This window comes from Sporosarcina thermotolerans (genome assembly GCF_042658975.1).
In the GTDB taxonomy this organism is placed as follows: Bacteria; Bacillota; Bacilli; order Bacillales_A; family Planococcaceae; genus Sporosarcina; species Sporosarcina thermotolerans.
This window is the reverse complement of sequence record NZ_JBHSRM010000018.1, coordinates 1-57,671: the sequence shown is the minus strand read 5'-3', so window position 1 is coordinate 57,671 and position 57,671 is coordinate 1. Positions and strand designations below refer to the sequence as shown.

The window sequence follows — 57,671 nt, the reverse complement described above, 5'->3', positions numbered from 1 at the left end:
ACTTCTGCCGAATTTCATTAACGGGTTTGGGGCAAAATCCGTTGAAAATGTTGGAAAGGCCCAGGCGATATCTTTCTTTGATCTGGAAATGACTCCAGTGATGGGGGTTATGTCAGCGTTGTTGTTAGCATTCGTATTTGGAATAGGAATGGCCTCCATCAACAGCAAATCGATGCTCTCATTCTTTGAAGAACTCCATGTATTAATTGAAAAAGTAATTTCGTTCGTCATCATTCCATTATTGCCGTTTCACATTTTCGGTATATTCCTCAATATGACATACAGTGGAGAAGTTGCGAAGGTTCTTTCCGTATTCTCAGTTGTTTTCATCATGATCATCGCCTTGCATTTGCTTATGTTGACTATTCAATATACAGTGGCGGGTTCTCTTACAAAGAAAAATCCTTTCATGCTGATGAAAACAATGGCACCAGCCTATATGACGGCCATCGGAACGCAATCTTCTGCAGCTACGATTCCGGTCACATTAAGACAGGCGAAAAAGACAGGAGCGTCTGAACGCGTTACTGATTTCACGGTTCCACTATTTGCAACTATACATCTTTCTGGGAGTACGATCACACTAGTCTCATGTTCCATCGGTGTTATGCTCATGAATGGCATGGATATCAGCTTGTCCAGCTATTTCCCGTTCATCCTTATGCTTGGAGTCACGATGATTGCAGCACCAGGAGTTCCAGGGGGTGCCGTCATGGCCGCGGTCGGACTTCTTAGCACAATGCTTGGATTTGACGAGTCAATGGTAGCTTTAATGATTGCTTTGTATATGGCGCAAGATAGTTTCGGAACGGCTACAAACGTCACAGGTGACGGGGCATTGGCAATGATTGTAGACCGATTCACGCCAAAAACGGAAAAATGATAAATGAAATGCCGTCACCTTATGTGGCGGCATTTTCAATTAAGAGTGCGTATTTGATTCTCAATGAATTGGATATAATTGAAAATAGAAGATTCATTTTCTATTCAATAAGAACAGTAGGTAATAGGTTGAACCCCTATATAAATGATAATCGTTCTTAATTATTTGCAAGGTTGCCCTGAATGAGCTAAAATTAGAATGATACTAATTAGAGAATGGAAAAAACCGTTCATCTTTATCATATTGGAGGTATTGGAATGGCAACTTTGGAAATCAAAGACCTTCACGTAGAAATTGAAGGTAAGGAAATATTGAAAGGCGTCAATTTAACTATTAATACAGGTGAAATTCACGCGATTATGGGTCCTAACGGAACAGGTAAATCAACTCTCGCATCCGCAATCATGGGTCACCCTAAATACGAAGTCACTTCTGGATCTGTTACGCTTGACGGCGAAGATGTTCTTGAAATGGAAGTTGATGAGCGTGCGAAGGCAGGCCTTTTCCTTGCGATGCAATACCCAAGTGAAATCACAGGTGTAACAAACGCTGACTTCATGCGTTCAGCAGTCAATGCTCGACGTGAAGAGGGCGACGAAATCTCATTAATGAAATTCATCCGTGAATTGGACAACAAAATGGAAGTCCTTGAAATGGATCAAGATATGGCAACACGTTATTTGAACGAAGGGTTCTCAGGCGGAGAGAAGAAGCGTAATGAAATCCTTCAACTGATGATGTTGAAACCAAAATTTGCAGTACTTGATGAAATCGACTCCGGTCTTGATATCGATGCATTGAAAGTTGTTTCAAAGGGAATCAATGAAATGCGCGGTGAAGGCTTCGGTTGCCTAATCATCACTCACTACCAACGTCTTCTAAACTACATCACACCGGACTTTGTACATGTAATGATGCAAGGTAAAGTTGTTAAATCAGGCGGAGCTGAGCTTGCTAAACAACTTGAAGAGAGCGGTTATGACTGGATTAAAGAAGAACTTGGAATCGAAGACGAAACAGTTGGACAAGAAGCTTAAGAAAGGGGACGATTCAAAATGACGGTTGAAACAAAAATGGCATTGACCGAACAGGACGTCCGCTCTTTCTCCGCAAACATGAATGAAGCCGATTGGATGGCAGAATTCCGCACGAATGCGTTAGCGAAAGTGGAACAGCTTCCTATGCCAAAACCAGATAAAACAAAGATCGACAAATGGAATTTCATTGAGTTCCCTGTACATGCAGTGGAAAGTTCAACTTTCTCTTCATTATCGGAACTGCCGGATGAAGCGAAAGAACTTGTCGGTGATGACCAAAAGAACATTTATGTTCAACATAATAATACACCGGCATTCATTTCACTTTCAGATGAATTGAAAGCAAAAGGTGTTGTATTAACAGATATTTTCACGGCTACTCGCGACCACGCTGACCTATTGAAGAAATACTACATGTCGGACGGCGTTAAGGTTGATGAACATAGACTTACTGCACTACACGCAGCATTGATGAACGGCGGTGTATTCGTCTACGTTCCGAAAAATGTAGTTGTAGAAGAACCCCTACAAGTTCTATTCTTGCATGACGATGCACAAGCATCACTTTTCAACCACGTTATCATCGTTGCAGATGCTAACAGCTCTGTTACATACGTGGAAAACTACCTGTCTACTGTTGACGAAGCTGTTGGACAAGCAAACATCATCGCTGAAGTATTTACGGAGGACAATGCGAAAGTCATCTATGGTGCTGTGGACGTTCTTGCTAAAGGGGTTACGACTTACGTAAACCGCCGAGGCATCACTGGGCCGAACAGCCGCATTGAATGGGCATTGGGCTTGATGAATGACAGTGATACAATTTCAGAAAACATCACTCATCTTGTCGGAAACGGTTCTTCAAGCGACTTGAAAACAGTTGTTGTAGGCCGAGGCAACCAGAAACAGAACTTCACATCTGAAATCGTCCACTGGGGACTTGATACAGATGGATTCATTCTAAAGCATGGCGTCATGAAAGAAGCAGCTTCTTCAATTTTCAATGGTATCGGCAGAATTGCTAAAGGCGCTACAAGATCGAACGCCGTTCAAGAATCTCGTATCTTGATGCTTAGTGAAAAAGCTCGCGGAGACGCGAACCCAATCCTCTTGATCGACGAGGATGATGTTACAGCAGGACACGCGGCATCAGTTGGCCGTGTAGATCCTCTTCAATTGTTCTACCTGATGAGCCGAGGAATTTCACAACAAGAAGCTGAACGCCTCGTCATCCATGGTTTCCTTGCACCAGTAGTAAGCAAATTGCCAATCGAAGGTGTTAAGAAGCAATTGACGGAGGTAATTGAAAGGAAAGTGCGCTAATGCTCAGCAAAGACATCCGCAAACATTTCCCGATACTTGACCAGGAAATCAACGGGCACCCGCTCGTTTATTTAGATAGTGCTGCGACTTCTCAGAAGCCGCAGCAAGTCATTGATGCTCTCAATGACTATTACAAATGGGATAACGCTAACGTCCATCGCGGTGTTCATACATTAGGCAACCGAGCGACAGATCATTATGAAGGGGCTCGTGAAAAGGTCCGTAAATTCATCAATGCGAAATCGACGCAGGAAATCATTTTCATGCGAGGCACAACAACTGCCCTCAATATGGTTGCCCAAAGCTATGGACGCGCGAATGTTGGCGAAGGTGACGAAATCGTCATCACACATATGGAACACCATTCCAATATCATCCCGTGGCAGCAATTGGCAAAGGAAAAAGGCGCAGTTTTGAAATATGTCGATCTTGAAGAGGACGGCACTATTTCACTTGATAAAGTGCGTGAAGCAGTCACTGATCGCACGAAAATCGTCTCAATCATGTACGTATCCAATGTGCTTGGCACAATGAATCCGATTAAGGAAATTACGGAGATTGCTCATGCGCATGGTGCAGTCATGGTTGTCGATGGTGCGCAAGCTGCACCTCATTTGAAGCTTGACGTTCAAGAATTGAATTGTGACTTCCTCGCTTTTTCCGGCCATAAAATGTGTGGGCCAACTGGAATCGGTGTCCTATATGGTAAAAAAGAGTTGTTGAATAAAATGGAGCCTGTTGAATTCGGTGGAGAAATGATCGACTTCGTAGGCCTTTACGAATCTACGTGGAAAGAACTTCCGTGGAAATTCGAAGGAGGCACTCCGATTATAGCTGGTGCTATTGGTCTCGGAGCCGCCATCGACTTTTTAGAAGAGATCGGCTTGGATCAGATTGAACGGCATGAACACGAACTTGCAGCAATTGCAATGGAAAAAATGTCGGCAATCGAAGGACTAACAATATATGGTCCTAAAGATCCCGGAGCACGTGCAGGAATCGTTACATTCAATCTTGGCAATGTCCATCCTCATGATGTGGCTACGGTTCTTGATATGAATGGAATTGCAGTTCGCGCCGGACATCATTGCGCACAGCCTTTGATGAAACGACTTGAATGTTCTGCAACGGCCCGAGCAAGCTTCTATGTTTATAACACAGAAGAAGACGTAGACCGTCTCGTAGAAGGACTCCGCATTGCAAAGGAGTATTTTGAGTAATGTCAACTAATAAATTAGATCAGCTATACCGCTCAGTCATCATGGATCATTACAAGAATCCACGGAACAAAGGTGTACTGGAAGAAAACAATGTCACAATCGACATGAATAACCCGACGTGCGGGGATGTCATCCATTTGACACTAAAAGTGGAGGATGGCATTGTACGCGATGCGAAGTTTGAAGGGGAAGGATGTTCTATTTCGATGGCATCCGCTTCGATGATGACGCAGATCGTCAAGAACAAAGACCTGGACACGGCGAAAAAGTATGCACAACTGTTTTCAAATATGATGCTCGGGAAAGAAATCGATGATTCGATGGATCTTGGCGATATCGAGGCACTTTCTGGTGTCGCTAAATTCCCTGCACGCATCAAATGTGCAACGCTCGCATGGAAGGCAATGGAAAAAGGGGTCACGGAAGAATCCGAACAATGATTCTGAAATCGATTGTCGGTTAATGCAAAGCGATTTGGCCGGGTAAGACAAATGTAAGAACGGAGGAATAATGATGGCTAAAAAAATGCCTGAAATTGGTGATTACAAATATGGTTTCCATGATAAGGACGTATCTGTTTTCCGTTCGGAACGTGGTTTGACACGTGAAATTGTTGAAGAAATCTCGAACATGAAAGAAGAGCCTCAATGGATGTTGGACTACCGTCTAAAATCCCTTGAAATCTTCTACAGCAAACCGATGCCTCAATGGGGCGGAGATTTAGGTTCATTGAACTTCGATGAGATCACATATTACGTAAAACCTTCCGAAGCGACAGAGCGTTCGTGGGATGAAGTGCCTGAAGAAATCAAGCGCACTTTTGACAAATTGGGTATTCCTGAAGCTGAGCAAAAATATCTCGCTGGTGTTTCTGCACAGTACGAATCCGAAGTTGTTTACCACAACATGAAAGAAGAACTCACAGACATGGGAATCGTCTTTAAAGATACAGACTCAGCATTACGTGAAAACGAGGAGCTGTTCAAAAAGTATTGGGGAACTGTCATTCCGAATACAGACAATAAGTTTGCTGCGTTGAACTCTGCAGTTTGGTCTGGAGGTTCATTCATCTATGTACCACCTGGCGTCAAATTGGACACACCGCTTCAAGCTTACTTCCGTATCAACTCGGAAAACATGGGTCAATTCGAACGTACGCTAATCGTTGTTGACGAAGGCGCAAGCGTTCACTATGTTGAGGGATGTACAGCACCAGTTTACACGACGAACTCCCTTCATAGTGCAGTCGTTGAAATCATCATCAAAAAAGATGCTTACTGCCGTTACACTACGATTCAAAACTGGGCAAACAACGTCTATAACCTTGTTACGAAACGTGCGGTTTGTGAAGCGAATGCTACAATGGAATGGATTGACGGTAACATCGGTTCGAAATTGACGATGAAATATCCGGCTTGTATCCTTAAAGGCGAAGGCGCACGTGGAATGACATTGTCCATCGCGCTTGCTGGTAAAGGACAACATCAGGACGCTGGTGCGAAAATGATGCACTTGGCACCGAATACTTCATCAACAATTGTTTCGAAGTCAATCTCTCAACATGGTGGTAAAGTAACATACCGTGGTATCGTTCACTTCGGCCGCCGCGCAGATGGTGCACGTGCAAACATCGAGTGTGACACGCTGATCATGGATAAATTGTCGACATCTGACACAATCCCATACAACGAAATCCTGAATGATAACATTTCACTCGAGCACGAAGCGAAAGTTTCGAAAGTATCGGAAGAGCAGCTCTTCTACTTGATGAGCCGTGGAATTCCTGAGCTTGAAGCTACTGAAATGATCGTCATGGGCTTCATCGAGCCATTCACAAAAGAATTGCCAATGGAATACGCAGTAGAGATGAACCGCCTTATCAAGTTCGAAATGGAAGGTTCTATCGGATAATAAAGAAACAATCAAACCGCCTCATTGCAGGCGGTTTTTTTATTTACATACTGTTAAAATTTCATAATAGCTTCCATAAAATAGACTACTTTCCTAAAATCATATTCTTTGTATTGTTATAGATTAATTGATATAATTATCTTGAATTAAAGATATTTTAATTCGGTTCTTCAATTTCTATTTTAGAAACATCGCAGTAGATTTTTCACCAAAAAATAGGAGGTATGAAGTATGAAAGCAGCAGTATGGTATGGCGAGAAAGATATCCGTGTGGAAGAACGTGAACTGAAACCCTTGCAAGACAATGAGGTGACAGTGCGCGTAGCATGGGCAGGTATTTGTGGTTCAGATTTACATGAATATCAAGAGGGCCCGGTGTTTATTCCGGTTAATGAACCTCATCAATTAACAGGACAACAAGCACCCCTCACAATGGGGCATGAATTTGCTGGTGTTGTCGAAAAGGTAGGGAAAGACGTAACTTCGGTCAAAGTAGGAGATCGTGTTGCTGTAAACCCAATGTACACATTTGGTAATAAACATGAAGATGTGGATGCATATGATGGCTTCCAATTTATCGGTTTAGGGTCAGACGGTGGTTTTGCTACATATGTAAACGCAGGTGAAAGCTTTATTTATAAATTGCCAGAAGGAATGACGTTGCAAGATGGTGCATTAGTTGAACCTACGGCAGTAGCTGTACAAGCAGTTAAAGAAGGTAATATGCAATTCGGGGATACAGTAGCAGTATTTGGTGCTGGCCCGATTGGATTGTTGACAATTATTGCGGCTAAAGCAGCGGGTGCAAGTAAGATCTTCGCATTCGATCTATCTGAAGACCGCTTGCAAAAAGCTAAAGAACTTGGCGCAACACATGTTTTCAATTCAGGACAAGTTGATCCTGTACAAGCTATTAAAGACGTTGTACCTGATGGCGTGGATGTGTCCTTCGAAGTTGCCGGTGTTGCACCGACATTCAAACAAGCAATCGACGCAACACGTGCTCGCGGTACAATGGTGATCGTATCGATCTTTGCTCGTCCGATTGAATGGAATCCAATGCAGTTGACGAACACGGGTGTTAAAGTGACATCAACCATTGCTTATACGCCAACTACATTTCAACAAACAGTTGACTTAATCGGTACAGGGCAGTTGAATCCACATGGCGTTATCACTTCTGAAATTGAGTTGGAAGATATCGTTGATAAAGGCTTCGAAGCTCTGACGAATGATAAAACGCAAGCAAAGATTTTAGTGAAATTAAGCGGAGAAATGTAATACTCTCCATTATGAGGCAGCCAACTTTGGCTGCCTTTTTGTTTGATCAAAGTAGTATGTCCCGCGCCCAAGAAAGCATGCCCCGCGCCCAAGAACTCGTGCCCCGCGCCTAAGAAAGCATGGCCCGCGCCCAAGAACTCGTGCCCCGCGCCCAAGAAAGCATGCCCCGCGCCTAAGAAAGCATGGCCCGCGCCCAAGAACTCGTGCCCCGCGCCCAAGAAAGCATGCCCCGCGCCCAAGAAGGCGTGCCCCGCGCTCAAGTAAACCCCCCACACGCTCAAAGCATTCCCCCTCTACAAAACCATGATGCAAAATGGCAGATTCGCGCCTAAGACATATGATATGATGAAAATATTCATCTGCGAAAGGAAAAGAGGGATTATATGATACAAGTCGGTTTAACAGGATGGGGCGACCATCCGGACGTTTACTCGCCGACCTCCAAGAAAAGTGAAAAACTGATTGATTATAGCTCCCATTTTCCAATCGTTGAGTTAGACGCATCTTTTTACGCCATTCAACCCGAGCGTAATATCCGTAAATGGATTGATGAAACTCCCGATGACTTTCAATTCATCGTAAAAGCGTATCAAGGGATGACGGGGCATCAACGGGGAAGACTGCCATACGCCAATCCTGAAGAAATGTTCAAGCAGTTCAAGCTTTCCATCAATCCGATGAGGGCTTCTAAAAAGCTTGCTATGATTCTCGTACAATTTCCACCTTGGTTTGATTGCATAAGAGAAAATGTAAACCAAATCAGATACATTCGAACCCAATTGGAAGGGTACGACGTGGCAATCGAGTTCCGCCATCAATCATGGTACGTGCCATCCATGCAGGAAAAGACGCTTGACTTTCTTAAAGAGCTTAATTTCATTCATTCCGTTTGTGATGAGCCGCAATCAGGAATTGGCAGTATTCCTCTTGTTGCAGAAACAACTCGCAACGATAAAGTGCTTATCCGCCTGCATGGAAGAAATGTAAATGGCTGGCGCAACACGACAGGAGATAATGAGGCTTGGCGCAAAGTCCGGTATCTCTATAATTATTCAGATAGTGAATTGGATGAAATCCGTCAGGCAGTCAATAAATTAAAGAATGAAGCGAAGAATGTATTTGTCGTCTTCAATAATAATTCTGGTGGCCATGCAGCTGAGAACGCCAAACGTTTTCAAAAAATGATGGGCATTGATTTCCAAGCACTTACACCTAAGCAGCTTGACTTTTTTGAGGAGGAATAAGTATGGCGTATGTATTGTTGGCTATTATTGGTGCGATATCGGGCATAATGGGTTCGATTGTCGGGCTTGGGGGCGGTACGATTCTCGTTCCGTTGACATTATTAGTTGGTATTAACCTTGGTTGGATTCCAGGCATCACTCCGCAAAGCGTAGTCGGGATCTCGGTTATTATGATGATATTCAACGGCCTTTCTTCAACCCTTTCGCATATGAAAGGGAAGACGGTCGACTTCCGGACGGGATGGATCTTTTTCGCTGGTTCTATACCAGGTTTAATAATCGGGGCGTTTGTGAATAAAGGAATTAATTTGCAATCATTTAATCTATACTTCGGCATTTTGCTTATAGTCCTTTCCATCCTGTTGCTATCCCGTAAATATTTGAAACCGATCAAATGGTTTGTAGAACACGGCAAACCGATTACGTTTATCGATAAGAATGGAGATTCTCATGTGTATGGGTATCCAATCTGGTTTGCCCTAATCCTAACATTTATCATCGGTTTCGCTTCTGGCCTATTCGGCATTGGTGGAGGAACGATGATTGTACCTGCACTGATTCTATTGTTTTTATTCCCGCCACATGTTGCAGTGGGGACGTCAATGTTCATCGTATTCCTATCAGCGATCGCGAACTCCGCCACCCATATTTCCTTAGGGCATGTCCCTTGGCTCTATGCTCTTCCGGTCATACCGGGCGCTTATATCGGCGGAATGATTGGAACGAAGTTAAATAAGAAGATGAATTCAGATACATTAGTTCTCGTTTTAAGGATCATGCTATTGTTATTCGGAATAAGATCGATTATTGAAGGAATTTGGGGATAAACAATGCAAAACTCTTTGGAGACAATTCATATTTATCATACGAATGATGTCCACAGCCATTTCGATAGTTGGCCTCAAATTAGTAGATTTCTCCGGTCTGCGAGGGAAAAGCATGAAGCGGAGAATGAAGCTTATTATCTATTTGATATTGGTGACCATGTTGACCGTTCCCATCCTTTCACGGAAGGAACGATTGGCAAAGGGAATATTGCTTTATTGAACCATGCGGGATACGATGCAGTGACAATTGGTAACAATGAAGGGATTACGATGTCAAAAAAGGCATTAACCAATCTTTATGAAGGCGCGGATTTTGACGTAATCCTATGCAATTTGAAGGAAACGGATGGTTCGACTCCAAAATGGTTGGAGCCTTATCATATTTATGAAACTGAAAAAGGTATCCGAATTGGAGTTATAGGTGCTACAGCGATGTATTCGGAATTCTATCGGCGCCTTGGCTGGCAGATTGATGAGCCCAGACAATCAGTTCGGAAGATTGTACATCAAATCCAAGATGAAACGGATGTCATCATCTGCTTATCCCATTTAGGGGTATATGAGGATAGATTGTTAGCTGAAGAGTGCGAACAAATTGATATCATATTAGGGGCGCACACCCATCATTTATTTATGGAAGGCGAGCTTGTGAATGAAACGCTACTCGCGGCAACTGGAAAATTTGCGGAATATGTAGGCCATATTACAATATCCTTGGACGAATCTAAATGCGTCATTGGAAAAAAGGCAGAAGTCATTCATGTCAATAAGATGGAGCGACGACAAGAGGATATAAAAGACGTCAATGCGTTGATCAATGCTGGAAACGAGGCGATGGAGGAAAAGGTGTTTTACAATGCCGAACCTCTAAAACAGCAGTTACTCAAAGCAAGCTCCCTTTCATCATTTTTTGGCAGAGCAATGATTGAATATACGGATGCGGATTGCGCCATGTTCAATGCGGGTATTTTTTTAAGTAGCCTTGAAAAGGGATGGGTGACGAAGCGCAAGTTGCATTCAATGCTACCCCATCCGATCAATCCGTGTGTAATCACACTTGACGGAAGTGAAGTACTTGAGATTTACAACCTTGCCCAAAACGCAGATTGGCCAAAGATGGAAATTAAGGGCCTTGGTTTCCGAGGTACTCTTATGGGGAAGATGATTTTTGAAAGATTATACAAAAACAACGAAGGTGAACTCTTTGCTGGCAATAGGCAAGTAGTCTCCGGCGAAACATACAAGCTTGCAACCCTTGATATGTTCACGTTTGGTTTCTTCTTTCCGTCATTGCAACAAGCAGAAAAGGAATATTATATGCCAGAGTTGATCCGAGATCTTGTAAGCTGGTATGGAAAGCAGAAAGCGTCAGATAAATTGAGCATGACGGACCATCAAAATGAATCTTAGTCAAGCATGAACGGCCCCTAAACTGCATAATATCATGTAGGAGGGGTCGTTTTGAGATTTTATGGGCAAGCGCCTCACAAATACTATAGGAGAAATCGTCACCGAACTCCACAACATCGTGGTGGTCCACGGCGGAAACGCAGATGGTTTCCGATTATTTTGCCGGCAATTGTACTCACTATCGTCCTCTTTGTTTACTACGTCAATTCAAAGCTCACTCCGATTTATACTTTATATGCGGAAACTCAAACTGAAAGAATAGCTGCACATGTCATAACACAGGCTATCAAATCACGTTCAACAGTTATCTATGATACGAATGAAATCATACAAAATGTTCCAACTGAATCTTCTGGAATGGTGACGAATACATTGAATACCGAAATCATCAGAAGAACAATGGCCGAAATACAAGGGTTAATCGAGTCCCATTTAGAAATGGCGGAAAACGGAAATTTGGAAATGCTGCCACTCAGTGAAGATATCGAATACGACCCCGATAAGATGGAGAAAGATGGTGGAGTAGTATTCTTTGTTCCGTTAGGTCAGGCATTGGATATGCCAATGCTTGGAAACTTCGGACCAAAAATTCCGATCAAGTTTCATGTCATTGGAGAGGTTCAGACAGATGTAGAGACATTAGTTACAGAATTTGGCATTAATAACGCAATCGTCGAAGTGAATGTATTAGTAACGGTAAATGTCCAAATCATAGTCCCATTGGCTACTCAAAGAACTGTAGTGCAGCAAAGGATTCCAGTGGCAATCGGATTGCTTCAAAGTCCTATCCCGCAAATCTATAACGGTGGAAGCGGAAATCCCCCACAAATAGAGATTCCTTTCCCAGGTAAGGGAGGAGGCCAATAAAAAGTCCTTGAAAAGATCTCGTCAAGCTGTTAAGCTTGTAAAACAAGAGGAACACCGATTGGGTAGAGGCTGCAAGACTTATTAGTAACGGACGTTAGATTGGCATCAATGACCGCCCGTGAAAGGAAGTTTTGCCGAAGTAGAAACTGGATTGCCGATCCACTTCTGCTGGGGTCATTTCGAATAGGAATGGCACTGTCATGCGAAATTGCATGATGAGCTACAGATCGTACGTTAGATAAAACATCTTAGATTATCTTTCAAACGAATCGTAGAATAAGCCGGCGCCTTTCACACTTTCAAAGTGTATATAGGCTGTCGGTTTTTTTTACTTTAGCTCGGGGCGCTAACTACAAAAGTCATAAATTGGTTATGCTATACGGCATAGAGCGCCGTTAAACAGTTTCACCATAGACTTACGTGTGCGCCCTTCGCTTTTGCTCGTTACCTTGTTCTTCAATTCAAAAAAATTGGAGGAAGTTAGTATGATAGGCACTTGGGTTTCAATTTTACCGCCACTCGTGGCAATTATTATGGTATTGGTTACAAAAAGGGTTCTTATATCACTTGGGTCGGGAATTTTGACGGCAGCATTATTAGTAGCAAGTTTTACACCGATTGAGACGTTAAAAAATCTTTGGACAGCCATGATTGTTTCATTTTGGGCAGATGGTGAATTGAATACCTATAATATTTATATAATGGTATTCATTCTGCTACTTGGGATCATTACAGCACTTGTCAGTTTGTCTGGAGGAAGCAGGGCGTTCGCTGAATGGGCAACACGCCGCATTAAAACGCGACGAGGCGCAAAGCTTCTGACAGTGTTCTTAGGTATACTAATTTTTGTCGATGATTATTTTAATGCATTGGCTGTTGGCCAAATTGCACGTCCAATCACGGACCAGCATCGCATTTCACGAGCGAAGTTAGCATACTTCATCGATTCAACATCCGCTCCAATTTGCGTGATATCACCTATTTCAAGTTGGGGAGCATTCCTGATTGGCCAACTCGCTTTAATTTTTAGTACGACTGCGGCAGTTAGCTATTCGCCTTTATCTGCATTTTTAATGATGGCACCGATGAATTTCTATGTAGTTGCAACATTGGCCATGGTATTTTTCTTCGCTTGGTCGAACATTGATTTCTTTGAGATGAAAAAGCATGAAACGATTGCACAGGAATCAGGTCAATTATTTGATCCGAAAAAAGAGATTCCAGGTCAGTTGAAAGAGGATTTCCCGGTTCACTCATACGGAAGTGTTGTGGATTTGATTGCTCCAATTATTACACTTGTTGTCGTGACTTTAGGCATGATGATTTGGACTGGCTTCCGTATTGGCGGTTCCATGAGCGTTTGGACGATTTTCGAAAATACAGATGTTCCGTTGTCATTAATGACAGGCGGTATTACCGCATCTGTTTTAGCAGCAATTCTTTATTTGTCCCAAATGGGGAAAAATGAGACGGCTTCTTATGGATTGCTTGGCAAGGCATTTGTCAGCGGTATGAAAGCGATGATGCCAGCCATTCTCATTTTAATATTTGCTTGGGCATTAACTCATTTGATTGGAATTCTCGAAACAGGACTCTTTTTATCAAATGCCGTTGAACAGTCGAATGTACCAGTACATTTTCTACCAGTAATTATGTTTGTTTTAGCAGGTTTAATGGCTTTTTCGACAGGAACATCATGGGGCTCATTCGGTATCCTTTTACCGATTGCAGGAACGATTATGATCAATGCCGAGCCTGAGTTACTTCTTCCTGCATTGTCGGCTGTCCTTGCGGGTTCTGTATTCGGCGATCATTGTTCACCGATTTCAGATACGACAATTTTATCATCGACCGGAGCGGGTTCAAATCATATAGATCATGTTTCCACTCAGCTTCCATATGCACTGATTGCTGCAGGGATTTCTATAATCGGTTATTTCATCCTTGGACTTACAGGATCGGTTTGGATCGGATTAGGTACTGTTATTATCGTAACAGCCGCGTTATTCATTTTTTGGGCATCAAAACGTGGTAAATCAGACGTGAACATGACTTCTTTAACAAAGTAAAAAACAGGTGAAGGATTTTTTCCTTCACCTGTTTTTTTTGTATTCTCCAAACAAGTATAAAGCGAGTTTAACAAACATAATTTATATTACTGATTATTATAACTATTAGGATATCGCTCTAGTTCTGAGCGGTTATACTGATTTATAAGATTATAATAGTCTGAAAGTGGTAAAGATTCATAGAATACATGTGAAGGGGGATTTGTTATGGGACAGCGTTCGCAGTGGGGTACAAGGGCCGGGTTCGTGATGGCTGCGGTTGGTTCGGCTGTTGGTTTGGGAAACATCTGGCGTTTTCCTTATGTTGCGTATGAAAACGGTGGCGGGGCATTTTTCATTCCGTATTTATTTGCACTTTTAACTGCCGGTATCCCGATCTTAATCTTGGAATTCACGATAGGTCACAAGTATCGTGGTTCGGCACCTCTATCATTTTTCCGGATGAAAGGAAAAGGTGCTGAATGGTTGGGCTGGTGGGGGATTTTCGTATCATTCGTAATTTCTACGTACTATGCAGTTATCATCGCTTGGGCCGTCAAGTACACGGTTTACTCCTTCAATTTGGCGTGGGGTGATGATACAGGAGGATTCCTGTTTGGAACAGTATTGAATTTAGCCGATAATCCAGGAGATGTCGGTGGGCTCGTCCCAGGTGTACTCATTCCGTTAGTCCTTGTTTGGGCGATTGCGTTTATCATTCTTTTAGCAGGGGTAAAACGAGGAATTGAATTGGCGAATAGAATTTTCATCCCTTTGCTTGTCATTGTATTCCTGCTTGTTGTTATACGTGCTGTAACACTTGAAGGTGCGGCGCTTGGGTTGGATGCCTTCTTTAAACCGGATTTAAGCAAGTTGGCGGATTCCACGGTCTGGGTAGCAGCATATGGGCATATTTTCTTCAGTCTATCGATCGCGTTTGCTATTATGATCACGTATTCGAGCTATCTACCAAAAAAATCGGATATTACGAACAACGCTTTCATAACTGGTTTTGCAAACTCAGGATTTGAGTTATTGGCTGGTATTGGAATTTTTGCAGCGCTTGGATTCATGGCGACACAAGCAGGTGAAGCTGTTTCGGATGTTGCTTCGGCTGGTGTCGGTTTGGCATTCGTTGTGTTCCCGCAAATCATTAATGAAATGCCAGGAATGAATGGTATATTCGGGGCCTTGTTCTTCCTATCCCTTGTTCTCGCAGGGCTTACATCGCTCATTTCAATCTGTGAGACATATATCGCAGGGTTATCAGAGAAATTCAATATCTCCAGAACAAAATCAGTTTTATTTGGAGTCGGGCTTGCTGCTGTCATCTCTTTGCTTTTCGCAACGCGGGGAGGATTGTACTTCTTAGACGTAGCTGACTACTTCATCAACCAATTCGGGGTAGCTGCAATCGGCTTAGTAGAAGTAGTCCTTATCGTATGGGTCTTCAAGAAGCTTGATGTATTTGGAGAGCATGCAAATGAGATCTCCGATATACAAGTTGGAACACTTTGGAAAGTGTGCTTGAGGTTCATCACACCTGCTGTTCTTGGTTATATGATGTTCGACCTTTTACGCATCAACCTTTTCAAACAGCATAAAGATGCGGCAGGGAACGTAATTGGAAACTACGAAGGGTATTCAGATGCCTTCATCATGTCAACGGGTTGGATGGTCGCCCTATTCGCAATCGTTATGGCCGTCATCTTCACTGCACTGAAATGGAATAAAAAAACATCGGATTCAACAGACTATGACAATCGATAAGGAGGATTCAATATGAGCGGTGGAGCGATATTCATGATGGTAGTAGGAATCCTCATCATTTGGGGAGGATTAGCGGGAAGCATATTTTGGGCAGTGTCCAAATCAAGAAGCAGAGCCTAACGTTAGAGAACCGTTAATTTAATTCCTTAGAAAAGCGACCTTAAATGGTTGCTTTTCTTTTGGGTTTTTTTAGACAGGGCTGACTGAACTAGGCGAATCAATAGTTGTTGGAAGTCAGAATATATGATACATTGGCAGAAGCGATTGTTTTGATTTTAAGAATGAATGAGCTTACTTTCCTGCATATAGATTAGTTATCTGTAAAAGTTGAAATGGCGGTGATGTTGATGATAACAATCAATGAATATGAATATGAAATGGTGAAGGAATACCGTGACGGTTTCAATGAAGAAGCCTTAATTGCTAGGTATAGTGACGTGTTGTCAAAATACGATTATATTTTAGGTGACTGGGGATATGGTCAACTTCGGTTGAAAGGTTTTTTTGAGGATCGTAATTCAAAAGCGACATATGAAACGAAAATAAGTACATTGCAAGATTATATTTATGAATACTGTAATTTCGGATGTGCCTATTTTGTCTTACGGAAAGTGGGCAAGGTGAAAAATCAGCCCTCTGAACAGGAATAGGAAATCGAGCCGCCAAGTGTACACAATCGTGTATACTTGGCGGTTCATTTGTATGCACATTATGATATGATGGATTGGTAGTTTAGAATCGGGAGGGAACGAATTTGTACTTTATCGATCGCAATAAAATCAACGAAGCATTATCATACATGGAAAGCCTTTTGGAGTTATTTGAAGGGCATCAAAAATGGAATACTGACAAAGTCTATGAATTGGCTCTCCAACGCATTGCCCATACAGTGGTTGAGTCGATCATTGATGTCGGAAACTCAATGATTGACGGATTCATCATGCGGGATCCTGGTAGCTACGATGATATTATCGATATTATGGAAGACGAGAAAGTCATTACAGCTGAAATGTCCGAGCCGCTTAAAAAGGTTCTTGGACTTAGAACGATGATTGTACGTGAGTTTGTTGAAGTTGACAATGAAGAAGTTGAGACGGTATTGAATGAAACAAAAGAAGCCATTAGAGCATTCCCAGAAAAGGTCCGTTATTACTTGGAGAATGAACTCGGCCCGGTTTCAGCGTTCAGCCCTACGGAGTAATGACAAAGGATCGATATAAGGCGATTTGCCTTGACCTTGATGGAACGGTATATAGGGGGAACGAAGTAATACCAGAGACATTAGACTTTATTCATGACCTTCAAAGTAGAGGGATTGAACCTTTCTATGTTACGAATAATTCCTCCGCAACACCAAAGCAGTTCCAAATGAAACTGCTTCAACTTGGCATTGAAACGGGAACTGATTCAATAATGACATCTGCAATCGCAGCGGCGAAATATTGCAAGGTACATTTTGACGGGGCATCCGTAATGATGATCGGTGAAGAGGGGCTTCAGGCTGCACTAATGGCGGAAGGGTTTAAACTGACAACGGAAAGTCCGGACGTTGTAGTCGTCGGTATCGACCGTGGAATCACCTACGAAAAATTGGCGGAGGCCAGTTTGGCACTACGCGCTGGCGCAGAATTTATCGCAACGAATGGGGATAAAGCATTCCCGACGGAAAAAGGACTTGTCCCGGGGAATGGTTCTTTTGTTAAACTTCTTGAAACGACGACAGATAAAGTAGCTACATATGTAGGAAAGCCAGAACCGCATTTGCTTCATTTCATCCAACAAAAGGGCTTTCGAAAAGAAGAAATAATCATGATCGGTGATAATTACGGCACAGACATCCAAGCAGGCATTCGTTTCGGAATCGACACAGCCCATGTTGAGGGTGGAGTGACAAGCGCTGATGTGGTGAAGGAACAAGCCCAGCAACCGACTTACCTATTTAAGAATTTAAGTGACTGGAATAGAAGATATTCGCTATAAATTGCAAACGGGTTGGTTCACCGCACGCCCTCCGGAAAGCGTCCGGCTGGAACGCAAATCAACGGTTTTAAACTGTTCATTTTGTAATTTGAAAAGGCTGTCACAGACGGTCAGTTTTACTGACTTTCTGTACAGCCCTTTTGTGCTTTAAAACAACGGATTCTCCTCAATAAACTGATAAATTTTTTCCGTCAATTCCTCAGGCGTGTCCGCCTCAACGACTTCTCCATTAACTAAAGCGTATAAGCCTCGAGCGCATAATGTGCAATAACTAAGACAACCATATTCAAGAACATCTATATTTGGATCCTTTTCTAATGCTTCCAATGTTTTCTGTGAACCGTTTGCAAGATTACTCATGCAGAATTCTACGATCGGATTCACTGCGATCACCTCACCCTACATGGCATGCTACTCTCTTTTTCACCCGCCGTCAATTGGGATGTCTTATTGTGAAAAATCTCACAAACTGATATAATCTTAGTGAGAACATGTCGGAAAATGGTTGCTTAAAAGGAGAAAATAATGAGAAAACTTGTCTTATTAGGTGCAGGGTATGGTAATATGCGAATTTTGCTTCGTCTACTAAACAAAGAACTGCCAAGCGACGTAGAAATTACATTAGTGGACAGGACTCCATTTCACAGCTTGAAGACGGAATTCTATGCATTGGCTGCAGGGACGGTTCCAGATTCGGAAATCCGTGTTGCATTACCATCCCATGAACGACTAAATATCGTAGAAGGTGAAATTTCGGCCATTAAATTGGATGATAAGGTAATCAGCCTTGGTAATGGCGAAGAAGTTCCTTATGATGAACTTGTAATTGGTCTTGGTTGTGAAGATAATTATCATGACGTTCCTGGGGCTGCGGAATACACAAGCAGCATCCAGACAATCGGTAAGTCACGTAGCACATACAAGTTGCTTCAAGGTCTTGGAGGAGGGGCGACGGTCGGTATTGTCGGTGCTGGATTGAGCGGTATTGAACTGGCAAGTGAATTGCGCGAAAGCCGTCCAGACTTGAAGATTAAATTATTTGATCGTGGACCACGGATCTTAAAAGATTTCCCTGAAAGACTGAGCAATTATGTAAAGGATTGGTTTGACAAGCACGAAGTTGATGTTATTTCCAATTCAAACATTACGAAGGTCGAAGAAAATATCCTTTACAATCATGAAGAAAGTATTCAAGTCGACGCAGTAGTTTGGACCGCTGGAATTCAAGCAGTGTCTATTGTACGTGAATTGGATGTAGAGAAAAATAGAGGTCGCGTCGTGTTGAATCAATACCATCAAATCCCAGATTACGAAGACGTGTACGTTGTTGGAGATATTGCTGCATTGCCACACGCACCAAGTGCACAACTTGCTGAAGAACAGGCAGAACAGATTGTACGGGTACTACGCCTTGTATGGAGTAAAGAACCATTGCCGAAAGAAATGCCGGAAATCAAATTGAAGGGCTTCATGGGTTCCTTAGGAAAAAAACAAGGATTTGCCTATCTTGCGGATCGAACCGTAACAGGCCGGATAGCCCGTTTATTGAAATCAGGAGTACTCTGGATGTACAAATGGCATAATGGGTAATTCAAAAGCGTAGGGTGGCGTCTAACTGCGACAGGCATAAGGCGAAGATACGAAGTGGCGGTCTTTGCCACGTAGTATCTTTGACTTATGACCCGAGCAGTTGCCGCCCGAAGCTGGATGATAAAAGAAAAATCCCTCCCTCGAATTCATCGGGGAAGGGAATTTTTTCTCATTTACATTAAAATATTATCAATAGGAATTATGCTTGCTCCACATATCCGCGCTTTTCAAGTGCGCTAAAAACAGGTTTCAACTGAATATAGCCTTCACCAATTACTTCATCCTCGATACGTACCAGAGGGTAAAAATACTCATCATTCAATATTTGTTCGGCGATGTCTTTCTGTTCGGAATCCGCAATTTCAGATTCAATGTCAATATAATCAATGTCAAAAGGCTGTCCTGGATATTTCCTCGTAATCGCAGCTTGCAACCATTCGTATGTATCTTTTGAAGATGGTGCATTGACACAGCTAGCGCAAACGATATCTGCCCCGTAAATTTCGATTTTTACCTTTTGTTTCTGCTTTTCCATGATCATAACTCCTTCCCATTCTCGATGAGGTTTTACATTAAACCCGCTACCTATCAGTTTATCAATATTCACTAGTTTTGCAATCAGAACAAAAAACATTTATGCATACATCTTTATCGAAAAACAACAAACAATATGGTAAAACAAGAACTGCCCAAGGAGTGTGTCTATCCATGAAGAAGTATATTTCACTACTTATATTTGTTGTACTTCTGTTTGTTATACTTGAACATACGTTTGCCGATAGGGGCAGAAAATATTATGAGCAATCCGGGCAAATATTATGGGATATAAATACCGAAGAAAAGGTGATTGCACTTACATTTGATGATGGACCTCACAGAAAGTATACTCGCGAAATACTGGATTTATTGAATAGGTACGACGCGAAGGCAACGTTCTTCATCCTCGGAGCGAATGCCGAGAAGAATCCGGAAGTTGTTTTACGTATGTATGAAGAAGGACATGAATTGGCAAATCATACATACAGTCACCACAAGAAGAAGAACGTACCGAATTTACTGGAGGAAATCAAGCAGACCGATGATACCATATTTTCAATTACAGGACAGTCAACAAAATTATTTAGACCGGTCGAGGGCAACTATACTGACGATATGATAGATGCTGTCGTAAATGAGGGCTATAAGGTCATCATGTGGTCTTGGCATTTGGATACAATGGATTGGAAAAGTCCCGGTGTAGATAAAATAACTAAATTCGTTTTAGACGGGGCAAAGGAAGGCAATGTTGTGCTTTTCCATGATGGTGGCGGAAATCGTGAACAAACTGTAAAAGCATTGGCGAACATATTGCCTGTACTTCAGGAACGGGGTTTTAGATTTGTGACTATCTCAGAAATGATGGAAATACGGTCGGGAAATAACAGTGGTGATAAGCATGTTGATATAGATGAATGAAACGGTTCGATAATAGAGGAAAACGTTATTCGGGTATAATTCATTTGTGTTATGAGTAGCACTTACCTTATAATAAGTATAAAGAAAGGGGAGAAATAAACAATGACAGATACAGCTATGATGGAACCCGTACAAGAAGTTTTAAATAAATTGCGACCATTCCTCCTACGTGATGGGGGAGACTGTGAACTTGTTGATATTGATGAGGGAGTCGTAAAACTTCGTCTTTTAGGTGCTTGCGGTACGTGCCCAAGTTCGACAATCACATTGAAAGCCGGTATTGAAAGAGCATTGCTTGAAGAAGTACCAGGAGTAGTTGAAGTAGAGCAAGTCTTTTAATGGATACTGCAAAAGAGGAGCGGGCTGAAGATATTCAGTCCGCTCTAACTTTTTCTTGCTGATTTTGTTCCCTGATCTCCTGCCATCTTTCCTTCGCCATTTCAATAAGTTTTGGCTCAATTGAAGTCCGCTGTCTTTCGATGACACGTGAAAAATTCCGGACAGCACCCTCATTATCACCAATTTGATGTGACAGCTCTGCCATTAAGTATATTACTCGTGTTTCGGACATTTGCGTTCCAACATAATCACCTTCTGTATAGGACTGCGTATATAAATCACGTGCGATTTTTTTAAACCGCATTTCGGATTCAACATCTTTCAAGTCGTTGTAAAGCCATGCGATTCTAAGAGTTATCCCTGCAATCGTCAATGATTTCTCTTTCTTAATCGAAGCGCTTATATATGCAAGCTTATACGCTTCAATCGCCTCTTCAATTGTCCTCTCCTCACCAAATGAACGACTGTTCCAACGTGACGTGATGGACTCTTTAATTTCATCTTTAACTCCATCTGCAAAATATGGGGAAAAGTCATCCGTAAATGCAAATCCGCAATGTGGACAAACCGCTGCATTATATAAAATCGGATACGCCGATAGGTCTTGATAGATAGGTTTGAAGTCGCTTTCGTGCTTCACAACACGAACATAGCGTGATCGGATTTTTGTTGTAGTGAATTTCTCTTTACAATTCAAGCACACCATTTCTCTAACAAACGAGGAACTTACTTCCACTTCGTGTCACCCCTTTTTGTTTAAAGTATACCCTATTTCGATCCGAACCAAGTAAATAAGATTGCGTTAGTGGTAAAAACATTGATATAATAGTTAAAAAGCGGGAAGGTGGATGTAAATGACACAATACGTTGAAATTACTGAAGCTGCGGCGTATCGCGTTAAGGAAATGATGAAGCATAATGGTGAGGAAGGATCATTCCTACGTGTCGCCGTCAACGGCGGGGGATGCAGCGGACTGACATACGGTTTAGGATTTGAGGAAGTGAAATCCGAAGACGATTTCCTAATGTCCCAGCATGGAATTCAAGTTGTCGTAGCGAAAGACGATGCTGGAATTTTAGAGGGAACTAAAGTCGACTATAAGGAATCTCTGATGGGCGGCGGTTTTACAATTGATAATCCAAACGCCATTGCTTCTTGCGGTTGCGGGACGTCATTCCGAACTGCTAAAAAAGTTGGGACACCTCAATCATGTGATTGATTTTCAGCACTCTCTTTCATCCGTTTGAACTAAATTGTTCACTTGGCTGAAAGAGGGTCTTTATTATTATTTGCATTGAAATATATTATAAAAAAGTATTGAAAAGCCTTATCAAAAGGGCTACTATTGTATAGTAGAAGTTTGTCGAAATAGAGACAAATGCCAGGACTGAGCAAATCGACGTTTGACCCGATTTACATCGGACCCGGCACATAATAAATTCAAAGGTGGTTTCGATTTTCGTGAAAAGACCGACAATCTTAGTATTAGGTGCGGGTTACGGTGGCTTATCCACAGTTGTCAACTTGCAGAAATCCATTGGCGCTGACGAGGCTGATATCGTACTTATCAACAAGAATGATTACCATTATGAGTCCACTTGGTTGCATGAAGCGGCTGCAGGAACACTTTCTCCTGAGCAAGTCCGTTATGACATTAAAGATGTCATCAATCCAGGAAAAGTTAAATTTGTTAAAGCTGAAGTTCAAGCAATCGATATTGAAGGCAAGGTTGTCACAACAAATGTCGGTACGCATACTTATGACTATCTTGTAATTGCATTAGGTTTCGAAGGTGAAACATTTGGCATTACAGGTTTGGACAAATACGCATTGTCTATTGCTAACGTAGATGCTGCACGTCATATCCGTGATCATATTGAATATCAATTCGCTTCATGGTCACTTGATGAAGAAAGAGACGATAGCAGATTGACAATTGTTGTTGGTGGCGCAGGATTCACTGGAATTGAATTCCTTGGTGAACTTGGAAACCGTGTACCAGAACTTTGTAAGGAATATGATGTACCCGCTGAAAAAGTACGCGTCATTTGCGTAGAAGCTGCTCCTATGGTATTACCAGGCTTCGATCCTGAGCTTGTTGACTATGCTGTTAGACAATTGAAAGCAAAAGGAATCGAATTCTCAATTGGTACGCCAGTTGTTGAAGCAACTCCAGAAGGCGTTAAGATTAAAAAAGGCGAAGATGAATTTGAATTCATCAAAGCTGGTACTGTTGTTTGGGCGGCAGGTGTACGAGGCAACCGTCTAATCGAACAAACTGGAATTGAAAACATGCGTGCGCGTGTTAAAGTAGATAAAGATCTTCGTGCTCCTGGACAAAAAGACGTATTCATCGTCGGCGACTGCGCATTGATGATCAATGAAGAAGTCAACCGTCCATACCCACCGACTGCACAAATTGCTATGCAGCAAGGTGATATGTGTGCGAATAACATCATTGCATTGATGAAAGGCCAACCAACGGCTGAATTTACTCCTGATATTAAAGGAAGCATTGCTTCTTTAGGGGATGACGATGCAATCGGTGTCGCTTTCGGCAAAAAATTGATGGGTAAAAAAGCTTCATTCATGAAAAAAGTGGTTGATAACCGTTCCCTATTCATGATTGGCGGCGTTGGACTAACACTTAAAAAAGGTAAATTCAATTTACTTAAATAATTAACACCCTAGAACAAAAGTAAACACCTGCCAATCATGGCAGGTGTTTTTTCAAGGAACGCAATTCCAACAAATTGTTGAAATGGCCTTATATTATTGAAAGCTTGTATCCATTCCTGTAAAATGATTAATGGAAAATGGGGGTATACAATTTGGGAACAATGACATTAACGCATTTCGTTTTATCTATAATAATTTTTATGGTAATGTTTTTCGGGATCGGCTTCCTATTGAATATGTTACTTCGTATGACTTGGCTAATGGCTATCATTTACCCAATCGTCGTAATACTTATTATCGATGAAGTGAGATTCTTCGAGTACTTTACGAAACCAGGCTATGCATTCGGACTCTTAGGCGATAAACTCGTATCCTTGCATGCTGCAGATATTATTATCCTTGCCAGTGGACTAGTAGGCGCAATCATTTCTGGGTTTGTTATGAAACTACTGCGAAAACAAGGTTATCGAATGTTTTAAACTAAAGCGGGGGTGGTGACGTTCCCGTTTGAATCACAAAAAATGAATTAGCAACATAAATTAGGTACGAAATCACACCGATTTTCGTACCTTATTTTTAATATTAATATTCAGAAAAAATAAAATAGTGGAGGTAAGAAAATGAAAAAAGTATTTCTTCTATTAACTTTAGGTTTAGTAAGTTTGGTATTATTCTCTTGTAATCAGACCGATGTGAATAACACCAATCCGGATTTGTATATCGGTCACATAGACATTGAGGAAGATATACTTTATTTAGATGAGGTTGAATGGATAACAGATGAAAACCAAGACCGAATAAAAGAGTTAAAATTGTCTCGATCTGACATGCCGAATGGATATTATATAAATAATCCAAGCACAGACACAGTATCTTATAAGATAGCTGAAGACACTGAATATAGTTTTGTGAAACTTGAATCTCTTTCATTTTATAAAGAAGGAGAAGATAGAAATTACAGTACAACGAAAAAAGAAGAATTCATGGAATTCTTAGACAGCGTGGGAACTAATAGAGTTGTATTCTGGGTTGAAGTTAAAGACGGTTTTGTAGTAAGTATTAAAGAGCAGTTTGCGAATTAATACACCTAAATCTAATGCTCATTTGTTGTGTACATTAAAACATAGCAAGGATAGAAAATAGAAAAAGGCATAACTATTCCAAAAGTGAATAGTTATGCTTTCTTGTTAGACGATAAATGAGTAAGTGACGACTGAAATAAGAATCCCTGTCACTAATCCTGCAAATACTTCACTCGGTTTATGGCCTAACAGTGTTTTCAATTCCATTATCTTCTGCTGTCCATCTTTTTGGGGCCAGCCTTTCATTTCTGTGACGAAAGTCTGAAAGTCCACTCGCATCTGATTAATGATCAAAGCTTGCTGCCCGGCTTGATAACGAATTCCAGTCGCATCGAACATGACGATGACAGCAAAGATGGCGGATACTGCAAATAATGGTGATCCCAACCCAACTTCATAGGCGATTGCCGTAGTTAATGCCGATACTGCGGCTGAATGGGAGCTTGGCATCCCGCCTGTCGACGTCATCAATTTCCAATCCAACTTCCCTGTAAAAAGAAAATGAATCGGGATCTTCACGAACTGAGCGAAAAATATCGCAAATAATGCCGCAAGGAGCGGAGTGTTTTGCAATAGGGCCATGAAGTCCACTCCTTTTCTAAAAAATGAAAATGTATTGTTAGTATACCATAACAAGCGATTTGGATAATAGATAATACGGAATTCGAATTATTATTATTGGCTATAGGGCTTGTTAGTATATAATAGAGGATGTATGAAAACAGGGAGGTAGTCAAATGAAAGCATCATTTATTGAACCTGAATTTAATAATCTAAAAAGTGAAGTACTATTAGTTGGGGTTCCAGATCACCCCGAAAATGTTGAAGGATGGGATACCCTTGCAAATTCTTTCAGCCCACGTCTGATGGATTGGATTAAGTCAGGGGATATCAAGTCGGATTTCAAAACAATCGTGAAAATGCCTGCACTCAACGAAGGTACATATGAGCGAGCATTTTTCATCGGTTTAGGAAACACTAAAAAATTGACTGAAGACCGTCTGCGCCAAGTCTTCGCTGCGGTAGGGAAAGAACTGAAAGCTTCAAAAGTATCTTCTGTAAGCATTTGGACAGCACCATTTACAAATGAAGACCTATCTTGCGATGATGTCGTCTTCGCTGCGGCAGAAGGTATCGGTATGGGATCTTATAAATTCGAAGGATTCCGTACAGATTCAAACGAGCGAGATGTTGCATTAGAGTCGGTGGCATTCTTATCAAAAGCCGAAGAAGAAGAATTGAAGGCAGCGTTCGAAGTAGGAAGTGTCTACTCGAATGCAGTGAATGAAGCCCGTAATCTCGTCAATATGCCACCGAATATGCTGACAGCAACTAAAATGGCTGACTACGCAAAAGAACTTGCCGAGAAATACGATTTTGAAATTGAAGTATTAGGTAAAAAAGAGATGGAAGAGTTAGGAATGGGTGCCATTCTTGCTGTCAATAAAGGTTCCGTTGAAGAGCCTCGGTTGATTGTATTGAAATACGCTGGTACTGATCAGTGGGAAGACGTTGTCGGTTTAGTCGGAAAGGGTGTCACATACGACACTGGCGGCTATTCACTGAAACCGCGTGAGGGTATGGTTGGTATGAAAGGCGACATGGGTGGCGCTGCAGCAGTGCTAGGCGCAATGAACATTATCGGTGAGCTACGTCCAGCGAAAAATGTCGTCGCTGTTATTGGCGCGACAGACAATATGGTGTCGGGTGAAGCTTTCAAACCGGATGATGTGATTACATCGCTTAGCGGAAAAACGATTGAAGTGTTGAACACGGATGCTGAAGGACGACTCGTTCTTGCCGATGCTGTAACGTATGCGAAGCAATCCGGAGCAAACTATCTAATTGATGTTGCAACGCTTACGGGTGGTGTTATCGTCGCTTTAGGTAATGATAAGACAGGAGCATTGACGAATAATGAGGAATTCTTTGAAGAGTTCATGCAAGCTTCAATGGAAACTGGAGAATTCGTTTGGAGACTTCCTTTGACAGAAAGTGATAAAAAACGTATCCGAAAAAGTGATGTAGCTGATCTTAACAATTCACCGGGCCGTGATGGGCATATGATTTTCGGTGGAGGATTTGTTGGGGAATTTGCTGAAGACACACCGTGGATCCACCTCGATATCGCGGGAACTTCTGATGCATCTGCAGCTCATGATCTTGGTCCGAAAGGTGCTACGGGTGTAATGGTTCGTACACTTGCGACAATCGTTGAACGAATGGCGGATAATGAAGGTTTAAGCGAATAATAGGCATTCATCCCCCGACACTTCGCCCGTCTTGAATAGGATAGGTGAGAAAGGGGGATAAAGATGTCACGACAAAGAGGGTTTGGACGACATGTTGGCTTTTTTGGTCCAGGATTTGGTTTTGGTTTTGGTGCACCATTTTTAGGGGGGTTAGTTGGAGGTTTCCTTGGAGGTGCGCTTTCCCCGTCTTATGGATATAACCAGCCGTTTTATCCAAATTCTTATCCATTTGGTTATGGTGGCGGTTACGGTTACCCTCCGTATTACGGCTATCCTCCATACGGATTTCCGTATTAAAAAAACACACCCGGCAATCCTAAATGGAAAATGCCGGGTGTGTTTTTTATGTTAATCTTTCAATCGTTGCAAGTTCTTCTTCTTTGCTTCTTCGACAGCTTCCTTCAAATCATTATCGACAGTCTCATCAGTAGGTTTGACACCCGACATATACGCAGCGCGTCCCATTAAATGGCCGCCGACCGGTGATGTGATAAATAAAAATAGAATCCCTAATAGAAGCTGGATACTGAAATGCCCTTCCTTCAACCAAAAGTGCAAGAAAACACCAAGCAATATGCTTAGAACACCGAGTGTAGCACTTTTAGAAGCTGCATGTGCTCGTGTATACACATCCGGTAAACGGAGAATGCCAATCATTGTAACGATTGTGAAAATGATACCGACAACGATTGTTGTGACGATGAGAATATTAGCGATTACGATCACGTTCAATGATCTCTCCTCTCTCGATGAACTTGGAGAATGATACAGTACCGATAAATGACATGACTGCAATCAGCAAAATAACATCGATGAAAAAGGTTGTTTCAAAAAGAATTGAAAGTAGCGCAATTGCTGAAATGAGCATGACGCCGATCCCGTCAAGCGCGATAAGTCGGTCAGGTATCGAAGGACCACGGAATACACGATACATGATTCCGACCATTGATAAGACTACGAGGATCAGACTGACCCATATGAAAGTCATCATGCGCGGCTCACCTCCAAAATTGCTTTTTCAAATGAATTTTTAATTGAATCGATGGCTTCATCAACATCTTCTACATCGATCGCGTGAATATAAAGAATCCGCTGATCGTTAGATACGTGAAGCACGATTGTTCCCGGTGTCAATGTGATTAAGCTTGATAATAACGTTATTTCCCATTCATGCTCCAATTCTGTCGGCAATGCGAATATCATGGGACGGAGGTTCAATTTCGGACGTAGGACAAGGAGTAGTACCGAAATATTAGAAAGCAATAACTCTTTCAAGAAAAGAAGAGCCAGCTTAACCGCCGACCATAGCCGCCAGACATAGAGCCTTGAGTTGAAGAAACGACGTGTAATGATGATTAAAATCAAACCTATCAAATACCCGATGATAAACGTAGTCGCGGTCAATGAGGAGTTCATGAACATCCAAATGACGGCGATGAAAAAGTTCAATAAAATTTGAAATGCCATTGAGCTCACTCCTTTAAGACCGCATCAATATAGATGGATGGGTTTAATAATACGTCTGTAGCGTCTGTCATGTAAGGGACAAGCCATTCTGTGCCTACCCCATAGAAGATTGACAGGACGACTAATACGATTGCAGGAACCATCATTCGTGCATAAGACTTTTGATTGGTTCGAGGCAACTCCACAGGCTTTCCCCAAAACGCATAGATGAAAATCCTCATGACAGATAGCAACACGATTAGGCTGGAAGCAAGAATGATGATACTGCCCCAAACGTTTCCTGCTTGGAATGCACCTTGTACAATTAAAAGTTTACCAATGAATCCACTCAGTGGGGGGATGCCGGCTAAACCAAATGCGGCAATCAAGTAAAACCACCCTAAAGAAGCATGCGTTTTCATCAATCCACCCATTTTACGCAAATTGGATGTGCCTGTTACATAAATGATGATTCCTATCAAAAGGAACAAAGCCCCTTTAATGAGCATGTCATGAATGAGGTAGTAAATGGCTCCGGAAATACCTGCTTCATTCATTTGGGCAGCTCCGTAAAGAATAACACCTACGGCAATCACTATGTTGTATATGATGATCTGTTTCAAGTCGAAATAGGCGAGTGCTCCGATGCACCCGACGATAACTGTAAGGATGGATAAAACCATCAGAATTTCATGGGTGAAGCCCGTGTTATGAGTGAAAAACAAAGTGTATGTCCGCATAATAGCATATACTCCGACTTTCGTAAGCAAAGCACCGAACAAGGCAAGCACGGGAATAGGGGGTGCTGCATAAGAACCCGGAAGCCAGAAATAAAGAGGGAAAATCGATCCCTTTATTCCAAAGACGATAAGCATAAGAACTGCAATGACGGTTACTATGCCCGGTTGCCCGATTTCCGTTATTTTCACCGAAATATCCGCCATGTTCAACGTTCCGACGACGGAGTATAGATAAGCGACTGTAATTACGAATAATGCAGAGGAAACGACGTTAACAAGTATGTACTTGATAGATTCGCGTAATTGCTTTTTCTCACCACCAAGGACGATAAGAAGGTATGAAGCAATGAGCAACACCTCGAAAAAGACAAACATATTAAAAATATCACCTGTTGTAAAAGCACCATTCACACCGGTCACCATGAATAGGATTCCTGGATAGTAGAAGAAGCGTTCCCGTTCCTTTCCAATCGATGTAAAGCTGTATAATACGACAAATAGTGTAATTAATAGGGTTGTCGTCACAAGTAACGCTGAAAGCATATCGGACACCATTGAAATACCGAATGGTGCAGGCCAGCTTCCGAGTGTAATAGCTTGGACACCCTCAGTCTTGACGGTTAACATCAGATAGAATGATGAGATCAATCCAAGAACGACACCGATTACCGTCAAAATTCGTTGAATCCCTACGTTTTCTTTGAAAAACAATAATAGAATCGCGAAAAGGAAAGGAATAATGATTGGGAATAATAGTAGGTTAATCATGTTCGTCATTTCCTTTCATATGATTCAGGTCACCAGTTTTAAGGACTGCATAAGCTCTATAAGCCACAACAAGAATGAAGGCCGTCACTCCAAAACTGATAACGATTGCCGTCAAGATGAGTGCTTGCGGTAATGGATCAGCAAAATCTGTAACTCCATCGGCTAATACTGGAGGGGAGACTCCACCGAGACCACCCATCGTTAGAATAAGAAGATGGGCACCATGGCTTAATAACCCGGTACCGATGACAATTTTCAAAAGACTTCTTGATAGGATCAAATAAACAGCAGCGGTAAACAGTACCCCGATTAAGATGGCCATTAACAATTCCATTACGAATCTCCTCCAATCGATTGGATGATTGTGATCGCTGATCCAACTACGACAAGAAAGACTCCAGCGTCAAACACCATCGCTGTATGCAAGGAGGTTTCACCGAATAAAGGAAGGGTGAAGTAATCAAATGCATGCGTGAAAAACGGGACATTGAAAAATATTGCCCCCGCCGCAGTTCCAAGGGCTAAAAGCAAGCCGATTCCAGTCATGATTGTAAAATTGAAAGGCAATGCTTTTTGTACCGTCTTCAAATCGAATGCAAGCAATAGGAGAACGATTGCCCCCGTCGTCAGCAAGCCCCCGACGAAGCCGCCGCCAGGAGTGTAATGACCTGCAAAAAAGATATGAATGGAGAACAAGAAGATGATGAAAAACACCACTTTAGTTGTCGTCTGTAAAATGACATCATTTGTTTTCATCTGGATTCTCCTTTCTTGCAAGTCGCAGTTTAATCATGCCTAAGACGCCGATCCCCGCAATTGCCAAAACAGCAATTTCAAATAATGTATCAAAACCACGGTAATCCACTAAAATAACGTTGACGATATTGCCCCCTCCAGCTTCAGTCGCGACAGTATCCTTATAATACTGTGATATCGAAGCAACGAGCTTATTGGAGTGGGAAGACAATGCGACCAATGTTACAGTGACACCAATTCCAAGAGCGATAATCGCGTTCACTACTTTATTGCTTTTCTTCTCACCGTGGTCTGAAAGCTTTGGCAAATGCTGAAACGCAAGAAGGAACAAAGCAACCGATACTGTTTCAATGACCAATTGTGTAAGTGCTAAATCAGGCGCTTTGAATATGACGAAGAACAGAGCGACCGAATAGCCTACAGCCCCAAGCGAAATGATTGCACCGAGCCTTGTTTTTGAAAGTAAAACGAAAACGACAGCGAGTAAAAGGATGATGGCGTTAACTACCCCATATGCACTGACCTTTGAAAAACTGTTCATGTCAACGACAAATGCATCTTGAATAAAAAGGACTGCTATTGTCGTAACGGATATAAACGCAAAAATATATAGAAAATACGTACGGATGAGGCCAGTCATATAGAACCGTGACAGTCGATTCATCCCTTTTTCGCTGAAGATCATTGATGCATCATATAGTGAATTCAATGATAAGTATTCAGGCTGGATAGCGTAAACCTTCTGCCATTTCGATAAAGATAAAAAGAGAAGTCCACCGATAATAATAATTCCAACCGTCATCCATAACTCGACCGAAGCAAAACCGTGCCAAGCGGAGACATGAATGCCCACTTCCGATGGATGGGAATATTGATAAGGCTGAATTGCCATAACAGCCGGTTTTACAAGCCATTTCCCAACAACATTCGGAATGAAGAAGATAGCGACAACGAGTGTAGCAAGAATCACAGGGGAGATAAGCATCCCAACCGGTGCTTCATGAGGCTCATGTGGAAGCGGTGCGTCTTTCCTCTTTCCAGCGAAGGTCTTAAATACAAAATAGAAACTGTAAATGAAAGTGAATACACTTGCAATCCACGCGATAACCGGGAAGATCACTCCCCAAGTCGCAAAATTGAAGAGTTCAAAATGGCGGATTGCCAACATGGATTGTAAGAACATTTCTTTACTTAGGAAACCGTTAAATGGTGGAAGACCCGCCATTGACATCGAGCCGATGAAAGCGACGGTAAAGCTTACTGGCATAATGCTCATCAACCCACCAAGCTTCCGGATATCCCTTGTCCCAGTTTCATGATCGACGATACCGGCAATCATGAAGAGACTACCTTTAAATGTCGCATGGTTGATCAAATGGAAGATTGCTGCAAACATCGCAAAGGTGAAGATGTCTTCATTCGTGTGCATTGTGATGGCCCCTGCACCTAACAGTGACATGATCAACCCTAATTGACTGACAGTGGAGAAGGCTAAAATAGCTTTTAAATCCGTCTGCTTGACAGCGAATATGGATCCCCAGAACAACGTAAGCAATCCAATGCCCGTCACAAGCCAAATCCAAACTTCAGAAGCAGCGAAAATCGGCGTGAAACGCGCTACAAGATAAAGTCCCGCTTTTACCATCGTGGCCGAGTGCAAGTAAGCGCTGACTGGTGTAGGCGCTTCCATCGCGTCCGGAAGCCAGATGTAGAACGGGAATTGTGCAGATTTCGTGAACGCTCCAAGTAAAACGAGGACAAGTGCTAGAGTGAAAAACTCATGTCCGACAAATGTGGATGAGCTTGCAATGAGCTCTCGGATGGAGAACGTTCCTCCCATAATGCCAAGAAGGATGAATCCCCCAAGCATCATCAACCCACCGAACACAGTTATCATCATCGATTTCAATGCGCCGAACCGTGAACCGTCACGAGTGAACCAATAACCAATAAGTAAAAATGATGAAATGGATGTCAATTCCCAAAATAGATAGAGCGAAATGACATTATCCGATTGAACAACACCTAACATCGCGCTCATGAACAGTAGAAGATAGACGTAAAAGTTCCCTAACTTCTCTTTGTTTTTATCGAGATAAAAGATGGAATACAGGACTACCAATGCCCCGATCCCTGTAATAAGCAACGAAAACAGTAAGCTTAATCCATCGATATAAGAAACAAAAGAGATGCCGAGGGAAGGAATCCATTGCACTTCGGAAACTGCATGTCCACCTTCCATTGTGGTTCTGATAAACGTTGTATAGTAAGCGAATAACAGAACAGGTACAAGAAGTACGAACCAACCAGTATGTATGCCTTTTATCCTTTTATAAAGTGTGGGGATAAATAAGGCCGCCAAGATCGGCAGGAAAATCAAAAATACAAATTCCAAGTAAATCCTCCTTCCAATAAAAGAATCATTATTCTACACATTGTTTAAAAGTATAACGTAAAATCACAGGGAATGCATAGGTAACAAACTAGTTTTGTTGCGAATTTGGTTTCACTTCCTATATTATAGGGAATGATAAAATATTTACATTCGGGGTGCCAAATGAGGAATCCATACCTGTTTGGGTATTTGCCATTTTTGACGATTACCCTTTTCAGTTTGACTTTCGGTGTCTTTATGGTTGGTACATCTATTAAACTTTTTGGGGAAATTGGACTTTATGCTGGGATGAGGGAGTTTTTAACCGATTCACAGCTAAGGTTATTTCTTCTTGTCATTTATTCGCTTGCTTTTTTTATGATTTTCTCGGCGTTGAAGTTAATTGCGGAGACGATTCATGAGACGGCAATGCTGTTTTTTTCAAAGGATGCAGTGGGGGAGTCGTATAGTGAAGCAAAAAGCGGTAATTTAATTTATTTTTTTGGTGCGCTCGCTTCGGTGGCAGGAGTTCAATCGATTCAGGTGCTTTTGATCATCTTTCTTTTGACGACATTTGTTTATTTTGTATATATGGTTTTTAAACTTAGTAAATTCATGACCCTCTCGCGTACGGTAGGTTTGTTGTTTTTTGAGATAATTGTGTGGGGGACTTTATTGTCAGTTATTATTTATATCCTTTTAAAATTATATAATGGGATTCTTGCGAGTTTGCCTGTTATGTAGAAAAGCCGCTCAAATAGAACGGCCTTTGATTACTCTCTCATTAACTCATTAAATGCCTTCAAATGGATTTTTTGGTTGCTTAGGCGTTGGATGGAGGCTGGTTTGTCGTAGCCAATCCATACGGCTGTTGTGTAGTGGTCGTTCATGCCTGCGACCCATAAATCCTTATAGTGGTCGGTTGTTCCAGTTTTGGCACCTGTGTAGTTGCTTCTGTAGGTGATGCCTTGACCTGTTCCGTTTAAAACAACATCCTCCAATAGGTTACGGATTGTGGAAACGGTTGAGGGTGACCAGACTTTCTCTGCTTTATTCTCCCATGTATAAAGAGTGTTTCCATCGCGATCTACAACCCTTCTTATGGCATGGGGCTTTTCGTATGTCCCATCGATGAAACTTGTATAGGCGGAAGCAAGCTCAAGTGGAGTCACGCCTCTTTGAAAACCGCCAAGTGCTGCTGGATATGTGTGGTCTGCCTCGTTCACATGGTTAAATTCAATTGGTTTTAAATAGGCGAAGGCATTTTCGATCCCGACTGTACTGAACACCCTGACAGCTGCTGTGTTATGGCTGTAACGGAATGCTTCTTTTACCGTTGTCATACCATATCTGAAGCCCCCAATATTTTTCGGACAATAGGAAGCGATGCAAAGGTTACTGCTATCAATTTGTGTGTGTTCGTTGTAAGGTCCACTTTCAAGAAATGGTGCATAGACGAGCAATGGTTTTATCGCGGAACCTGGTTGACGCACCGCTTGGAATGCTCGGTTGAAATCGGCCTTCTGGTATCCTTTCCCTCCATATATACTTACAATTTCTCTTGTTTCATTATCGATCACAACCGCTCCCGCTTGTATTCCCTTCGTTGTCAGAAGGGAAGAAAGCGAAATTTCATTATGCTTTTGTTTTTGTGAATCAAGAGCCGTTTCAATACGGACTCCTTTCGCAACAACTTCTGCGGTACGCTTTTTTAAAGCATTCATCTGCACTTGTTTTTCTTCGAGGCTCTCCGCAAGTTCAATAGATTCCCAAAAACCTTCTGATCTGCCGACTAATTCCTCAAGTTCGTTAAGCACATAAGAGCTATACATTGAAAATCGATTTGGCTTTTCCTTCAAATCAAGCGTAATGGTCTCACTCTTACATAATTCCGCCTCTTTTTCTGTTATTGCACCGCTTTTAGCAAGCTGTGACAAAAGAAGCTCTTGCCGCTTTTTTGTTCTATCAAAATACACTATCGGGTTATATCGGGATGGATTGTTTGGAATCGCTGCGATGAATGCCATTTCTGCTTGACTCAATTCATCGAGGGGGCGATTGAAATAATAAGTGGCGGCGGCCCCGATTCCATAAACTTGATTGCCAAAGAACATTTCGTTTAAATACATTTCGAGAATTTCATCTTTCGTCGACTGTTTTTCCAATTCTGCTGCATAAAGTAATTCCTTGAATTTACGTTCATATGTTTTTTCAGTCGTCAGGAATCTGATCCTAATAAGTTGCTGTGTGATTGTTGAACCACCTTGTTGCAAGTCGTCATTAGCTGTATTCACCGCAAAAGCCCTTACAATTGCAGCCACGTCATAGCCTCTATGTTCAAAAAAGCCTTTATCTTCACTTTCCAAAAATAAATCTACTAAAAAGTCAGGTATCTGGTTCAACGCAAGTGGATATCTCCATTCGACATACTCTTCCGCAAAGACCAATCCATTCCGATCCGTTATCGATATCGGCATTTTTAAGGTGGGTTCAGTGAGTTCAATCGATTCATTTACTTTATCTTTCAAGTGATGTGATTTGTCCCATTCTTTTGCAATGGCTTGCTGAATGCCCAATAGTAGGGGAATCAGTACAATTATAAATAAGAAGCCAGTGAATTGTTTCATAAGATCCCCCCTATAAAAAAATATAGCACATTTCCGCTTGGGAAATGTGCTGATATTATAGATTCGTTTTCTTTGCCTCATCTGCGAGAAAATCCTCGAAGTCCTGGACTGGTTTTTTTATTGCATAGTATAGGAAACCAAAGCCTATTAAGAATAGCGCGCCTGTAAGGAAGAAGACGGACGATATTCCGATGTAACCACTAATAATCCCACCAAACATTGGTCCAATGATATTGCCAAGGAAACGGAAGCTTGTATTGTAACCCATTACTTCTCCTTGGATATCAATCGGGGCTTCACGTCTGACTAAAGCAGTGGTAATTGGGATCATCCCCCCAACTGCAATACCAAATAATAGCCGGCAAATCATCAGTTGCCAAATGGATGAGACAAACGCCTGTGGAATAATGAAGATGAAAGAGAGGAGGAGGAGTGCACCAAGCACTTTTTCATATCCAATTTCATCTCCCATCTTCCCCCACTTCCTTGCGAACAGGAGATTTCCAACACCCGCAGCACTAAATGTTAGTCCAGCAAGGAAGGCAACATCATTCGAATCCGTTAAACCAGCTACGTAAAGGGATAGAAGTGGCTGAATGCTAAAGTTCCCGATTTGGATCAATGCTGTCACAATCATGACGTTAAACATCAATCGGTGATGAAGAAGTCCGCTTAAAATCGCTTTACGGGAATATTGGATTACTCGCGTATTCTTTACTTTCTTTTGCTCTTTAATTCCAAATAGGACAATCAGCGCCGCTACGGCAACTGAAAATGATGTAATGATGAATGTATATTGAAAACCGAATGCATCCGCCATCAATCCGCCTAACACCGGACCGAATAACGTCCCTGTCACACTTCCCATTTGCAAAGTTCCTAACTTCTTGCCAGCTTCTTCTCTTGCTGTTTGTGAAGATACGAATGCAAGTGAAGTAGGGATGAAGCCTGTAACTACACCATTTAGGAGGCGTAAAAGAAAGAATGTTTCCACTGAATCGACAAATCCCATTAAGAATACGGACGTGGCAATCCCGAATCCATTAATAAGCAATATCGGCTTAAAGCCATATTTATCTGCAATTCGACCCCAAATCGGCGACATGATTAATGCCGTAATGAACGTTGCACCAAAAATGAGTCCGGCCCATTTTTGGACATAGGCATCGGAATGATCCCCGAATGTCTCTATGTATAAAGAGAGGAAAGGCATGATCATTGTCATCGTACCGGCAACTAAAAAGTTGGCAAGCCATATGATAATGAAATTTCGTTTTTGAATATTCATCTAAGAAACCTGCTTTCTTTTATATACCGTGATGCTGGCAATTGCTTGATCGCTTTAGAAGGATGTGATTCCTTGTATAATTTTCTATTATAGAACATTTCGAGTGACGAAGGAAGTGGTGTGCTTATCAATCGAAAAAAAAATATGGATATGGTAAACTGTTTCAGGGTGAATGAAAATGAAAAAGATCACACTTGCTTTGCTTACAATCTTCTCGGCTCTCATGCTCGTTGCTTGTAATCAAAGCGATAAAGGTCAAGAGGAGGACACAATTATGTATCCACAATTATCTAATGAAGTTGCTGCAAACGAAGCACTTGTCGTTATGAATACGACTATGGGTCCAATCAAGATTAAGCTATTCCCTGAAAAAGCACCAAAAACAGTTGAGAATTTCTTGACACACGCTGAAAACGGTTATTATGACGGAATCATTTTCCACCGTGTTATTAAAGATTTCATGATCCAAGGTGGAGACCCGACTGGAACAGGAATGGGCGGGGAAAGCATCTACGGAAATTCATTCGAAGATGAATTCACGATGGACCTTTTCAATCTAAGAGGAGCTTTATCAATGGCTAATGCTGGTCCAAATACGAACGGCAGCCAATTCTTTATCGTACAAGCTTCCAATCCACCTGCGTCAGCCGCTCAATTGACACAAGGCGGATGGCCAGAAGAAATTGCTGAAGCGTATGAAAAAAATGGTGGTACACCTCATCTTGACCAAAAACATACAGTATTCGGCCAAGTGATTGAAGGTATGGACGTAGTTGACAAAATTGCCAATGCGGAAACTCGCGGAGACAAGCCTGTTGAAGAAATTTCAATCGAATCAATCGAAATCATCCAGAAATAATTAGACCGGGAATAATTAGATAAGTAAGGAAGTGTACGTAAATGAACGTTATATTAATGCCGTTCCTTTACTTTCCAGAAGATAAATCCGAGTATATTCCAGCAGCAATTTCCTTTGTCTTTTTCATGATTCTTCTTGCATTCACATTTATGTGGATCAAACGGACCTCGAAAAAACAGGAAGCGGAGACACGCGAACTGGAAGAACGCATCCTTCGCGAACGTCGCGAAGCAAAAGAACAGCAACAAGATAATCTTTAATTCTTGAAGGCATGATCCGATGTGGATCATGTCTTTTTTAATTGTGCTTGGAAACTTTCGCGCTCAAGAAATCATTTCTCGCGCTCAAGAATGTGGTTTGGCGCTCAAGAAATCGTTTCTCGCGCTCAAGAAAGCGGTTTGGCGTTCAAGAAAGAGGTTCGGCGCTCAAGAAAGTTGTTCTAACGCTCAACGAAGTGCCGCTTGAGCTCGAAAGACGTCATTCAAACAAAAAAAGACGGAATCCACAGGGGATCCGTCTTCATGTATTATTGCATTGCCTTAATAAATCTTTCAACGCCTTCCTTAACGATAGCAAGCGGAGTAGCGACGTTCATGCGTAGGAATCCACGGCCTGCTTCACCATACTTCGTGCCTGGTTCAAGTGCCAGTCTTCCTTTATTCAACAGCCTGTCCATCATTTCTTCTTCAGAAAGCCCAGTCCCACGATAATCGATCCATAATAAGTAAGTGGAATGTGGCTTTTGAATAGAAATCCCCGGAACAGCCGCAGGTAATGTATCAATGACATAATCCATATTAGTAGAAATAATTTCAAGCAGGTTCTCAAGCCATGGCTCACACTCTGTGTATGCGGACACCAGGGAGGATGCAGCAAATGCATTCAATTCCATTTGTCCATGAGCAAATGCATTTTGTTGCAATGCATTTCTTAACTCTTCTTCCTTCGTGATCATAATCGCAGCTTGTACACCCGCCAAGTTGAACGTTTTAGTCGGTGCTACACAAGTGATGACTTTGCCGCCTTCTTCTTCAGCAAGCTTTGCAAGCGGAATATGGTTAAATCCAGGAAGAACGATATCGGCATGGATTTCATCAGAAAGGATCAATACGTCATATTGTTTACATAGGCGAAGAATTGTACGCAACTCTTCCTCAGTCCAAATGACACCCGCAGGATTATGCGGATTACATAAGATGAACACTTTTACATCTTGCTGCAAGCTCTTCTCGAATGCTTCAAAGTCGATTGAGTAATTTCCATTATCCTCTCTCAGCTGGCATTCAACGATATTCCGACTTTGATGACCTGGAACATTGAAGAATGGCGGATAGACCGGTGTAGTGATTAAAATATTGTCGCCTACTTTCGTAAACGTTTCAATCACAGTCGCAATTGCAGGTACTACTCCGTGATGGAAAAGCATCCAGTCATTTTCTGTTTCCCATCCATGGCGGGAAGATAGCCAGGATCGTACTGCATCTTTACATTTGCTGCATATGTACGAGTAACCAAAAACACCGTGATCCAACCGCTCTTGCATCGCTGCGATAACTGGTTCGGGTGCCTTGAAATCCATATCGGCAATCCACATAGGTAAAATATCTGAAGCATCTTCTACTCCATAAACAGCCTCCATATTTCCCCATTTTACGGATCGTGTTTGTTTGCGATCAATCACTTGTTCAAACTCTTTCATGAAAAAAACCCCTCATTTCCTTTTTTCTTTTACATTACTATGCTATCATAAACGAAACAACAGAAAAAAATAAGTATAAGGTGAATTGTCGTGCAAACAATTGAAATGAATAAAAAAGCAATCACACTACTTGAAGAATGGGATCCTTTCAATGCTGGCAGAAAAGCGTATGAGCTTGAGATAGCCAATGTCCTAGTGGAATTAGAAGTGCTTGATCATCCTACTGATCTTGCGAAACGAATCCGCGATATTTATGAACATTCCTACGCAATTTGGATTCCGATTGAGAAATGCATGCAAATATCATATAAATTATTAGCCGTAAAATACGAGGCGAAATACATCGTCTGAACAGTGCCGAATCTACGAACTTGTAGATTCGGTTTTTTTATCTGAAACATTTAAGAGGTACCTATCGTATCATCATCAGAAGGGAATAGAGGGCGAGGGTGAGAAATGGATGAGGCGGATTTGATAACGAGCGCACAAAATGGGGATCGGGCTGCATTTGCGCAATTGATGGATATACATTATCGGACTGTCGAGAAATTCGCGTACCAATGTGGTGTGCGTATTGATGATATTCCGGATGTTACGCAGGAAGTGTTTATAAAACTTTACAGGTTCCTGCCACAGTTCAATCAACAACGTTTTACGACTTGGTTATATAAAATCACGTTAAATACAGCACGGGATTATTACCGTAAAGAGGGAAGGGAAACAGCGAAAGAGGAGCGGTTAAAAAGGGAAGGGAAGCAGACTGGTAATCAATCGGCCGAGCATCAGGTCCTCCTTTTTGAAGAAGACCGTGAATTGCATGAATCAATTCTCAGGCTTGATGAGAAATACAGGATTCCTCTTATCCTATTTTATTTCCAAGAATTATCTTACCAACAAATTGCAGACGTATTGAATTTAACCTTATCGACAGTAAAGACCCGGATATTCAGAGCGAAAGACGCCTTGAAAAAAGAAATGAGCTTGAATGGGGGTGTGCCGCATGGACAATGATCAGTTTGAAAAACGAATGGATTTTTTGAAAAAGTCATATGATCGTGTTCCTTCCTCTTTTGATCCGAATGAAGTTTTCAAGAAGATTGATGAAGAGAAGGTCCCGCAATCCAATAAGCAAAAATCCTCCAATGGCGGGTTTAGGCAGCATCTCACAATCTGGGCAATGGGCATCGCAAGCATATTCATTATAGGAATCATTGGAGCAGGATATGTATTAGATCAGAAACAGAAATCCGATGAGGAAGTTATCCAAACACCGGTTACGGATGAATATATCGAGAGTTTGTTAAAGCAATACGAAGAAGAACGTGAAAAACGCCGGGAAATGGTGAAGTTGGATGAAGTTTTCTTTAAGCATTATGCTAGCTTCGCAGATAGCACGATTAACTTATTGAAAAACGAAAGTTATCTTGAAATGGTAAGCGAAGGAACGGAAAAAACACCTCTTGAAGAGACTTATAATCGTGCAATAGAGGAATTGAAGTTACCTTCAGAAATGCTGAAGGATTTGAAAGCAAACAGCCTTAATAACGATGAACAGGGAAGCATCACCTTTTTGGGTGAGTATCGCAGAAAAATTCAGATGCTCATTGAAATCTATGATCAAATCCTAAAAGAGAATAAAGAAGCTATTGATGCATATGAAGTAGGACCACATGTCGATAAAGCCGAGATCATGTTATTAAGCACCAAAAGTTTCCCAGAGCAACTCCAAAATATTATCGGAACAATGCGGGATCAGTCGATTCGACTGCATACAGAGAAATATTCCGGGGAAATTAGGACCCGGCATAACAATTACTATTTTTATTATTCTGATTTAGCTTTCAATTTGCATCATCATACAGACGCTTATATTCAAATGATGGTTGAAGAGCCATATATGTATGGCCCGATACTTCAATATCCGCTTAATGAAATGGCATATAAGTTAGGAAGGATGGAACAAACACTCATAAATGTGGAACAGGACCACTCTTTATATCCTGTATTGGAATCGTATTACCTCACCATTTTCAATGACTTGGTGAAAGGCAGCGAATATACGAAAATCTTCGACGAAGATGGTATTCTTCTTCCGGATTATCAGGATGTTTGGCGCGGAATGGCGGCGACTGGTGATGTGAGTCCCCTAACCTATGTTATGCAACCAATCGTCAAAGAGATGGAGGCATCGGGTTGGAGGGAATCTGAGAGCTGGAATTCACTTTCGTACGATGCATTAAAAGATGCTATTACCCTGGCTCGTGAAGGTCAATTGGAGTATTACATGTATGGGGAAAGACCTGATTTCAAGAGTGAAACGATTCAATTCCCGAATGAGTCATTTTGGAATGAAGTTTATGCATTGTATGAGGACTTTAAGAAATCATATGACAAGTCTGTATTAAAAGGAGCATCGCCGATTCACGTGTTAGGGATTTTCGATTACGCAAACGAAATGGATGATCCGGAAACGATGTATCATTTGTATAGTGAAAGTGTAATGTATAGTAACTATGGAGAAATCGAACTCGATGACTATGTGCAAAATTGGCGCAAAGGGTTCTCCCACTTCCGAAACGCTACAGAAGTCAGGTTTGATCAAAATACTGTCTATCGCGAGGGTTTGAAATTTCGTAGCCATCTTTCCTTTACCGGCTCTGATAGGGAAGTGCAAATGATTTTTAATGAAGAAGGCATTTGGGAAGTGTACTCAGGGTTTATGGAAACCCTACCGTCCTATCAAATGAGCCCTGAAATTGGATTCAGGGATTTATTAAACTCCGGGGAGTATACACACAGATCAATAAACAATCCAAATTACGATATGAAGTATTTAAACGGAATAGGTGCATTGGATATGGTCGGTGCATATTTCTATGCGTTAAGTAGGGGTAACTATGAAGTTCAATACAAATTATTTTTCCAAGGAGAAGGGTCGGAAATAGTCGAGAAGGAAACTTACTTGGAAAATCCAGAAAAATATTCTCAATCCCCACCTTATGAAGATGGAATGTATGTAAAAGCTTCGTTCCAAGGTCTGGAACAAGACGAAAATGGGAACTGGCCAGGTGTTGCAACGCTTACAGTCGATACAGAGTTATACCCTAATCTTCCTTCAGAAATGAAACTCCATATGTTTTGGACGGAAGAAGGCTGGCGTGTGAAGTTCAATCCTTTTGAATAACTATGGAGACTAAAAAGACTGCCAATTACGGCAGTCTTTTTTCTGTCAATTTGGTATACTTAAGGGAGTTTTATTTTGCGAATGGAAGTAGGGATGGAATTGGAAGACTTAAAACATAGAATCTTACAAGGGAATCAAGATGCTTTCAGAGAGTGGATGGATGTATACATACGGCCGATTGAGCGTTTTTCGATTTCCTTTGGGGTTACTTTAAAAGAAGCAGGAGCAGTGACTGAAACTGTATTCAGGACCTTGTATCATAGCCTTGAAGATTTAACTGAGGATCAGTTAGACGAAAATGCTTTATTCAAAAGCGCATTGATAGAGTTAGAAGGCTTACAGATTGATGATTCAAAAGAGGGTTTATTCCCCTTTGAAGAAGACAATGAATTGCACAGCCATATAGTCAACTTGTCGCCGGAACTAAGGGTACCTCTTATCCTATTCAACTTTCACCATAAATCCATCCCGGAAATTGCTTCAATTCTGGACCAACCCGAGCAGCAAGTCGAACGTTCGATAAAAGAGGCAAATCACTCATTAAATGAGTCAAACTTGGAAAAGAAACTGGAGTTCTTGAATAAATCCTATCATCGTCTGTTGCCTATCTACATAGAAGACAACATCTACAAACCAAAAAGTATAGAGCCCCCGTCTAACTCTGTTGTAGAAACGAAAACGAAGGTAATTAAAAGAAAGCCATTTCTTCTTTGGGGTACAGGTGTTGCCGTACTCATAGGGCTTTTATTCATTTCAGTCATAAGAAGTGATGCCTACCAATACTCAACTTCCGAAAAATTCATCGAGGAATTGAAAGCATCCTTTGAACAAAAGATCGACGACCGATACACCTTAATGGGGTTAAAGAAACCAGCGGAAGATACCGTGTACCATGTTCTTGATCTATTTGGAGACGAGCCCCAAAGAGCGTTTGCTAGGCAAATTGGAAATCTGAATGAACAACTTGAAAAAGCGGGGAAAATCGATAAAAAGGCCGCCGAGCAGGATTATCAAAAGCTATTGGATGAATCAAGATTGCCTTCCGTAATGATTGAGGAGTTAAGAAACAATCCATTGACGGAAGATCGTGATCAAAGCCATGAATTTATGAAAGAACTTACGAGTAAAGTGGAACAGCTGTCGAGCTCCTATATGGAAGTCATATACAATAATTATGAAGATATTATTATGTCGGCTGACCTGAATGCAGATGGAGTGGTTGACAGAGACCTGTTTCTTGAGAAAATCGACGATTATCCAATTGAACTTCAAAACGCGATTAAGGGTATGGAAACTCAATTCTTTTTCTTAGGCGGCATTGAGGATGTAGTTTTGATCTACCCGCAGTTTGGCACACCTGAGACTTTAAAAAATCTTAATGAAAACTTGCATCCGGATATGGATGTTTACGTTTATTTGCTTTCTGGAGAAAGTTTGGGTGTTATGTATGGTAGTGGAACGATGGAAGAAAAAATTGACGCGCTTAATTATATTGAAAAGGAATTGCCGAAGACAACAGCAAATGATGCTTTAAAAGATGTTTTATATTCCCGGTACAGTTGGTTAGTCTATAGCATTTTAGGAATCTATCAATATCCCGGCATATACGATGCAAATAATTCGGTAAGACAGGAGTTCAGAGAGGGTTGGAAGTCTTTTGCATCAATGGATGAATCAAGTCCGTCTATGCAAGTTATGCAAGAAGTCGTAGGAGAATTGGAAAAAAACAATTGGAAATCAACTAATTATGATATTGAATCCCATATTACGATATTGTTGGGTGAGAAGGTGGAAGAAATCTGGTCCGTTAAGAAATGAGTGACATAGGGAGGTAGGGGGAGGGGTGGAAAACTTGAAAGATAAGGTGATACTTGGGGATAGTGAGGCATTTAAGGAATGGATGAACATAAAAATTCGTCCGATTGAACTTTTTGCAGTTCAGTATGGGGTTAGTCAAAAAGAAGCCGGATATGTAGCTGAATCTGTTTTTAAAGACTTATATCGGAATCTTGGAGAACTGACAACAGATCAGATACAGGAAAAGTATCTTTTTGAAAGTGCAATACAGAAGCTCAACGAAATTCAGTCGGATGAACAACAGGTAGGGCTGTTCCCGTTCGAGGAAGACAACAAGTTGCACCGCCGAATTATAGGCATACCATCAGAGCTTCGAATCCCTTTCATTCTGTCTAATTTCCATGGGAAGTCAACTGTTGAGATAGTGGATTTCGTAGGAAAGACAGACGAACAAGTGGAGTTAGCCATCAATGAAGCATTTAATTATCTATCAGAACCTAACTTGGAAAAGAAAATTGAGTTCTTGAATTTGTCCTATCAAAGACTCCCAGCAATGCATAATGAAATGAATATATTTTACTCGAATAATATAGAATCAACTTCCCTTGAAAACAAAATGACAGAGGACAAACCTAAAAGGAAAAGGCCCATGCTGTTATGGGGAATTGGGGTTAGTATATTGGCTATGATGCTGTTGGTTATGACAGTAACTAAAAGTGAAGCGTACCAACAGTCATCCTTGGAAAAGTTCATTGAAAAATCCACAAATGCTTTCAGCGAAGAGTTAGATCGGAATAAAAAATTGGCAGGTCTACCTACTTACGAAGTGATTAGGAGAGACGTATATTCGGAGGAGTATGGTGAAAATACAAGAAGGAAATTTGACTGGTTGATCGCTGACTTGAAGGATCAGTTTGACAGCACAGGCAAATTCGATAAAAGACACGTGGAAATCGAATTTGACATACTGATGCAGGAGCTCTTGATACCTTCTGAAATGGTGAAGAATTTATCTGAAAATCCCCTATTTAATGATCATGAGAAAAGTGAAGAGTTTATAGATGAGTATATCGTTAAAATGAGTTCTTTATTAAGATCCTATATGCATATAGGAACACAATATGAAATGTCCATTCTCGAGAGTGGAAGGAATGATGAGGGAGGATTTGATTGGGATACCTTGAATGCGAATATATCAGATCTTCCTGAAGAACTACAGCAAACGCTTAATGGCATGGAAGCGTTGGGCATTGTATTCAAGGGTGATTCGAGCGCTCCGGCGCGGGCGGGTTATATATATGTATATCCGGCAATTGGTAATTCGAATCTTTCCAAAACCCTTCAAGAAAATTTGCATCCAGACGTAGGCATTTATATTTCCATTTTAATGGCTGATATGGTTGATATCCATGAATGGACAGTTGAGGAGCAAGCTGATTTATTGTTGCAGCTTGAAAAGGGGTTGTTTCAAGCGGAAGGCCACGAGTTTCATTCGATGGTTTTTAATTCGTATACCTCAGTTATGTATATGATCATTGGAATGGGCGGGTACCTCGATATTTACGATACAACAGACTCTGTCAAAGAGGAATACAGGGAAGTATGGAAAAGTATTGCAGCGCACGGGGATGACTCGCCATCTGCTCAATTGATGAAAGAGATCATCGAGGAAATGGAGAACTCTGGATGGGCTGCTTCTACTCTAAATAAATACCAATATTTCACGTTAGAAAATGAGTTGAGAAAAAGGTTGCAGGAAGATAAATAAATAGGGTCAAGATACAGGAAAATATTCCAATTAACCGCCCGGTAATTTTGCTGTGAAAGGGCTATTTATGGTATAATAGCGGATGGCCGTATAGGCAGATTCGATACCAAAATGATTGGGAGCTGTTTCAAATGGGAAGAAATTATGAAGTGGGGGAAGAGTTGACTGGCAAAGTGACGGGCATACAGCCATATGGCGCATTCGTCGCACTTGATGACAAGACACAGGGTCTTGTTCATATTTCGGAAATCACATACGGATTCGTCCGGGATATCAATGATTATCTAACTGTAGGAGACGAAGTGGAAGTCAAAATACTGGAAGTCGATCAGGCTGCCGGTAAAATCAGTTTATCGATCCGTGCACTTCAAGAACCGCCAAGCAATTTCCAAAAACCCGAACGCCCCCGAAAATCGTTACAAGACAAAGTTAAAGAGCATGATTCAGAAGGTTTCAATTCACTTAAAGACAAACTGAAAGACTGGATTGATCGATCTGGGTATTAAAACAAAAGCGGAGGGCCGCCTGAAGCTTAGACGTAATATCCGCAAAAATGGGAGTAGGCAATTAGCCTATCTCCCATTTTTTAATTTCCTCAAACGGTATTGCAGATTTTGTCTGCTCATCCCAAGAGCCTGAGCTGTTTTAGTTATATTTTCATCGTGTATCTTCATTGCTTTAAGTAAATAATACTCCTCGGCTTCTTTTAAATACCGGTCGAGGGGCATTAATTCCTTCTCCGGCTGAACGATAAAATCGGTTGCTTGTGTCGAGGTTTCAGTTAAACTATCGCTTTTCAACCGGAAGTGAAGAGGTAGCATATCATAAGTGATGACCGATTCCATAGTGGCAAGTGAGGAGACCTCATCAAGTAAAAATTCCAATTCACGCATATTCCCCGGCCAATCGTATTGAAGAAAGACCTGTTCAACTTCAGTTGTAATCCCTTCGAGGGAAGTGCCGTACCGTTCTTTCCGCCTCGCTAAATACGAATTTACGAACGGAAGGATGTCCATTTTCCTTTTCCGAAGAGGAGTAATTCGGATCGTAAACGAAGCAAAGAAATAATACAGTTCCTTCAATAAAGTCCCCTTCGCAATCAACTCTACAGGATCATCCCCAATACTTGCTATAAATTGACGCCCATGACGCTCCGAATCCTTTAAGAATGAAAATAGTTTCTGTTGAAGTGAAATGGATAATAAATCGATCCGCTCACAGAATAACGTGAATGGTTTTGACATATTCAGGTCCTCATCCAATCTGTCGATTATTGTGGCGTCTGATTGGTGACCGAAAAAAGTATAGTATGGGCCGTTAGAGTTGGTTGATTCATTATGGATGCTTTCGGCGATCAAATCTTTACCGGTTCCCGATTCTCCTACAAGAAGAACAGGTAAATTTGTAACGGCGGCCTTCCTCGCCGTTGAAATAACGGTTTTCATCTCATCTGAAGTAGCAATGATCTGACTGAAAGTCGCTGGTTCACTATTTTTGCGTAATGGATGAAGCACAAACTTCTCTAAGGCGGTGATATCCCTCGCAATTTCCACAGCACCTATAAGTTCACCTTCATGAAATACTGGATAGGTATCATTGATAGTTGTAATTTCAGTCCCTTTCCGATTCCAATACGTCTGTTTGACATTCAGTTGTTCTTGGCCACTTTGAAGCACTTTCAATAATGTACTCTCTTCTTGATCAAAATTGAATAATTCCAAAATTGAACGATCACCGACTTCTTCAAGTTCCAAGCCTTCTATTGCTTTCATTTTATCGTTATAAATGACGGTTCGGCCATTTCTGTCTATAGCATGGATTCCAACGCCAGCCCGATTGACCGCAAATTCGAATAAAGGAAAAAAAGTTTTTTCGTTTTTATTCATACCTATCACCGTCCATTACTATTTTTTCGTGAAATGAGTAAAAAAGCTTGAAAAATGCAACGATCTCTTGCATTATTATAGGTGTAATCATAGAATTAATGCAAATTTATTTTGCTACTTAATTATTGAGGAGGAGTAAAATGATTCCATACAAACACGAACCATTTACAGATTTCACAAACGAAGAAAACAAAAAAGCATATCTTGCAGCATTGAAGCATGTAGAAGGATACCTTGGCCAAGATTATCCATTGATCATTGGCGGCGAGCGTATTATGACTGAGGATAAACTCGTTTCGACAAACCCTGCTTGCAAAGAGGAAGTTATCGGTAGGGTTTCTAAAGCAAGCAGAGAGCTTGCCGAAAAGGCAATGAACGTAGCTGATAAAACATTTGAAACATGGAGAAAAGTGTCACCTGATTTCCGTGCTGACGTTCTTTTCAAAGCGGCTGCTATTATCCGTCGTCGCAAGCATGAGTTCTCAGCACTTTTGACGAAGGAAGCAGGTAAACCATGGAACGAAGCAGATGCTGATACAGCTGAAGCAATCGATTTCCTTGAGTTTTACGGACGTCAAATGTTGAAATTGAAAAACGGTATTCCAGTAGAAAGCCGTCCTGGTGAATTCAACCGTTTCGACTATATTCCATTGGGAGTTGGTGTTGTTATCTCTCCTTGGAACTTTGCACTTGCAATCATGGCGGGTACAACAGTTGCGGCATTGGTAACTGGTAATACAGTTTTATTGAAACCTGCATCTACAACTACTGTTATTGCGTATAAATTCATGGAAGTTCTTGAAGAAGCGGGTATGCCTGCAGGAGTTGTTAACTACATCCCAGGTTCAGGAGCTGAAGTGGGTGACTTCTTAGTTGATCATCCAAGAACTCGTTTTGTTTCATTTACTGGTTCAAAAGAAGTTGGAACACGTATTTACGAACGTGCTTCCAAAGTAAATGAAGGTCAAATCTGGTTGAAACGCGTAATCGCTGAAATGGGCGGTAAAGATACGATTGTAGTTGATAATGAAGCAGATCTTGAATTGGCGGCACAATCCATCGTTAAATCCGCATTTGGTTTTAGCGGACAAAAGTGTTCGGCATGCTCACGCGCTGTCATCCATGAAGATGTGTATGACCAAGTCGTTGCACGTGTTGAAGAGTTAACTAAAGGATTGACATACGGCGATCCAGCTGACCAATCCAACTTTACAGGGCCGGTTATCGATCAAAACTCATTCGATAAGATCATGAGCTATGTTGAAATCGGTAAACAAGAAGGTCGTCTAATCGCTGGTGGAGAAGGGGACAGCTCGAAAGGGTATTTTGTCGCTCCAACTGTATTTGTAGACGTAGATCCGAAAGCACGAATCATGCAAGAAGAAATCTTCGGACCTTTCGTTGCGATTGCAAAAGCGAAAGATTTCGATGAAGCAATCGAAATTGCGAACAACACGGATTATGGTTTGACTGGTGCTGTAATCACGAATAACCGCGCTCATATTGAACAAGCGCGTCAAGACTTCCATGTCGGAAACTTGTATTTCAACCGTGGTTGCACAGGCGCTATCGTAGGCTACCAACCATTCGGCGGATTCAATATGTCAGGAACGGATTCAAAAGCGGGCGGTCCTGATTACCTACAACTTCATATGCAAGGTAAAACAACGTCAGAGACATTTTAATCATCTTATTTAAAATAGGAGGCAGCGGTTAAGACCGAAGCGTCCCGGAAGGGGCAAATATATGCTCCTAACGCTTCGCTTTTACTCGCAAAAGCCGTTCTTCGTAACGGCTTTGGCTGCTTCCGTTCTACATAAAAAATGGGGGGGAACCATATGTCGATTTCAGAGAAAATCATTTCACAGACAAATAAATTCGGGGCCAATAACTATCATCCACTGCCGATTGTTATTTCTGAGGCTGAAGGGGTTTGGGTGAAGGATCCTGAGGGAAATAAATACATGGATATGCTATCAGCGTATTCCGCTGTAAACCAAGGACACCGTCATCCTAAAATCATTAAGGCATTGAAGGATCAAGCCGACAAAGTTACATTGACTTCTCGCGCATTCCACAATGACCAACTTGGCCCATGGTATGAAATGATCTGTAAACTATCCGGCAAGGATATGACGTTGCCGATGAACACGGGTGCGGAAGCAGTTGAAACTGCCATTAAAGCCGCTCGCCGCTGGGCTTATGATGTAAAAGGCGTTGAAGAAAACAAAGCTGAAATCATAGGATGTGAAGGCAACTTCCATGGCCGGACGATGACTGCGATTTCCCTCTCATCTGAAGCTGAATATAAACGAGGATTTGGCCCAATGTTACCAGGCATTCAATTGGTTCCTTTCGGTGATTTGAAATCATTGGAAGAAGCAATCACTCCGAACACAGCAGCTTTCATCATTGAACCAATCCAAGGGGAAGCCGGAATCCTTATTCCTCCTGCAGGGTATATGAAGGCAGCGTTCGACCTATGTAAAAAACATAACGTTCTTTTCATTGCTGACGAAATTCAAGCCGGCCTTTGTAGAACGGGTAAAATGTTTGCATGCGAGTGGGAAGGTATTGAGCCGGATATGTACATCCTTGGAAAAGCACTTGGTGGAGGGGTTTTCCCAATCTCTTGTGTAGTAGCGAATAAAGATATTTTAGGAGTTTTCAATCCGGGATCCCATGGCTCGACTTTCGGTGGAAACCCGATTGCATGTGCCGTTTCCATTGCTTCTTTGGAAGTGCTTCAGGATGAAAAACTTGCCGACAAATCTCTTGAACTTGGAGAATACTTTATTGACCAATTGAAAAAGATCAATAATCCTTCGATTAAAGATGTGCGTGGACGCGGTCTGTTCATCGGTGTGGAATTAACGGAAGAAGCTCGTCCTTACTGTGAAAAATTAAAAGAATTGGGATTGCTTTGCAAAGAAACACATGAAACTGTAATCCGTTTCGCTCCTCCTTTAATTATTAAAAAAGAAGAGCTTGACTGGGCATTGGAACAAATTAATAAAGTTTTTGCAAGTTAACAAATTGTACACACAAGTAACTATGTCTATGGTACAATATGTGCGGTGAATACATTATGAATCAAAGAGGCGAACTTTTACAATGACTGAAAACCTGAATCTATTTACGTCTACGCAAGTTGTCATCAAGGATGCATTAGACAAATTAGGCTATGATGAAGGAATGTACGATCTTCTTAAAGAACCTATTCGCATGGTAGAGGTTAGAATTCCAGTCCGTATGGACGATGGAAAAGTGAAAGTGTTCACGGGATTCCGTGGTCAACACAATGACGCTGTAGGACCAACAAAAGGCGGAGTTCGTTTTCATCCTGCAGTAAGTGCGGACGAAGTGCGTGCACTATCTATGTGGATGACATTGAAAGCTGGTATTGTCGATCTTCCATACGGCGGCGGTAAAGGTGGAATCATCTGTGACCCACGTGAAATGTCCATGGGTGAATTGGAACGCTTAAGCCGTGGATATGTACGTGCACTTAGCCAAGTAATGGGACCCAATAAGGATATTCCAGCGCCAGACGTTTTCACAAACGCTCAAATTATGGCTTGGATGATGGATGAATATAGCAGAATTGACGAGTTCAACTCACCAGGTTTCATCACTGGTAAACCGATTGTTCTCGGTGGTTCACAAGGACGCGATCGTGCAACTGCAGAAGGTGTAACAATTATTATCAACGAAGCTGCTAAAAAGCGCGGAATTGATATGAAAGGTGCACGTATTGTTATCCAAGGATTCGGGAATGCGGGAAGCTTCTTATCGAAGTTCCTACATGATGCTGGTGCAAAAGTAATCGGAATTTCCGATGCTTATGGCGCACTTCATGATCCAGAAGGATTGGATATCGATTATCTGTTGGACCGACGCGACAGTTTCGGAACAGTAACGACTCTTTTTGAAAATACAATCTCGAATACCGAATTGTTGGAATTGGATTGCGATATCCTTGTTCCAGCAGCTATCGAAAACCAAATTACTGAAAAGAATGCTCATAATATTAAAGCTACAATCGTTGTTGAAGCGGCAAACGGTCCGACAACATCTGAAGCTACGAAAATTCTTACTGACCGTGGAATCCTTCTTGTACCAGACGTTCTTGCAAGCGCAGGCGGCGTAACAGTTTCTTACTTTGAATGGGTACAAAACAATATGGGTTACTATTGGTCGGAAGAAGAAGTTCGCGAAAAAATGACTAAAAAAATGGTTGAGGCATTCCATAACGTTTATAACGTATCTTCAACAAGAAACATTGACATGCGACTTGCAGCTTATATGATCGGAATTCGTAAGACAGCGGAAGCGTCCCGTTTTAGAGGATGGGCATAACAAAAGCGGAGGGCGCTTGCACATCTGCGACAGGCATAAGGCGAAGATACGAAGTGGCGGTTTTTGCCACGCAGTATCTATGACTTATGACCCGAGCAGATAGCGCCCGGAGCTGGATGATAGATAGATTGTAAAAAAACATCTCCCGATTACTGGGAGATGTTTTTTTATACTTTCTCCGGCGCTGCAATAATCACTTTGTCATCAGTACGTTCCTTTAGATAGTCAAAGAGAACAGTTAATGAAATAAGTCCAGAGACCCCAACTGCCATATAAAAGAAGCGAGCGAGTGGTTTCGCATACCCATTCGCAAGTTGCGCTACTACATCAAAACTGAAGAGACCGACTACTCCCCAGTTAAGCGCCCCTATTATTGTGATCGCCAATGCTATTTTACGAACTTTATCCAAGCAAAGCACCTCCTACTTGTAGGATTCCCAATACGTGTTGTTCCAATACTTGCATCCCTGTTTTTATTCTTGGATAATGAATGGGGTAAAGAGCGAGCACTTATTGGCTATAAATGAGAACTAATTTTAGTTAAACGAGAACTTTTAAAACAAGGAGGCAATTTAGATGAAAGAATTTTCATTCCAAAATCCGACTAAGCTTGTTTTCGGTAAAAACTCAATTTCAAAGCTTGCAGAGGAACTATCAGCATACGGGAATAAAATCCTCGTCGTTTACGGTGGAGGAAGCATCAAACGAAACGGTCTTTATGATGAACTAATGCAAATCCTTAAAGATGAAAACAAAGAGGTTTTCGAATTTGCAGGTGTCGAGCCGAATCCACGTCTTTCAACGGCGAAAAGAGGGGCGGAAATTTGTAAAGAAAACGATATCGATTTCATCCTTGCTGTTGGCGGTGGGTCAGTTATTGATTGTACGAAGTTAATCGCGTCGGCTGCAAAGTACGATGGAGATCCATGGGATTTCGTAACTAAAAAAGCTTCTCCAAAAGAGGCAATTCCTTTCGGTACCATTTTAACGATTGCAGCAACCGGATCTGAAATGAATGCTGGTTCTGTTATTACGAATGAAGAAACCGAAGAAAAGTATGGATGGGGAGGACCTCTTAACTTTCCAAAGTTCTCAATCCTCGACCCTACGTATACATTATCCTTGCCGAAGGATCAGACTGTTTACGGAATCGTAGATATGATGTCACATATATTTGAACAATACTTCCACAATGCTTCGAATACGCCTCTTCAAGATGAGCTTTGCGAAGGGGCCTTACGGGCAATCATGGAAGCCGGAGAAAAGCTTGTTAATGATTTGCAGAACTATGAGCTACGCGAGACAATCCTTTTAGGCGGTACATGGGGATTGAACGGCTTCCTTGGAATGGGGAATGCTGGAGGAGATTGGGGTACGCACGATATCGAGCATGCAATTTCAGCTGTGTACGATATCCCGCACGCTGGTGGGCTGGCAATATTATTCCCACATTGGATGAAGCAAACACTACATCTCAATCCCGCTCGATACGCAAGACTATCAGTAAAAGTATTCGGTGTTAACCCTGAAGGCAAATCGGATGAGGAAATTGCAATTGAAGGGATCGATAAATTAAGAGCTTATTGGACATCCATCGGTGCACCCGAAAGATTGGCTGATTACGGAATAGATGGAACAAAAATTGATATTATGGCGAAAAAGGCAGCGGTCAATGGCCCTCTCGGAAGATACGCTCAATTGAGTGAAGAGGAAGTAAAAACTTTGCTTGAAGCTTCCTTATAATAGAAACAAAATAAAAAATAGAGGAGGAATCACATGATTCCATCCTCTATTTTTTGTATTCTGGCAGTTTCTTTCTCGTTTCATCCGACATCGTAGGCTCGTTAACTCCTTGCCATGTCTTAATACCATCGTCTTCATCAAATGAAATCAACGCTTCGCGCACGCCTTTTTGCTTCAAAACTAACTTCATAAGTCGATCTCTGACATCATCTATATAAGCCACGGTTTGTTTCGGATCGACTTCTGCAATCACTTCTACATGAAGGTATTCTCCTTCCTTTATTACTTCAACTTTTTGAATGTCCTTAATATCTGGGTCCTCCGCGATAATAAGAGCGATATGGTTTAACATTTCTTCATCTGTTTCCCCAATGGCGCCTCTTGCATTATCAAGAAATATTTTCCCAACAACATAAAACATCATGAGACCGATCAATATTGAAGCAATTCCTTCGGCTTGAAGAAATCCCGTGAAATGTGCGATTAAAACTGCCGTGAATGCCAATAAACCTCCAATTGTTGCAACCATATCTTCCATAAAGACCAATTTAGTGGCAGGTTTTGCTTTGTTAAGATGAGTAAAGCTGTGAACAAATGCTTTCAAACCTGAATAAGGCTGCCCGGTCTCATGTGCAATCTCCTTTGAAGCCTTTATTAATACAAAAAACTCAAGTAATGTAGCTAACCCCAAGACGCCTAAATTAATGAAGAGACCAGTTGTTTCTACGGGGTTTAATACATGGTGCCATCCTTCCTTTACAGCCTCGTATGACATGATACCAACTACAATTACGGCACCTAAACAGACGAGATTGACAACCCTTCCGAACCCGTTCGGGAAATTTGGGGTTGGTGCCTTCTTCGAAAGGGCGGAACCGATGTATACAAAAAACTGGTTCGCGGCGTCGCCAAGGGAGTGCAATGTTTCTGCAAACATGGCAACATTTCCAGTTAGTACGTAGGCTACTGCTTTAAGTATTGCTATACCTGTATTAACGATAGCTGCTAAAAGTGAGGGTTTATTGCCATCCTTTAGTAAACGTAAAATATCTTTCATAACTATTAGCCTCCATTAAGGAAAGATTTCTATTTCGACTGATTCAATATAAGGTAGTTCAGTCAATTCGATGTATAATTGTGTAGTTTCCTTTTTCGGCAGTGCATCCAGACGAAAATCCACTTCATGTACTGAAGGTTTATCGTCAAAGTGTACTTGGCGGATTCTCAAATTTTCCACTTTCATATTTTCTGAATTTAAAATTCCAATTAACTCATTAATTTTGTCTTTATCTGAGATGACGACTATACATGCAGCCTCCTTCGAACGAATTCTTTTTGGACCAAACCTGTCAAGAACCGGTGCGATGACTTCGATGACGAAGAGAATGCTTAATACTGCAAACGTCGCTTCAATATAGAACCCCGCACCGACTGCAATTCCGATACTGGCGGCGCCCCAAATCATCGCGGCTGTCGTCAAGCCGGTTATGTTGTCGTTATCTCTCCTTAAAATGGCGCCTGCACCAAGGAAACCGATCCCACTTACGATTTGTGCGGCAAGTCGAAGGGGGTCCATCGTAACATTAATATCATTCCTTGCCGGAACGAGGTAAGCTGCTTCTATTGAAACAATAGTCAGTAGGCAACTGAAGGTGGAGATGACTGCACTTGTCTTCAAACCAATTGGCTTTTTCTTAATTTCCCTCTCTACACCGATGATTAAACTTAATCCCAATGCAATTCCGATTTTAATTAATACCTCGGGGTACATCGAATTATTGATAATCCACTCCATTGGCTTTCCCCCCACTATCATCATCCTTAATAAGATGTGCTATACTCTTTATATTGTCTTTAGCCTTAAAGGGTACCAAATTAACATGTATCTCGATTGAAAGAGAAGTGTGCATCATGGAAAAACCTAAAATTCATCCGTATATCCCAATCATCGTGGGTGTAATATCAGTGGCGCTCTCGGCGATATTTGTAAAACTAACGACCGCTGATGCTGGAGTCATCGCTTTTTATCGTATGTTTTTCACAGTTCTTTTAATGCTCCCGTTATTCTTAGTTAAATATAGGAAGGAAGTTCTTCTATTAACGAAGAAGGACTGGATCTTTTCGGCGGTTGCCGGGATTTTTCTGGCCTTTCACTTCATCTTATGGTTTGAATCACTGAATTACACCTCGGTAGCAAGTTCAACTGTACTTGTAACATTGCAACCGATCTTTGCTTTTGTCGGTACATATTTCTTCTTTAAAGAGAAACTTTCGTTTAAAACAATATTGTCGGCTGTAATTGCAATAGCGGGAAGCGTCATTATCAGTTGGAGTGATTTCCAATTAAGCGGAACAGCTTTCTTCGGAGATATGCTTGCATTGGCTGCTTGTGCATTAATTACTGCATACTTACTATTTGGCCAAGAAGTTCGTAAGCGACTATCTTTAATTACATATACGTTTCTTCTATATTCAATCAGTACAGTTACACTCTTTTTTTATGTGCTTATCAAGGGAGAGTCATTCGGTCCTTACCCTGCGTCGAATTGGTTCTGGTTCTTCCTCCTTGCGCTTATTCCAAATCTATTAGGTCATTCACTTTTCAATTGGGCAGTTAAGTGGGTCAGTACGAATGTGATTTCCATTGCCATTCTTTTTGAACCAGTAGGTGCATCGGTTCTTGCGTTCTACATTCTTCACGAGAAACTTTCTGTAGCGCAAATAACAGGCGGAATCGTTGTCATAGCGGGCATTCTCTTGTTTATTGTTGATATAAAAAAGCTTCGTGCAAAATTATTTTTAAAAAAGACTTGATTTCTTGATTCGAAATGTTGTATATTAGTACTTGTCCTTGAGAGACAAAAACAACTTCGGAAACGAAGTAAGTAATTTCGAGAAAAAGAAATGAAAAAAGTTGTTGACTTGATAGAGACGATATGTTAAGATAATAAAGTCGCCGCAAAAAGACGGCGTACAATGAACCTTGAAAACTGAACAGCAAAACGTCAACAAATAAAGTTCTGGAGCCGACCCTGTCGGTGAAAAGAACAAAACGAATCTTCGGATTCGAAATTGACATCTTAAATGATGCCAGCAAGAATTGAGCAAATCAATTTCTTCTATTATGGAGAGTTTGATCCTGGCTCAGGACGAACGCTGGCGGCGTGCCTAATACATG

At 41.5% G+C, this 57,671-nt stretch carries 58 protein-coding genes and 1 riboswitch (1 of these 59 running past the window's edge); of the genes, 40 read left to right on the top strand and 18 right to left on the bottom strand.

Annotated elements, in window-relative coordinates:
* The 17 genes from ACFPZG_RS14885 to ACFPZG_RS14805 all read left to right on the top strand — a co-directional run.
* On the top strand, positions 1–883 hold the 3' portion of the coding sequence (locus ACFPZG_RS14885; protein ID WP_317940828.1) for a dicarboxylate/amino acid:cation symporter. Its footprint begins 305 nt before the window's first position; 883 of the gene's 1,188 nt are visible here — the last part of the coding sequence; its start codon lies off the left edge, out of view; its stop codon occupies positions 881–883.
* Positions 884–1,140: 257 nt separating this feature from the next.
* On the top strand, positions 1,141–1,920 hold the full coding sequence (sufC, locus tag ACFPZG_RS14880; RefSeq protein WP_381427775.1) for a Fe-S cluster assembly ATPase SufC: 780 nt from the start codon (positions 1,141–1,143) through the stop codon (positions 1,918–1,920).
* 18 nt (positions 1,921–1,938) lie between these two features.
* Positions 1,939–3,243, top strand: a complete 1,305-nt coding sequence (gene sufD / locus ACFPZG_RS14875; protein WP_317940829.1) for a Fe-S cluster assembly protein SufD — start codon at positions 1,939–1,941, stop codon at positions 3,241–3,243.
* Complete coding sequence (locus ACFPZG_RS14870) at positions 3,243–4,463, top strand: cysteine desulfurase (protein WP_283734434.1); 1,221 nt, start codon at positions 3,243–3,245, stop codon at positions 4,461–4,463. Before sufD ends, ACFPZG_RS14870 begins: the two co-directional genes overlap by 1 nt.
* Positions 4,463–4,903, top strand: a complete 441-nt coding sequence (gene sufU / locus ACFPZG_RS14865; protein ID WP_283734435.1) for a Fe-S cluster assembly sulfur transfer protein SufU — start codon at positions 4,463–4,465, stop codon at positions 4,901–4,903. The genes ACFPZG_RS14870 and sufU overlap by 1 nt, the downstream gene beginning before the upstream one ends.
* Positions 4,904–4,976: 73 nt before the next feature.
* Positions 4,977–6,374, top strand: a complete 1,398-nt coding sequence (sufB, locus tag ACFPZG_RS14860) for a Fe-S cluster assembly protein SufB (RefSeq protein WP_283734608.1) — start codon at positions 4,977–4,979, stop codon at positions 6,372–6,374.
* Positions 6,375–6,605: 231 nt separating this feature from the next.
* The gene (locus ACFPZG_RS14855) at positions 6,606–7,655 is read left to right on the top strand and encodes a 2,3-butanediol dehydrogenase (RefSeq protein ID WP_283734436.1); all 1,050 of its coding nucleotides are present in this window, start codon (positions 6,606–6,608) and stop codon (positions 7,653–7,655) included.
* A gap of 383 nt (positions 7,656–8,038) precedes the next feature.
* On the top strand, positions 8,039–8,899 hold the full coding sequence (locus ACFPZG_RS14850; RefSeq protein WP_317940830.1) for a DUF72 domain-containing protein: 861 nt from the start codon (positions 8,039–8,041) through the stop codon (positions 8,897–8,899).
* A 2-nt stretch (positions 8,900–8,901) separates the two neighbouring features.
* On the top strand, positions 8,902–9,726 hold the full coding sequence (locus ACFPZG_RS14845) for a sulfite exporter TauE/SafE family protein (protein ID WP_283734437.1): 825 nt from the start codon (positions 8,902–8,904) through the stop codon (positions 9,724–9,726).
* Positions 9,727–9,729: 3 nt separating this feature from the next.
* Positions 9,730–11,136 (top strand): bifunctional metallophosphatase/5'-nucleotidase, encoded by a 1,407-nt coding sequence (locus ACFPZG_RS14840; RefSeq protein ID WP_283734438.1) that lies wholly within the window; start codon positions 9,730–9,732, stop codon positions 11,134–11,136.
* A gap of 51 nt (positions 11,137–11,187) precedes the next feature.
* A complete protein-coding gene (yunB, locus tag ACFPZG_RS14835) occupies positions 11,188–12,003 on the top strand; it encodes a sporulation protein YunB (protein ID WP_283734439.1) in 816 nt (271 codons plus the stop codon).
* Between the two features lie 55 nt (positions 12,004–12,058).
* Positions 12,059–12,234: riboswitch (Lysine riboswitch) on the top strand.
* Positions 12,235–12,488: 254 nt separating this feature from the next.
* The gene (locus ACFPZG_RS14830; RefSeq protein WP_317940831.1) at positions 12,489–14,072 is read left to right on the top strand and encodes a Na+/H+ antiporter NhaC family protein; all 1,584 of its coding nucleotides are present in this window, start codon (positions 12,489–12,491) and stop codon (positions 14,070–14,072) included.
* 207 nt (positions 14,073–14,279) lie between these two features.
* Positions 14,280–15,821, top strand: a complete 1,542-nt coding sequence (locus ACFPZG_RS14825; RefSeq protein WP_317940832.1) for a sodium-dependent transporter — start codon at positions 14,280–14,282, stop codon at positions 15,819–15,821.
* A 12-nt stretch (positions 15,822–15,833) separates the two neighbouring features.
* Positions 15,834–15,941, top strand: coding sequence for a MetS family NSS transporter small subunit (locus ACFPZG_RS14820; RefSeq protein WP_283734441.1), 108 nt, complete (start codon positions 15,834–15,836; stop codon positions 15,939–15,941).
* Positions 15,942–16,168: 227 nt separating this feature from the next.
* A complete protein-coding gene (locus ACFPZG_RS14815; RefSeq protein ID WP_283734442.1) occupies positions 16,169–16,471 on the top strand; it encodes a YutD family protein in 303 nt (100 codons plus the stop codon).
* 104 nt (positions 16,472–16,575) lie between these two features.
* Positions 16,576–17,022 (top strand): DUF86 domain-containing protein, encoded by a 447-nt coding sequence (locus tag ACFPZG_RS14810; RefSeq protein WP_283734443.1) that lies wholly within the window; start codon positions 16,576–16,578, stop codon positions 17,020–17,022.
* On the top strand, positions 17,022–17,801 hold the full coding sequence (locus ACFPZG_RS14805; RefSeq protein WP_317940833.1) for a TIGR01457 family HAD-type hydrolase: 780 nt from the start codon (positions 17,022–17,024) through the stop codon (positions 17,799–17,801). Before ACFPZG_RS14810 ends, ACFPZG_RS14805 begins: the two co-directional genes overlap by 1 nt.
* A 147-nt stretch (positions 17,802–17,948) precedes the next feature.
* Here the strand turns inward: ACFPZG_RS14805 and ACFPZG_RS14800 are convergent, their stop codons facing one another.
* Positions 17,949–18,185, bottom strand: coding sequence for a YuzB family protein (locus tag ACFPZG_RS14800; RefSeq protein WP_283734444.1), 237 nt, complete (start codon positions 18,183–18,185; stop codon positions 17,949–17,951).
* Positions 18,186–18,326: 141 nt separating this feature from the next.
* On the opposite strand from ACFPZG_RS14800, the gene ACFPZG_RS14795 reads away from it, so the two are divergent.
* Positions 18,327–19,391: an NAD(P)/FAD-dependent oxidoreductase gene (locus tag ACFPZG_RS14795; RefSeq protein WP_283734445.1), complete on the top strand. Its 1,065-nt coding sequence runs from the start codon at positions 18,327–18,329 to the stop codon at positions 19,389–19,391.
* 199 nt (positions 19,392–19,590) lie between these two features.
* On the opposite strand, the gene ACFPZG_RS14790 is transcribed toward ACFPZG_RS14795, so the two are convergent.
* Entirely contained in the window at positions 19,591–19,926 is a 336-nt protein-coding gene (locus ACFPZG_RS14790) for a YuzD family protein (protein WP_283734446.1), read from the bottom strand.
* A 173-nt stretch (positions 19,927–20,099) separates the two neighbouring features.
* Between ACFPZG_RS14790 and ACFPZG_RS14785 the strand changes: the two genes are divergently transcribed.
* Complete coding sequence (locus ACFPZG_RS14785) at positions 20,100–20,846, top strand: polysaccharide deacetylase family protein (RefSeq protein WP_283734447.1); 747 nt, start codon at positions 20,100–20,102, stop codon at positions 20,844–20,846.
* A gap of 102 nt (positions 20,847–20,948) precedes the next feature.
* Complete coding sequence (locus tag ACFPZG_RS14780) at positions 20,949–21,185, top strand: NifU family protein (protein ID WP_283734448.1); 237 nt, start codon at positions 20,949–20,951, stop codon at positions 21,183–21,185.
* A gap of 34 nt (positions 21,186–21,219) precedes the next feature.
* On the opposite strand, the gene ACFPZG_RS14775 is transcribed toward ACFPZG_RS14780, so the two are convergent.
* Positions 21,220–21,921, bottom strand: coding sequence for a DUF2225 domain-containing protein (locus tag ACFPZG_RS14775; protein WP_283734449.1), 702 nt, complete (start codon positions 21,919–21,921; stop codon positions 21,220–21,222).
* Positions 21,922–22,039: 118 nt separating this feature from the next.
* On the opposite strand from ACFPZG_RS14775, the gene ACFPZG_RS14770 reads away from it, so the two are divergent.
* The 4 genes from ACFPZG_RS14770 (at position 22,040) to ACFPZG_RS14755 (ending at position 24,947) form a co-directional block, all read left to right on the top strand.
* Positions 22,040–22,405 carry a HesB/IscA family protein gene (locus tag ACFPZG_RS14770; protein WP_283734450.1) on the top strand — a complete coding sequence of 122 codons (366 nt, stop codon included), beginning with the start codon at positions 22,040–22,042 and terminating at the stop codon, positions 22,403–22,405.
* A gap of 242 nt (positions 22,406–22,647) precedes the next feature.
* Positions 22,648–23,865: an NAD(P)/FAD-dependent oxidoreductase gene (locus ACFPZG_RS14765; RefSeq protein ID WP_283734451.1), complete on the top strand. Its 1,218-nt coding sequence runs from the start codon at positions 22,648–22,650 to the stop codon at positions 23,863–23,865.
* Between the two features lie 161 nt (positions 23,866–24,026).
* Positions 24,027–24,344 carry a YuiB family protein gene (locus ACFPZG_RS14760; RefSeq protein ID WP_317940851.1) on the top strand — a complete coding sequence of 106 codons (318 nt, stop codon included), beginning with the start codon at positions 24,027–24,029 and terminating at the stop codon, positions 24,342–24,344.
* A gap of 141 nt (positions 24,345–24,485) precedes the next feature.
* Positions 24,486–24,947 (top strand): hypothetical protein, encoded by a 462-nt coding sequence (locus ACFPZG_RS14755; RefSeq protein WP_317940834.1) that lies wholly within the window; start codon positions 24,486–24,488, stop codon positions 24,945–24,947.
* Positions 24,948–25,052: 105 nt separating this feature from the next.
* Here ACFPZG_RS14755 and ACFPZG_RS14750 read toward each other — a convergent pair whose 3' ends face one another.
* Positions 25,053–25,529 carry a divergent PAP2 family protein gene (locus tag ACFPZG_RS14750; RefSeq protein ID WP_283734453.1) on the bottom strand — a complete coding sequence of 159 codons (477 nt, stop codon included), beginning with the start codon at positions 25,527–25,529 and terminating at the stop codon, positions 25,053–25,055.
* Positions 25,530–25,684: 155 nt separating this feature from the next.
* Here ACFPZG_RS14750 and ACFPZG_RS14745 point away from each other — a divergent pair, with 155 nt between their 5' ends.
* Positions 25,685–27,199 carry a leucyl aminopeptidase gene (locus ACFPZG_RS14745; protein WP_317940835.1) on the top strand — a complete coding sequence of 505 codons (1,515 nt, stop codon included), beginning with the start codon at positions 25,685–25,687 and terminating at the stop codon, positions 27,197–27,199.
* A gap of 63 nt (positions 27,200–27,262) precedes the next feature.
* Complete coding sequence (locus tag ACFPZG_RS14740) at positions 27,263–27,496, top strand: hypothetical protein (protein ID WP_317940836.1); 234 nt, start codon at positions 27,263–27,265, stop codon at positions 27,494–27,496.
* A gap of 51 nt (positions 27,497–27,547) precedes the next feature.
* Here the strand turns inward: ACFPZG_RS14740 and mnhG are convergent, their stop codons facing one another.
* The 7 genes from mnhG to ACFPZG_RS14705 are packed head-to-tail and all read right to left on the bottom strand — an operon-like array spanning position 27,548 to position 33,304.
* Positions 27,548–27,925, bottom strand: a complete 378-nt coding sequence (mnhG, locus tag ACFPZG_RS14735) for a monovalent cation/H(+) antiporter subunit G (protein ID WP_317940852.1) — start codon at positions 27,923–27,925, stop codon at positions 27,548–27,550.
* Entirely contained in the window at positions 27,909–28,190 is a 282-nt protein-coding gene (locus tag ACFPZG_RS14730) for a Na(+)/H(+) antiporter subunit F1 (protein WP_283734454.1), read from the bottom strand. The genes mnhG and ACFPZG_RS14730 overlap by 17 nt, the downstream gene beginning before the upstream one ends.
* The gene (locus ACFPZG_RS14725) at positions 28,187–28,666 is read right to left on the bottom strand and encodes a Na+/H+ antiporter subunit E (protein ID WP_317940837.1); all 480 of its coding nucleotides are present in this window, start codon (positions 28,664–28,666) and stop codon (positions 28,187–28,189) included. The genes ACFPZG_RS14730 and ACFPZG_RS14725 overlap by 4 nt, the downstream gene beginning before the upstream one ends.
* A gap of 5 nt (positions 28,667–28,671) precedes the next feature.
* Entirely contained in the window at positions 28,672–30,153 is a 1,482-nt protein-coding gene (locus ACFPZG_RS14720) for a Na+/H+ antiporter subunit D (RefSeq protein ID WP_317940838.1), read from the bottom strand.
* Complete coding sequence (locus ACFPZG_RS14715) at positions 30,146–30,487, bottom strand: Na(+)/H(+) antiporter subunit C (RefSeq protein WP_283734455.1); 342 nt, start codon at positions 30,485–30,487, stop codon at positions 30,146–30,148. The genes ACFPZG_RS14720 and ACFPZG_RS14715 overlap by 8 nt, the downstream gene beginning before the upstream one ends.
* Positions 30,487–30,909, bottom strand: coding sequence for a Na(+)/H(+) antiporter subunit B (locus ACFPZG_RS14710; protein WP_283734456.1), 423 nt, complete (start codon positions 30,907–30,909; stop codon positions 30,487–30,489). The genes ACFPZG_RS14715 and ACFPZG_RS14710 overlap by 1 nt, the downstream gene beginning before the upstream one ends.
* Positions 30,896–33,304, bottom strand: coding sequence for a Na+/H+ antiporter subunit A (locus ACFPZG_RS14705; protein ID WP_317940839.1), 2,409 nt, complete (start codon positions 33,302–33,304; stop codon positions 30,896–30,898). The genes ACFPZG_RS14710 and ACFPZG_RS14705 overlap by 14 nt, the downstream gene beginning before the upstream one ends.
* Before the next feature lie 162 nt (positions 33,305–33,466).
* On the opposite strand from ACFPZG_RS14705, the gene ACFPZG_RS14700 reads away from it, so the two are divergent.
* A complete protein-coding gene (locus ACFPZG_RS14700; RefSeq protein ID WP_283734457.1) occupies positions 33,467–34,027 on the top strand; it encodes a DUF5366 family protein in 561 nt (186 codons plus the stop codon).
* 29 nt (positions 34,028–34,056) lie between these two features.
* Here ACFPZG_RS14700 and ACFPZG_RS14695 read toward each other — a convergent pair whose 3' ends face one another.
* Positions 34,057–35,910 (bottom strand): transglycosylase domain-containing protein, encoded by a 1,854-nt coding sequence (locus ACFPZG_RS14695; RefSeq protein ID WP_317940840.1) that lies wholly within the window; start codon positions 35,908–35,910, stop codon positions 34,057–34,059.
* 55 nt (positions 35,911–35,965) lie between these two features.
* Positions 35,966–37,198 carry an MFS transporter gene (locus ACFPZG_RS14690; RefSeq protein ID WP_283734461.1) on the bottom strand — a complete coding sequence of 411 codons (1,233 nt, stop codon included), beginning with the start codon at positions 37,196–37,198 and terminating at the stop codon, positions 35,966–35,968.
* 274 nt (positions 37,199–37,472) lie between these two features.
* Between ACFPZG_RS14690 and ACFPZG_RS14685 the strand changes: the two genes are divergently transcribed.
* The gene (locus tag ACFPZG_RS14685) at positions 37,473–38,057 is read left to right on the top strand and encodes a peptidylprolyl isomerase (protein ID WP_283734609.1); all 585 of its coding nucleotides are present in this window, start codon (positions 37,473–37,475) and stop codon (positions 38,055–38,057) included.
* A gap of 41 nt (positions 38,058–38,098) precedes the next feature.
* A complete protein-coding gene (locus ACFPZG_RS14680; RefSeq protein ID WP_283734462.1) occupies positions 38,099–38,317 on the top strand; it encodes a hypothetical protein in 219 nt (72 codons plus the stop codon).
* 266 nt (positions 38,318–38,583) lie between these two features.
* Here ACFPZG_RS14680 and ACFPZG_RS14675 read toward each other — a convergent pair whose 3' ends face one another.
* On the bottom strand, positions 38,584–39,756 hold the full coding sequence (locus ACFPZG_RS14675) for a MalY/PatB family protein (RefSeq protein WP_317940841.1): 1,173 nt from the start codon (positions 39,754–39,756) through the stop codon (positions 38,584–38,586).
* A 90-nt stretch (positions 39,757–39,846) separates the two neighbouring features.
* On the opposite strand from ACFPZG_RS14675, the gene ACFPZG_RS14670 reads away from it, so the two are divergent.
* From ACFPZG_RS14670 to yugI, 6 genes are all read left to right on the top strand, one after another.
* Positions 39,847–40,107 carry a DUF1871 family protein gene (locus ACFPZG_RS14670; protein ID WP_283734463.1) on the top strand — a complete coding sequence of 87 codons (261 nt, stop codon included), beginning with the start codon at positions 39,847–39,849 and terminating at the stop codon, positions 40,105–40,107.
* Positions 40,108–40,212: 105 nt separating this feature from the next.
* Positions 40,213–40,767 (top strand): RNA polymerase sigma factor, encoded by a 555-nt coding sequence (locus tag ACFPZG_RS14665; RefSeq protein ID WP_317940842.1) that lies wholly within the window; start codon positions 40,213–40,215, stop codon positions 40,765–40,767.
* A complete protein-coding gene (locus tag ACFPZG_RS14660; RefSeq protein ID WP_283734464.1) occupies positions 40,757–42,940 on the top strand; it encodes a hypothetical protein in 2,184 nt (727 codons plus the stop codon). Before ACFPZG_RS14665 ends, ACFPZG_RS14660 begins: the two co-directional genes overlap by 11 nt.
* A gap of 75 nt (positions 42,941–43,015) precedes the next feature.
* Complete coding sequence (locus ACFPZG_RS14655) at positions 43,016–44,758, top strand: RNA polymerase sigma factor (protein WP_317940843.1); 1,743 nt, start codon at positions 43,016–43,018, stop codon at positions 44,756–44,758.
* Between the two features lie 34 nt (positions 44,759–44,792).
* Positions 44,793–46,505 (top strand): hypothetical protein, encoded by a 1,713-nt coding sequence (locus ACFPZG_RS14650; RefSeq protein WP_317940844.1) that lies wholly within the window; start codon positions 44,793–44,795, stop codon positions 46,503–46,505.
* Between the two features lie 131 nt (positions 46,506–46,636).
* A complete protein-coding gene (gene yugI, locus ACFPZG_RS14645; RefSeq protein WP_283734469.1) occupies positions 46,637–47,011 on the top strand; it encodes a S1 domain-containing post-transcriptional regulator GSP13 in 375 nt (124 codons plus the stop codon).
* A 66-nt stretch (positions 47,012–47,077) separates the two neighbouring features.
* Here the strand turns inward: yugI and ACFPZG_RS14640 are convergent, their stop codons facing one another.
* Positions 47,078–48,391, bottom strand: a complete 1,314-nt coding sequence (locus ACFPZG_RS14640; protein ID WP_317940845.1) for an AAA-type ATPase lid domain-containing protein — start codon at positions 48,389–48,391, stop codon at positions 47,078–47,080.
* 140 nt (positions 48,392–48,531) lie between these two features.
* On the opposite strand from ACFPZG_RS14640, the gene pruA reads away from it, so the two are divergent.
* The 3 genes from pruA (at position 48,532) to ACFPZG_RS14625 (ending at position 52,750) form a co-directional block, all read left to right on the top strand.
* Positions 48,532–50,076 (top strand): L-glutamate gamma-semialdehyde dehydrogenase, encoded by a 1,545-nt coding sequence (pruA, locus tag ACFPZG_RS14635; protein WP_317940846.1) that lies wholly within the window; start codon positions 48,532–48,534, stop codon positions 50,074–50,076.
* Between the two features lie 153 nt (positions 50,077–50,229).
* A complete protein-coding gene (locus ACFPZG_RS14630) occupies positions 50,230–51,423 on the top strand; it encodes an ornithine--oxo-acid transaminase (RefSeq protein ID WP_283734471.1) in 1,194 nt (397 codons plus the stop codon).
* Between the two features lie 82 nt (positions 51,424–51,505).
* Positions 51,506–52,750: a Glu/Leu/Phe/Val family dehydrogenase gene (locus ACFPZG_RS14625; RefSeq protein ID WP_283734472.1), complete on the top strand. Its 1,245-nt coding sequence runs from the start codon at positions 51,506–51,508 to the stop codon at positions 52,748–52,750.
* Between the two features lie 167 nt (positions 52,751–52,917).
* On the opposite strand, the gene ACFPZG_RS14620 is transcribed toward ACFPZG_RS14625, so the two are convergent.
* Positions 52,918–53,160 (bottom strand): DUF378 domain-containing protein, encoded by a 243-nt coding sequence (locus ACFPZG_RS14620; protein ID WP_283734473.1) that lies wholly within the window; start codon positions 53,158–53,160, stop codon positions 52,918–52,920.
* Between the two features lie 166 nt (positions 53,161–53,326).
* Here ACFPZG_RS14620 and ACFPZG_RS14615 point away from each other — a divergent pair, with 166 nt between their 5' ends.
* Positions 53,327–54,493 (top strand): iron-containing alcohol dehydrogenase, encoded by a 1,167-nt coding sequence (locus ACFPZG_RS14615; protein WP_283734474.1) that lies wholly within the window; start codon positions 53,327–53,329, stop codon positions 54,491–54,493.
* Positions 54,494–54,539: 46 nt separating this feature from the next.
* On the opposite strand, the gene ACFPZG_RS14610 is transcribed toward ACFPZG_RS14615, so the two are convergent.
* Together ACFPZG_RS14610 and ACFPZG_RS14605 are read right to left on the bottom strand one after the other, a co-directional pair.
* Complete coding sequence (locus tag ACFPZG_RS14610) at positions 54,540–55,550, bottom strand: cation diffusion facilitator family transporter (protein WP_317940847.1); 1,011 nt, start codon at positions 55,548–55,550, stop codon at positions 54,540–54,542.
* A gap of 15 nt (positions 55,551–55,565) precedes the next feature.
* On the bottom strand, positions 55,566–56,288 hold the full coding sequence (locus ACFPZG_RS14605; RefSeq protein WP_283734475.1) for an MgtC/SapB family protein: 723 nt from the start codon (positions 56,286–56,288) through the stop codon (positions 55,566–55,568).
* Between the two features lie 116 nt (positions 56,289–56,404).
* Here ACFPZG_RS14605 and ACFPZG_RS14600 point away from each other — a divergent pair, with 116 nt between their 5' ends.
* Positions 56,405–57,307, top strand: coding sequence for a DMT family transporter (locus tag ACFPZG_RS14600; RefSeq protein WP_317940848.1), 903 nt, complete (start codon positions 56,405–56,407; stop codon positions 57,305–57,307).
* Positions 57,308–57,671 lie beyond the last annotated feature (364 nt).

What these genes read in the sequence shown, in the direction of transcription:
- ACFPZG_RS14680 (WP_283734462.1), top strand. Translation starts at nt 38,099, where the DNA reads ATGAACGTTATATTAATGCCGTTCCTTTACTTTCCAGAAGATAAATCC.
- ACFPZG_RS14770 (WP_283734450.1), top strand. Translation starts at nt 22,040, where the DNA reads ATGACACAATACGTTGAAATTACTGAAGCTGCGGCGTATCGCGTTAAG.
- ACFPZG_RS14605 (WP_283734475.1), bottom strand. Translation starts at nt 56,288, where the DNA reads ATGGAGTGGATTATCAATAATTCGATGTACCCCGAGGTATTAATTAAA.
- ACFPZG_RS14820 (WP_283734441.1), top strand. Translation starts at nt 15,834, where the DNA reads ATGAGCGGTGGAGCGATATTCATGATGGTAGTAGGAATCCTCATCATT.
- ACFPZG_RS14665 (WP_317940842.1), top strand. Translation starts at nt 40,213, where the DNA reads ATGGATGAGGCGGATTTGATAACGAGCGCACAAAATGGGGATCGGGCT.
- ACFPZG_RS14740 (WP_317940836.1), top strand. Translation starts at nt 27,263, where the DNA reads ATGTCACGACAAAGAGGGTTTGGACGACATGTTGGCTTTTTTGGTCCA.
- ACFPZG_RS14750 (WP_283734453.1), bottom strand. Translation starts at nt 25,529, where the DNA reads ATGGCCCTATTGCAAAACACTCCGCTCCTTGCGGCATTATTTGCGATA.
- ACFPZG_RS14785 (WP_283734447.1), top strand. Translation starts at nt 20,100, where the DNA reads ATGAAGAAGTATATTTCACTACTTATATTTGTTGTACTTCTGTTTGTT.
- ACFPZG_RS14780 (WP_283734448.1), top strand. Translation starts at nt 20,949, where the DNA reads ATGACAGATACAGCTATGATGGAACCCGTACAAGAAGTTTTAAATAAA.
- ACFPZG_RS14730 (WP_283734454.1), bottom strand. Translation starts at nt 28,190, where the DNA reads ATGATGACTTTCATATGGGTCAGTCTGATCCTCGTAGTCTTATCAATG.
- ACFPZG_RS14855 (WP_283734436.1), top strand. Translation starts at nt 6,606, where the DNA reads ATGAAAGCAGCAGTATGGTATGGCGAGAAAGATATCCGTGTGGAAGAA.
- ACFPZG_RS14675 (WP_317940841.1), bottom strand. Translation starts at nt 39,756, where the DNA reads ATGAAAGAGTTTGAACAAGTGATTGATCGCAAACAAACACGATCCGTA.
- ACFPZG_RS14725 (WP_317940837.1), bottom strand. Translation starts at nt 28,666, where the DNA reads ATGGCATTTCAAATTTTATTGAACTTTTTCATCGCCGTCATTTGGATG.
- pruA (WP_317940846.1), top strand. Translation starts at nt 48,532, where the DNA reads ATGATTCCATACAAACACGAACCATTTACAGATTTCACAAACGAAGAA.
- ACFPZG_RS14660 (WP_283734464.1), top strand. Translation starts at nt 40,757, where the DNA reads ATGGACAATGATCAGTTTGAAAAACGAATGGATTTTTTGAAAAAGTCA.
- ACFPZG_RS14830 (WP_317940831.1), top strand. Translation starts at nt 12,489, where the DNA reads ATGATAGGCACTTGGGTTTCAATTTTACCGCCACTCGTGGCAATTATT.
- ACFPZG_RS14685 (WP_283734609.1), top strand. Translation starts at nt 37,473, where the DNA reads ATGTATCCACAATTATCTAATGAAGTTGCTGCAAACGAAGCACTTGTC.
- ACFPZG_RS14625 (WP_283734472.1), top strand. Translation starts at nt 51,506, where the DNA reads ATGACTGAAAACCTGAATCTATTTACGTCTACGCAAGTTGTCATCAAG.
- ACFPZG_RS14710 (WP_283734456.1), bottom strand. Translation starts at nt 30,909, where the DNA reads ATGAAAACAAATGATGTCATTTTACAGACGACAACTAAAGTGGTGTTT.
- ACFPZG_RS14755 (WP_317940834.1), top strand. Translation starts at nt 24,486, where the DNA reads ATGAAAAAAGTATTTCTTCTATTAACTTTAGGTTTAGTAAGTTTGGTA.
- ACFPZG_RS14850 (WP_317940830.1), top strand. Translation starts at nt 8,039, where the DNA reads ATGATACAAGTCGGTTTAACAGGATGGGGCGACCATCCGGACGTTTAC.
- yugI (WP_283734469.1), top strand. Translation starts at nt 46,637, where the DNA reads ATGGGAAGAAATTATGAAGTGGGGGAAGAGTTGACTGGCAAAGTGACG.
- ACFPZG_RS14815 (WP_283734442.1), top strand. Translation starts at nt 16,169, where the DNA reads ATGATAACAATCAATGAATATGAATATGAAATGGTGAAGGAATACCGT.
- ACFPZG_RS14630 (WP_283734471.1), top strand. Translation starts at nt 50,230, where the DNA reads ATGTCGATTTCAGAGAAAATCATTTCACAGACAAATAAATTCGGGGCC.
- ACFPZG_RS14795 (WP_283734445.1), top strand. Translation starts at nt 18,327, where the DNA reads ATGAGAAAACTTGTCTTATTAGGTGCAGGGTATGGTAATATGCGAATT.
- ACFPZG_RS14695 (WP_317940840.1), bottom strand. Translation starts at nt 35,910, where the DNA reads ATGAAACAATTCACTGGCTTCTTATTTATAATTGTACTGATTCCCCTA.
- ACFPZG_RS14760 (WP_317940851.1), top strand. Translation starts at nt 24,027, where the DNA reads ATGACATTAACGCATTTCGTTTTATCTATAATAATTTTTATGGTAATG.
- ACFPZG_RS14600 (WP_317940848.1), top strand. Translation starts at nt 56,405, where the DNA reads ATGGAAAAACCTAAAATTCATCCGTATATCCCAATCATCGTGGGTGTA.
- ACFPZG_RS14870 (WP_283734434.1), top strand. Translation starts at nt 3,243, where the DNA reads ATGCTCAGCAAAGACATCCGCAAACATTTCCCGATACTTGACCAGGAA.
- sufB (WP_283734608.1), top strand. Translation starts at nt 4,977, where the DNA reads ATGGCTAAAAAAATGCCTGAAATTGGTGATTACAAATATGGTTTCCAT.
- ACFPZG_RS14825 (WP_317940832.1), top strand. Translation starts at nt 14,280, where the DNA reads ATGGGACAGCGTTCGCAGTGGGGTACAAGGGCCGGGTTCGTGATGGCT.
- ACFPZG_RS14690 (WP_283734461.1), bottom strand. Translation starts at nt 37,198, where the DNA reads ATGAATATTCAAAAACGAAATTTCATTATCATATGGCTTGCCAACTTT.
- ACFPZG_RS14715 (WP_283734455.1), bottom strand. Translation starts at nt 30,487, where the DNA reads ATGGAATTGTTAATGGCCATCTTAATCGGGGTACTGTTTACCGCTGCT.
- ACFPZG_RS14610 (WP_317940847.1), bottom strand. Translation starts at nt 55,550, where the DNA reads ATGAAAGATATTTTACGTTTACTAAAGGATGGCAATAAACCCTCACTT.
- ACFPZG_RS14745 (WP_317940835.1), top strand. Translation starts at nt 25,685, where the DNA reads ATGAAAGCATCATTTATTGAACCTGAATTTAATAATCTAAAAAGTGAA.
- sufC (WP_381427775.1), top strand. Translation starts at nt 1,141, where the DNA reads ATGGCAACTTTGGAAATCAAAGACCTTCACGTAGAAATTGAAGGTAAG.
- ACFPZG_RS14790 (WP_283734446.1), bottom strand. Translation starts at nt 19,926, where the DNA reads ATGGAAAAGCAGAAACAAAAGGTAAAAATCGAAATTTACGGGGCAGAT.
- ACFPZG_RS14615 (WP_283734474.1), top strand. Translation starts at nt 53,327, where the DNA reads ATGAAAGAATTTTCATTCCAAAATCCGACTAAGCTTGTTTTCGGTAAA.
- ACFPZG_RS14845 (WP_283734437.1), top strand. Translation starts at nt 8,902, where the DNA reads ATGGCGTATGTATTGTTGGCTATTATTGGTGCGATATCGGGCATAATG.
- ACFPZG_RS14805 (WP_317940833.1), top strand. Translation starts at nt 17,022, where the DNA reads ATGACAAAGGATCGATATAAGGCGATTTGCCTTGACCTTGATGGAACG.
- ACFPZG_RS14840 (WP_283734438.1), top strand. Translation starts at nt 9,730, where the DNA reads ATGCAAAACTCTTTGGAGACAATTCATATTTATCATACGAATGATGTC.
- ACFPZG_RS14640 (WP_317940845.1), bottom strand. Translation starts at nt 48,391, where the DNA reads ATGAATAAAAACGAAAAAACTTTTTTTCCTTTATTCGAATTTGCGGTC.
- ACFPZG_RS14720 (WP_317940838.1), bottom strand. Translation starts at nt 30,153, where the DNA reads ATGATTAACCTACTATTATTCCCAATCATTATTCCTTTCCTTTTCGCG.
- sufD (WP_317940829.1), top strand. Translation starts at nt 1,939, where the DNA reads ATGACGGTTGAAACAAAAATGGCATTGACCGAACAGGACGTCCGCTCT.
- sufU (WP_283734435.1), top strand. Translation starts at nt 4,463, where the DNA reads ATGTCAACTAATAAATTAGATCAGCTATACCGCTCAGTCATCATGGAT.
- ACFPZG_RS14700 (WP_283734457.1), top strand. Translation starts at nt 33,467, where the DNA reads ATGAGGAATCCATACCTGTTTGGGTATTTGCCATTTTTGACGATTACC.